Source organism: Pseudomonas extremorientalis (assembly GCF_001870465.1).
Taxonomy (GTDB): domain Bacteria; phylum Pseudomonadota; class Gammaproteobacteria; order Pseudomonadales; family Pseudomonadaceae; genus Aquipseudomonas; species Aquipseudomonas extremorientalis.
Genome location: NZ_MDGK01000011.1, coordinates 114,236 through 171,906, shown reverse-complemented (window position 1 = coordinate 171,906; position 57,671 = coordinate 114,236). Strand labels below are relative to the sequence as shown.

Genomic DNA, 57,671 nt, shown 5'->3' with positions numbered 1-57,671 from the left:
CATCGCCAGCGCACCTGTTGTTGCACGCGATCGTTCGCAGGTATCTTCACTGGCGCTCCGCCGGGCGGAGTACCTACCGGAGGCAGAACTTGCAGAGGCCATCGTCATCGTCGTAGCGCGTAACTTTGGGGCGAATCGCGATCAGGTCATCGAACGCGTTGCGCGCGCCATGGGCATCCGAGCTATCTCGGCTTCGGTACGAGAACGTGTGGCGGAGATGGTCGAGCAAGTCGTAGCCTGTGGTCGTTTGGTTGATGAAGAAGGCCTCCTGAAGGTTCGGGAGTAGCTATTTTCTTGGGGGCGTCCTGACCGGCCCTAGAGTGTCGTAAGACATTTGCGGTCGGTGAGGCGCACGGCGACACGATGAGGACTGCTGGGCAGACCGTTATTTAGCGCGGAAATCTGAGCATCAGCCTTTCGTATGCGTAACCTCTGACAGGCACAACTTATGGATGGGAGCATGACAGTAACGGAATACTGCGTTTTCTAGGGATGGTCTGAAGCACGCAACTATTTAGGCGTGACTACCCCGGTCAAGCTGAAATTTACTTGAGTGGGGACTGCAAATCAGAAAAACGGCCCGAAGAAACGATTTTCAAAGCCGTTTTTGGCCTTGAAGAAAGGCCATCGGGTTCATTTTTCTCATCGCGGACGCACCTGTCCTGCCATGTCCAATAAATGTCGCCGCGACATCCATAGGTTCGATAAGGCAAACAAAGTGATCCTATGTGCATGGTTCCTGGCCAGCCCGCGAAATCTCACCTTGGTGTAGCCAAACTGGCGCTTGTTTACCCTAAACGGGTGTTCAACCTTGGATCAAATCTCAGCCTTGAGCCGTTCGATGAGTCGCTTCGCCTTGTAAAACAACAAGTCCACAGACTTCTCTTTGTAGTGGCCTAACATCTCTGAACACATCAATACGTGGAGCGAAACGTAAGGGCCTGTCTGCCGAGAGTGATTCAAGGACATAGCATCGCTGTCCCGGGGGCGGATCACAAAGTCTCCGGCAAACCAAAAACATTTTGACTCGGCTCTAGGACGGTAGTTTTAGGTCAAAAAAGATCAGTTATGCCCCCATTTTTGCCCCCACTCGCATTGGGTTGCGAGAGATCTCGAATGGCGATTCCTGTCAGAATAACAAGATGGTGCGGGGTGGCTTTGAGCTGAGGTGATCCGATAGCATTCAACGGCGATAGGGAACTGTCGCAGGTGATTTTTCGAGAAGAAGATTGTTGAGCCTCAGGCTGGGGGCATCCTTTTCAAACCATCCAAAGCATGCCCTCAGATATGCCCCCAATGTAGCATCCACTGGAGGTGGATGGATCTCCATGGTCTATGAAAAGGCAGAAATAATCAGATAAACAGCCCGCCAGACAGCCCCTATAGACTCTCAGGGGCGCCAAAAAACATTTTGACTGGGCTCTAGCGCGGTGATTCAAGGTTGGCCGAGTTGAAATTTGCCCCCAATTTCGCCCCCTGACGCTCCTGAGGAGTACGAGACCAATCTTTTTTGCGTATAAGTACCGCGCGGGATTTTGTTGGGTATGAGCAGAACTCATACCCCCATGACTTTTAATGGTTACAGCCCCTCCGGCCCCCGGTGTTAAAAAATCGCAAACACAGCTCATCAATAACAAAAAGAGCGTTTGCAATCATGACTAAGCCCCACTGCCGCGTCCCCGCCACCCTCGTGTTGCGCTCTTCGTATCCCGATGTTTGCCACGTGATTTTTACGAACCGCGTGCGCTTCTGATCACCCCAAAAAATCCAAAAAGAGTAAAGACTCATGAAAGAACTCGACCTGTACATCGGTGAAGGTTTCGAAGGTCCTGGCGTGAATGCCGCACACATCAACATCCTGATCGGCCCGCGCAACGGGCCGGCGGGGCAGGCGTTTGCCAACAGTTTGGCGTCGCCGAGCCAGGGGCATTGCCCTTTTATGGTGATCGCCCAACCGAACATTCCGGTCAAGCCGATGACCCTTTACGTCAACAAATCCGCGATCAGCAGCGATTTGCACGGCAACGCCACCTGGGGCGCGTCCCAGGCCGGGATTGCCAAGGGTGTGCTGGAAGCGCTGCTGGACGGCACGTTGCCACCGGAAGCCGAGGACGAGTGGGCCATTGTCACCGCCAACTGGGTCAACCCGGCCTGCGATGACCTGGATGCGGTGTACCTGAACAACTACAACGCCTGCCGCACCGCGATCCGCGCCGCCCTGACCGGCAAACCGGAAACCGCGCAACTGACGGATGTGGTCGCTCACATCAGCAACCCTTTCTACACCCCGAAAGCCTGAGGTCTGCGCCATGCAATACATCCGTTTGGGCAACTCCGGCCTGCAAGTCTCTCGCCTGTGCCTGGGCACCATGAACATGGGCACCCCTGACTGGAAACCGTGGATCTTCGATGAAAAGCAAAGCGAGCCGATCGTCGCCCATGCCCTCGACAACGGGGTGAACTTCATTGACCTGGCGGATTTCTATTCCGCTGGTGTCGGTGAGGAAGTGGTCGGGCGCATCGTCAAGCGTCTGGCTCGCCGCGAAGACCTGGTGATCACCACCAAGGTCGGCTACGGCACCCGCAACGGCATCAATGCCAGCGGTCATTCGCGCAAGCACATCATGGACAGCATCGACGCCTCGCTGAAGCGCTTGAACATGGATTACGTCGATGTGTTCATGCTGCATTACTTCGACCTGAATACCCCGGTTGAGGAAACCATGAGTGCGATGAACGATATTGTGCGCTCCGGCAAGGCTCGCTACATCGGTGTGTCCACCATGCTCACCGGGCAGTTGGCGAAAATCCTCATGGCTTGCGAACGCAACGGCTGGGTCAAGCCGATCAACATGCAGCTGCAACTGAACTGCGCCTACCGCGAAGAAGAGCGCGAGATGATTCCGTTCTGTCGTGATCAGGGTCTTGGCGTTTCGGTGTTCAGCCCGCTGGCTCGCGGCTTGCTGACCGGCGATGTGCAATCGACCCGCAACCAGACCGACTTCTTCACTCAGCAGATGTACAGCGACGAGGCATCGTTCGAGATCGCTCATTCGGTGCAGCGCGTGGCCCGCGCCCGTGGGGTCTCGAACGCGCAGATCGCTCAAGCCTGGGTTGCCAATCATCCGGGCGTCGATTGCATGCTGGTCGGCGCCGACACCACCGCGCAGTTCGACAGTGCCTTGGCAGCCTTGGAAACCAGGCTCGACGCCGAAGAACTGCATGAGTTGGAACGCAACTACACCCCGTGCGACGTGATCAACGATTACACCGCCGGCAAACGCATTCTGCGCTCGGCTCGCCCGGGTCTGGAACGCTTTACTCTGACTGAGGCTGTGGCATGAGCTCGCTGATCCGTAACGGTAATTTCATCGACGGCCAATGGTCGAGCGGGGGGGCGACCTATCCGGTGTTGAACCCGGCCAATGGCGAAGTGATCGCCGACGTGCAAAAGGCCGGCGCCGAGGAAACCAACCTCGCCATTGCTGCCGCCAACCGCGCCTTGCCGGCCTGGCGAAAATTGACCGCCAAAGATCGCAGCCAGCGCCTCAAGCGCTGGAGCGAGCTGATGCTGAGTAACCAGAAAGATCTCGCCACCTTGCTCAGTCGCGAACAGGGCAAACCGCTCGCCGAAGCCATGGGCGAAGTGGTCTACGCCGCAAGCTTTCTGGAATGGTTCGCCGAAGAGGCCAAGCGCGCTTACGGTGATGTGATCCCGAGCCACAAGGCGGATGCGCGAATCATCGTGGTCAAGGAAGCCATCGGTGTGGTTGCGGCGATCACCCCTTGGAACTTCCCGCTGGCAATGGTCACGCGCAAGGTCGGTCCGGCGCTGGCGGCGGGTTGCACAATGATTCTCAAGCCGTCGGAGGAGACGCCGCTGTCAGCCTTCGCCCTGGCAGTGCTGGCCGAGCAGGCGGGGATTCCGTCCGGGGTGTTCAACGTGGTTTCCGGTGACGCCGTGGCGATTGGTGGAGCACTCCAAGCTTCCGGCATCGTGCGCAAACTTTCGTTCACTGGCTCTACCCGCACCGGCAAACTACTGATGCGCCAAGCGGCGGATACGCTGAAAAAAGTCTCGCTGGAACTGGGCGGCAACGCGCCGTTCATTGTGTTTGACGATGCTGATCTGGACGCCGCAGTGAAAGGCGCGATGGCCTCGAAATTCCGCAACACCGGGCAGACCTGCGTCTGCGTGAACCGTTTCTTCATCCAAGACGGCGTTTACGAAGCGTTCACCGGCAAACTCGCCGAAGCGGTCGCTGCGATGCGCGTCGGCAGTGCGCTGGACGGTGAAACCGAGCAAGGTCCGCTGATCAACGCAGCGGCGTTGGCCAAGGTTGAGTTGCACGTGAGTGACGCCTTGGAGAAGGGCGCCACGCTGTTGTGCGGCGGTCGTCGGCATGCGCTTGGCGGCACGTTCTACCAGCCGACCATTCTCACCGATGCCACCAGCGACATGCTGATCGCCCAGGACGAAACCTTCGGCCCCGTAGCCGCGTGCTTCCGCTTCAAGGACGAAGCCGACGTATTGCAACGGGCAAATGACACGCCCTACGGATTGTCGGCGTACTTCTACAGCCGCGACATCGGTCGCGTATGGCGCATGGCCGAAGGCCTGGAAGCCGGCATGGTCGGGATCAACGAAGGCATCATCTCCACGGAAGTCGCGCCGTTTGGCGGCATCAAGGAATCGGGCCTGGGGCGCGAAGGCTCCAAGTACGGTCTGGAAGACTACCTGGAAATCAAATACCTGTTGATGGGCGGCCTCTAGCCCCCCACCGGCATCTCTGTGGGAGCGAACAAGCCCGCTCCCACAGGTTCAAGAGCTATCGGTTTCATTTCTCCTTCAATAACAACAACTGGAGACGAACATGTCCGCTCAATCGATAAAGATCGATGACCTGCCCATCGGGCGCTTCCATATTAAAATTGCCGGTCTCACTTTCGGCGCACATTTCACCGACGGCTATATCCTGGGCCTGATCGGTATTGCTTTTACATTGCTCAGCCCGCAGATGCAGCTCGATGCCTTCTGGCAAGGCCTGATCGGCGCTTCGGCACTGATTGGCCTGTTTGTTGGCAGCCTGTTCTTCGGCTGGATCTCCGACAAGCTCGGGCGGCAGAAAATCTTCCTGGTCAGTTTTGTCCTGATCACCGTTGCTTCGGTGATACAGTTCTACGCTGAAACTGCGATGCAGCTATTCCTCTGCCGGGTGCTGATCGGTATCGGCCTGGGCGGCGACTTCAGCGTCGGCCACGCGATGCTCGCGGAGTTTTCGCCGAAAAAACACCGGGGTGTGTTGCTCGGTTCATTCAGCGTTATCTGGACTTTCGGCTACGTCGCCGCGACCTTCGTCGGCACCGCGATGCTCAGCCTCGGTGATGACGCCTGGCGCTGGATGCTGGCTTCATCGGCAATCCCGGCGGCGCTCATCCTGATCGCGCGAATCGGCACACCGGAGTCACCGCGCTGGCTGGTCAATCAGGGGCGGATCGCCGAAGCACGGGCGATTGTCAAAAAACACCTGGGCAATAATGTCGAACTCGATGAAACCCGCTCCAGCGAAACCCGTTCGGGCTACGCGGTGCTGTTCAGCCGCGAATACCGCAAGCGCACCGCGTTCAACTGCCTGTTCTTCGTCTGCATCGTGATGCCTTACTTTGCGATCTACACCTTTCTGCCGTCGATTCTGCAGAAGCTGGGCCTGGCGGAGGGCTTTGGCACCGAGCTGATGCTGAACATGCTGCTGATCCTCGGCGCATTAATGGGCATCTGGTGCACGGTGAAGTTCTCGCGCCGAGGCTTCCTGATCAATTCGTTCATCATCCTTGCGGTAGCCTTGTTCCTGCTGGCAGCGTTACCGGGCAGCGCGGCCTTCCTGATGGTGCTGGTGTTTGGCGTGTTCACGTTGGTGTTATCAGCCGTAAGCAACCTGGTGGGCGTGTTCCCGGCCGAGAGCTTCCCGACCGAAGTGCGGGCCAGCGGGATTGGCCTGGCAACGGCAGTGAGTCGCTTGGGCTCGGCGGTCAGCACCTTCCTGTTGCCGGTGAGCGTGGCGGGTATCGGCTTGAGCCCAACCATGGGCATCCTGGCGTCGATTCTCGCACTGGGTGCGATCATTTCCTGGGCCTGGGCACCGGAAACCAAATCCCTGACACTGAGCCAGGCGTGCAAGGCGCAGAGTCCGATGGAGAGCGCGGCGCCTGTGGCCACAAAAGTCGCAGCCTCAATCTAAAACCCACCACACACCCAATGTGGGAGCGGGCTTGCTCGCGAATGCGGTGTGTCAGACAGCATAAATGCCAACTGATACACCGCATTCGCGAGCAAGCCCGCTCCCACATTTGAACGTCGGTGTTTCAGGGATTGCTGACCAATCCCAACCAATCCGTAAACAACTGCACTTTCGACAGCCCCTGTTTGTCGTTCGCCACATCCAGCCAATACCCATATGGCCCGATCACTTCCACGGCAGTGATCGGCACCAGGCTGCCATTCGCCAGTTCCTTTTCAATCATCTGTCGGTCAATCACCGCCAGCCCACCACCGGCCAGCGCCGTGTGGATCACCTGGTCCAGCGTGCTGAACTCCAGCCCTTGCGCGGCACCGACATCCTCGCGGCCCATCGCCGCCAACCAGTTCTCCCAGACCTTCAAGCGTTTGCCGTCATGCAGGATGTGCAATAGCGCAAACTCCCGCAGATCCGGCGGCTGGCCATTGACGAACAACTCGGGGCTGGCGACTGCCATGTGCCGTTCCATCACCAGCAACTGACTGCTGCAATGGTTGGCCGCTTCGAGGCCGAAGCGGATGTGGCAGTCGATTTCCGCGAGGCTGTCATTGCCGGTCTGGTGGGTCACGCTGAGACTGATGTCTGGGTAGCGTTGGCAGAACGCGCGCAAATGCACCGACAACCAGCGCGTCGCCCAGGTGGGTGGCGCGACGATGCGCAGGCGTTGGCGCAGATTTGGCACACGCACCGCTTGCAGGGCGCGTTCGACGTGGTCGAAGGCATTGCTCAATTGGGGGGAGAGGGCAAGGCCGGTTTCGGTCAGCGACAGGCCTTGGGGCGTGCGGATAAACAGCGCCACGCCGAGATAATCTTCAAGCTGCTTGATCTGACGGCTGACCGCGCCTTGGGTGACGTTCAGACCCAAAGCCGCCTGGCTGAAACTGCGATGCCGCGCGACTTCTTCAAAGACGCGCAGCATGTTGAGCGAGGGCAGTTGACGCATGAAGGGTGACTCCGGCCGGCCTTCGACGCATTAATGCGTGGGCAGATTTATTGTTTTTGGTGGACATGTTGTAGTGCGTATCTGACTCCTCAGTGATGGGCTGATGCAAGTGCTGTTTATGCTATTCGCGAGCAGGTTCACTCCCACACGTTATGCGCTAAACCTGTGGAAGCGGACCTGCTGGCGAAATCGTCCTCAAGGGCAACAAAAAACCCGGATCAGAAGTAGTACCCAATGTTCGTGTACAGCTGGTTTTCCCACTGGTTACTGCCGCCAGCCCCCAAGCTCTGGGTGTAACTGCTGCCACCAATGTACGGGTCATTTTTTCCGTACAACCATTCCGTCGCGATCCACAGTTTGCTGAAGGAAAACGAGGTCCCGAGGATCAGCCGTTGTGACGTCTTGAACGCGTCGGCGGATTTATCGAAGGCGCTGTAGTTGGCGTACAGCTTCACACCGCTTATCTGGTCGAACAGGTATTTGCCGGCGACGTCATAGCTAAGGTCGGCGACGTACAAATTGCCTCGACTGGCGACGTTGTAGGTGCCGTCGTACCCGCCGAGTGTGACCACTTCATCGCTGCCACGGTTGCGCGGCGACATCTGTTGCCGCGCCGCTTGCAGTTGCACGCCCCATGGGCCGTTCTTGCCGAGGTAATGCACGGCCACCGCGTTGCGGCGGCCATCGTTATCGGTGTCCTTGTTTTCCAGGGTCGAGGTCAGGCCGGAGATGCCAATTTCGGATTTCCACGCGCCGAGGTCCAGGGCTTTGGCCACGCGCAGCACCACGGTATTGCGTTCCTGGTTGTCGCTCCCGTCGCCCACGTAGCTGTCGGCCCCGGACACCACGCTGGAATACGTCACCCCTTTGCTGGTGCCTTTACCTTGCCACGCCGGGCGCAGGTAGTAGCCGGCCTGGAGGTTCCAGTCGCCACTTTGCTGGATGTACTTGGCGCCGACTTGTTGCACATCTTCCAGGCCGATGACGTTGCCCAGTGTTTCGTAAAAGGTGCTGCCGAAGTACGGTTGCAAACCGAACGGCACGGTATTCAGGCCCACCTGCACTTGCTGGTCGGGGTTGAACTTGTAGCCGACCCAGGCGAACTTGGCGAATTGGATATCGCCGTAGTTCTTGGTGTACTGGTAAGGATAGGAGCGCCCGTAGAAGCGGTACTGGGCCTCGCCGATCCAGGTGTCGGAGTTGTACTTGGCGCTGAGAAACACCGTGTCCAGGCCGAACTTCTGTATGTCCCGGTCCGGGTCATAGTCCCAGCGCGCCCGGATGGCGCCGCCGAGGTCAAGGTTGTCGGTGACCTGCACCGCCATGGCCGGGGCTGCGAAGGCGCCGAGCAGCGGAATGAGGGCGATGGAACGGACCGCAATCTGGGTAGTTGTGCGCACAGTGATACTCCTGGTTTTTTAGTTATCGTTGGCAACAGCAGCCCATGAAGCAGCGAACGCTGCTACCTGGGAAAAGGGTTGTTAACTCAGTTGGCTTACGGTCGGATCAGCCTCAGCGCGGGTTCGGCAACAGGCCCCGCTGGAATCGCCGAAGCGCCGGGGGCTGCCGCCAGCAGGGTCTGGGTGTAGGCGTTTTGCGGTCGCAACAACACCTGTTCGGCCGTGCCGTATTCCACCACTTCGCCCTGGCGCATCACCGCGATGTAGTCACTGATCTGCGCTGCCACGCGCAGGTCGTGGGTGATGAACAAGATGCTCAGGTTGAGGCGCTGTTGCAGCTCGGCGAGCAGCTCCAGCACCTGTTTTTGCACTGAGACATCCAGCGCCGAGACACTTTCATCCGCGATCAGCACTTCCGGGCGCATTGCCAAGGCCCGGGCAATGCCGATGCGTTGGCGCTGGCCGCCGGAGAACTGCCGGGGCTTGCGCTTGAGGGCGTCACGCTTGAGCCCGACCTGTTCCAGCAGATCACCGGCCTCGGTCCACGCATCCTTGGCCGACAAGCCGCGCAATTGCGCCGCGCGGGCGATGATGTCGCCGACCCGATGGCGTGGATTGAGCGAACCGTACGGGTCTTGGAAAATCATCTGAATCCGCCGCCGATTGGCCGCCAGCGCAGAACCGCGCAACGCGAGGAAGTCCGTATCACCGACCCAGACGTGGCCGCTGTCGCTTTCCACCAGCCGAATCGCCGCTTTCACCAAGGTACTTTTGCCCGAGCCAGACTCGCCAACAATCGCCAGCGTCTTGCCCCGTGGCAGTTGCAGCGAGACATCCTTGAGCGCCGGGATCAACCTGCCGCCGACGTTGTAGGTTTTGGTCAGATGCTCGATGCGCAACGCCAGCTCACCGTCGGCGCACGGTGCGTGCAGCTCTGGGTGCAGGGCCGGAACAGCGGCAATCAACTTGCGCGTGTACGGGTGTCTTGGCGCATTCAGGACTTGATCGCGCTCACCGATTTCCACCAGCACACCGCCCTCCATCACGGCGATGCGGTCAGCGATTTCCGCCACTACGCCGAAGTCGTGGGTGATGAACAGGATGCCGTGTTGACCACGACCGCGCAGGTCGCGAACCAGTTTCAGCACTTGGGCCTGTGTGGTCACATCCAGCGCCGTCGTCGGCTCGTCGGCAATCAGCAAATCCGGGTTCATCGCCAGCGCCATGGCAATCACTACCCGTTGGCATTGGCCGCCCGAGAGTTGATGCGGGAAGCTGTTGGCAATCCGTGGCGGATCGGGCAATTGGGTCGAATCCAGGAGCGCGAGGATGCGTTCGCGGCGCTCTGTGGCGGGCATTTGCGGCGCGTGAATGTCGAAGATTTCCTCGACCTGCTGACCAATGCGAATCGCCGGATTCAGCGCTGCCATCGGCTCCTGGAAAATCATCGCAATGCGGTTGCCGCGCAACTGGCGCAGAGAGGGTTCGTCCATGCGACAGATGTCATTGCCGAGGAAATCAATCACCCCTTCGCTGTGGCGCAGGCCCTTGGCGTAGTCGCCCATGATCGCCGCCGAGAGCACCGATTTGCCGGAGCCGGACTCGCCGATCACGCAGAGAATTTCGCCCTTGCGTACATCCAGGCTGATGCCCTTGACCGCGTGGCTACGATCGGCGCCAGCGGGCAGTTCGATGGAGAGGTTTTCCACTCTCAATACTTGTTGATGACTCATGCTCAGCTCCTTGCGCCCTTTTGGGCGTGTTCGTCCAGACCATCCGCCAACAGGCTCAGGCCCAGCATCAGGGTGGAGATGGCAATGCACGGGAAGATCACCAGGTGTGGGAAGGCGATGGCCATGCTGCGGCCTTCGTTGATCATGCCGCCCCAGTCAGGGGTCGGCGGTGGCAGACCGAGGCCGAGGAAGCCAAGGGCGCCGATCATGATCGCGGTGTAGCCGATGCGCAGGCAGAAATCGACGATCAACGGGCCACCGCAATTTGGCAGGATTTCCACCAGCATGATCCGCAGTGACCCTTCGCCCTGGGTGATGGCGCTGAGCACGTAGTCCCGGGAGCGGATGTCGATGGTCAGCGCGCGCATGATCCGGAAGATCGCCGGGGCACTGGTGAAGGTCACCGCAATCAGAATGTTCAGCGCCGAAGCGCCGAGGGCGATGATGATCACGATGTACAACACCAGCACCGGGAACGACAATACGGTGTCGGCGACATAGGACAGCAGCGCATCGACCCAGCCATTGAAGTAACCGGCACACAGGCCCATGGCGATGCCGACGGCGAATGCGGTCAGCGTCGCCAAGATCGACCAGAACAGTACGGTGCGGGTGCCCCAGATCAGGCGCGAGAGAATGTCCCGGCCGATCATGTCGGTGCCCAGCAGGAAGCGCAGGCCGTCGCCATCCGGAGTCATCGGCGTCAGCAGCGGGGTGAAACTCTCCAGCGGGTCATGAGGCGCCAGCCACGGCGCGAACAGCGCCATCAGCACCCAGCCGCCGACCAGCAACAAACCGAGCAACGCCAGGGGATGTTTGAACGCGTTGAGGACGTTCATTGCCCACCTCCGCCAAGACTGCGCAAGGTAATGCGCGGGTTGAGCCAGGTGTAGGCCAGGTCCGAGAAGATTTTAGTCGCGCCGACGACGATGCCGCTGATCATCGCGCAGGCTTCGATCAGGTAGACGTCATGGTTCAACGACGCGGTGTAGAGCAGTGAGCCAAAACCTTTGTAGGCGAAGAACACCTCGACCACGATCACGTTCGACAGCAGCCACGGTATGTACAACATGATCACGGTGATTGGCGCGATCAGCACGTTACGCAGCGCATGGCGCAACACTATGCGTGAGGTCGACGCGCCTTTGAGGCGGGCAGTGCGGATGTACGGCGCCTGCATCACTTCGACCATCGAGGCACGCGTGATCCGCGCCAGATAACCGATGCCGAACAGACACAGCACCATCAGCGGCAACGCCAGTTCCACCGCATTGAAACCGTCGCTCATGCTGCTCACACCTGGCAGCCAGTTGAGCCAGAACACGAAAATCGCTGAGACGAATACCGCGCTGGCGAAGTCCGGAATCGAGGTGGTGACAATCGACAGAAACGACACCAGTCGATCCACCGCCGAGCCCTGGCGAATCCCCGCGAGAATACCCAGGGTCAACGCCACCGGCACCATCACCGCCAACGCCAGACCCGCAAGGGTCAAGGTTTGCGCGAGGTTCGGCAACAGCAGGTCAATCACCGGCTCACGAAAGTGCACCGAAGTGCCCCAGTCGCCGCTGAGGAAATCCTTCAGCCACACCAGGTAGCGCCAAACGAAAGGTTGGTTGTAACCGTGCTCCACCAGCCATGCGGCGCGTTGGTCCGCAGCGGAGTAGGGACCGAGGACGTTGATTGCGACGTCCTCAATGTTCAGTTCCAGGGCCAGGAATACGATCACCGACACCGACAGCAGCGTTGCCGCCAGCGCCAATAACTTGCGCAATAGAAATTCAGCCATGCTTGCACGCTCCGGCTAATCAAGGGATGGCGGCCGCCGCAACTGAGTGGGCGGGCTCGTTCGGGGCGCTTGAATCAGGCGCTCAACCAGACTTGATCCATTGGGTAGAAGTCCGACGGGTGAACCTGAAAACCCTGGACCTTCTTGCTCGCGGCGGTGAACTTGTCGCCCCAGAACGGCTGGACCATGACGCAGGCGTCTTGCAGGATCTGCTCGACGCTTTGCATGGCCACGGCCCTTTGCTTGGGGTCGATAATGCCCATGGCGTTATCCAGCGCGGCGTCGAACGCCGGGTCGCTGTAGTGGCTTTCATTCCAGGCCGCGCCGCTGCGGTAGGCCAGTTCCAGCGACATCACACCCAGCGGGCGGTGTGCCCAGTAGGTGAGGCTGAACGCGGCCTTGTCCCAGATCGGCCAGTATTGCGTGGCGGGGATCACTTTGAGGTTGATGCGGATGCCGGCCTCGGCGCAGTTCTGCTGGAGGATCTGCGCGCAGTCCTGTTCGTAGCGGCCCTGGGTGTTGCCGACGATCAGGTCGATGTCGATGCCGTTCGGGTGGCCGGCTTCCGCGAGCAGTTTCTTCGCACCCGCCACGTCCCGCGCACGTTTGGGCAGCGGGAAGTATTCCGGGTGGGACGGCGCGATATGATGGTCTTCGCCCAGGGTGCCCATGCCGCGATAGGCGATTTTCAGCATCTGCGCGTTGTCGGCGCAGAGCACCACGGCTTTGCGAATGCGCAGGTCGTCAAACGGTTTCTGGTCGCAGGCCATGCGCATGACGACGGTTTGTGCCGATTTACAGGTCAGCAGTTGCGCGCCGGGCAAGCGTTTGGCCAGGTCGAGTTCGGCCACGGTGACCCGGTACAACACGTCCACTTGCCCGGCCTGCAACGCCGCGAGGTGGGTGGAGATGTCGGTGCCCATGTCGACGTAGCGCAGTTCGTCGAGGTTGGCCGGTGTGCGCCAGTAATCGGCACGCTTGGCGAAGGTCGCCTGCTTGTTGACCGCGAACGACACCAGTTTGAACGGCCCGGTGCCAAGCGGGTTTTTCGCCCAGTCGTCACCGGCCTTGAAGCTGCGGTGCACGATGGCGCAAGTGAAGGCATTGAGCATTTCCGGGATCGCCAGCATCGGCCGTTTGAGCACCAGGCGGAACTGGAAGTCACTGACTTTCTCGAAGGCTGTGATGTCCTGGAACGCGGTGCGGTTGACCGACTTGGAGTCGGCGGCAATCCAGCGCTCGATGTTGTGCTGCACGTCCTCGACGTTGAAGGTGTCGCCGTTGCTCCACTTCACGTCCTGGCGCAGGTTGAAGGTCCAGGTTTTCAGGTCGTCGGACGGGCTCCAGCTCTCGGCCAGGTACGGGTGGGTGATGTTGTCGGCATCGACCCAAGTCAGGAATTCTAGGCTGTTGCGCAGCAGGTTCGAGGCTTCGATCCAAGTAATCAGCATCGGGTCCTGGATTTCCTGGATGGCGCAGGCAAACCGGAGGCTGCCACCCTGGCGCGGCGTTACCGCGTCAGCGGCGTGGGCCGAATTGCCGAGCAGCGCGGAACCGAGGAAGCTGCTGGCGCTGGCGGCGGTGATGCCCAGCAGCGCGGCGGTGCGCAGGAATTGGCGACGATTGATCGCGCCACTTTTGACTTGGGTGCACAGGTCGTTTACCGCTGGATGCGGCAAGGCGCCGTCCAGTGTCATTAAGTCTTTCATATGCCTCTCCGATAACGTGCAAAAGTGCGTTTTTCGACTGGCCGCAAATGGGGCGAGCGGCAGACGCGGTCGGTTCCATGAACCGAGGCTGTCAGTGGCCGGCGGCGCGAAGGCGCAGGCGTGACAGGCGTGAAGCCGGCAGTAGAACAAGGCGCAACGAGATCAAAAGGGCGGAGGCTGGGTATGACATAGGGCTGCTCTCATGTTGTTTTTATTAGAGATGCCCGCAGTTTTGTCATCTGGGCAACGATCGACAAACGATAAATTCAACGCTGAAACGTTCGATAAATGCATGTTACTGACCGTAAGAGAGGCTGCCGCTTGAGCTAGACAGGCCGGACGGGGGGAAGCGCGGGTACGAAACACTGCGCGATGGCCGCAAACGCCCCTTGTTCCGGGTGGGAACAAGGGGAAAAACGGACGGTGTCGAAGGAGGTTACGGCGCCGTCCGGGGCAACTCATCGCGGCATCAGGCGCGGATCGAACGGGTAGTCCGACAGCAATTCGATGCCGTTTTCGTGGATATAGATCTGCTCTTCGAGCTTGACCCCTTCGCCGCCCGCATCGTGGCCAATGTAGCTTTCCACGCAGATGGTCATGCCGGCTTCGAATACGCCGTCGTAGCCCAGCGCGTCGATGTCTTCGCGGTGCACCACGTACGGGTATTCACCCGTCATGCCAACCCCGTGGGCCAGGGCGAAATAACGGTTGGCCTTGTAGTTGTCCGGGATGCGCCAGGCCAGCTCGGCGTACTCCTTGAAACTGCGACCGGCCTTGAGCATTTCCATGTTGGTCTGCACTTGTTCGTAAGCCAGTTTGTACAGCTCCTGTTGCTTGGCGGTGGCGGCTTGCTCGCCACAGAGGAACGTTCGCGAAAAGTCGGCGTAGTAGCCGAAACGCCCGACCACGTCCGTGTCCAGCGCTACCAGGTCACCGGCCTCGATGGGCCGGGTGCTGCATTCCTGGAACCACGGATTGGTGCGCGGCCCGGAGGACAGCAGGCGGGTTTCGACGTAGTCGCCGTCGGTGGCGATCACGTGCTGGTGCAGGTGCGACCACAGTTCGTTTTCGCTGATGCCCGGCACCAGTTTGCTTTCCATCAAGCGCACGCCGGCCTCGGTGGCGCGCAGGCTGGCGCGGATCATCTTCAGCTCGTTCGGCACCTTGATGCAGCGCGCGCGCTCCAGTGGTTCCTGGGCGTCGAAGATCTGGTAGCCGAGGTTTTGCAGTTCAAACGCTGCGGCCGAGGTCGCGCTTTCGATGGCGATCCGTTTGTTGCTACCACAGTGCTTGCGCACCAGTTCATCGATTTCAGCGGCCCATTCGGCGGTGACGTTGGTAAGGAAGCTGTCGCAGAAGTAATAGGAGATGGCTTTGGCCGGGCGCACTTCGTCGACGGTGTTGAGCTGTTCTGCCAGGTGCAGACAGCCGCCGAATTCGAAGACCACCACCGGGCCTTCTGCCGGGATGAAGGCGTACCGTGCCGGGTTGCGCGCCGAGTACACCTGCATGTTGCGCGAGCCGGTGGCGTAGCGCATATGGGTCGGGTCGAACAGCACGCACGCGGCGTAGTCGCGTTTTTTCAGTTCGTTGCGCACCCGTTGCAAACGGTCGAGCTGGATCTGCTGGATCTCGTCGTACGTCGGTTCGCAGTCGGCGGGGTTGCGGTTAGGGCCTGACAGACTCATGGGGGTGTTCCTCGCAGGGCAATACGGTTGGTTTTTTCTAGGAATTCTTGGGTGGATCAGTCGAGCAACTGGTCGCTGCGCACCAGGTTGCGTTCGGCTTGCAGATGGGCTTCGGACAGGCGTCCGTAAAGCTGCTTGGTGCGCTGGGCGCGGCCGATGATTCCGGGTTTTTCGGAGTAGGCGAAGATCGCCGTATTACGTTCAGTAGCGCCTTCGACGCGGGTTACCCGGTGCACTGAAAAGCGACCCTTGAAAATCTGCAAATCACCTGGGTTGAGCTCCAGTTCCTGTACTCGGCTGCGGTCGTCACCGCGCACCACGCTGCCGACGGCGCCTAGGTTTTCCTGGGTGCGTGTGCGGATCATCGGCGCGTACTCGAACAGGCCGCCAGCCTCAGGCTTCTGGGTCATCATGCTGACGATGAATTCGTTGGTATCGAAGTGCCAGGGCTGCTCGGTGCCTTCGGGCATCACGTTGATCACCAGCCCGGCGAACGGGTCGGCGTATTCGAAAATCTCCGGCTCGTTGAGGCAGGCACCGATAAATCGCTTCATCATCGGCGAGACGTAAAGGCGATGAATGATCGCGTCCGGGGCAATCATGTCTCGGGTGACAAAACCGCTGGTGCGCTCCATGAATGTGCGGCGTGGATCATCCTGGGGCAGGGCGGGGTCGTCTTCGGTGAAGTAGGCGTTGACCTTGCGCACCGAATAAAAGGTCTTGCCCGACAGCGCCTGACCCTCGGTACGCGCCTGTTCCAGCGCCTCGGGCCGCAGGAAGTTCTTCAGCAGGCAGCAACCGTCCTCGGCCAGTTCGGCACGAGCGTGTTCGATCAGCGCCTGCAACCGGACATGGCCCGAATCATGTATGGGGTACAACTCGGTATTTATAATGTCGCTGATATCGCCCACTTCGGCGTCGGCAAGTTGAAGGCTCATGCAAGTCTCCTGGAACTATCAATTAACAGTGTTTGGCGTTGAATCGATAGTTGCTCAAAGAGGTGCGAAGTGGAAATTATAAGTTGTGATCGAATCCATCGGCAGGGGCGATAGTTATGTCAAGCGAACTGGATGGGACGTTACTTAAAGTGTTTGTTGCGATTATCGAGTGCCACGGATTTTCTGCGGCCGCCGAGCGTCTGCACAAAACCCAATCGACCATTAGCCAGAGTTTGCAGCGCCTGGAAGAGATCGTCGGCACGCCGTTGGTCCAGCGCACCAGTCGCTCGGTGAGCCTGACACCGGGTGGCGAGACGTTTCTGATCTATGCGCGGCAGATCCTCAAGCTGCATGCCGATGCGATCAACGCCGTGCAACTGCCCGATGAGCAGGTGTGCGTTCACGTCGGCATGCCCGAGGACTACGCCCAGTTTTGCCTGGCCGAGGTGTTGCGCGACTTTCAGGCGCAGTTTCCCCAGGTGCGGCCGGACATATGTTGCGAGATGTCGACGGCGCTGGTCAGTCGCTTGCAACGCGGTGAACTGGACCTAGTGCTCGGTGTGCAACACGCCAATCTGCAGCTGGGTGAATATCTGTGCGACGAGCCGCTGGTGTGGGTGGCGGCTGAGGGGTGGTGCGCCGGAGCGGACGTCTCGGTGCCTCTTGCAGTGTATGCCGAGGGCTGCGCCTTTCGAGCCAATGCCGTGCGGGCGCTGGCCGAGGCCGGGCGGGCATGGCATGTGGTTTACACCAGCCAGAGCCCGCGTGGGATAGGGATTGCCATCGAACAGGGCCAGTCGGTCGGTGTCACGGCGCGGCGCCTGGTGCCGCCGGGTTGGAAGGTGCTGGACGCGGCTCAGGGCTTTCCGCCGATTGAGCCGGCGCGGTTGATGTTCTGGCGCTCTACTCAGTGCGAGGCGTTGGCGGTGGAGGCCTTGGTGGACATTCTGTCGCGTCGCCTGGGCCGCTCAGAGTGGCTGGCCGAGCGCCGGCTCACAGCGTTGACGGCGGGCCATCAGCCTCAGCAATAACAGGCTGGCGGTGACCCAGCAGACGATCCAGCCGTGCACCAGGCCAAACTGCCCGGTGGCCTGCAGCAGCCAGCCGCACAGCCAGTTCGCGCTGGCGCTGCCCAAGCCATAACCGACCATGCTCAGACTCACCACTTGCAGGCTTTGCACCGGGCTCAAGCGTGCGCTGAGGTAGGCGGCCATCAAGCCCCAGACAGGGAAATAGAACAGCGCGAACAGCCCGGCCGCCAGCCAGGTCAGATTCAAGCTTGGTTGCCAGAGCAGGGCGAGCATCGCCAGGCCGAAGGCGCTGATACTCAACGCCATCACCCTTAATGCCCCCCAGCGATCGGCGAGTGAACCCAACAACAAACCGCCGACTGCCCCGCCAATCCCGATCAGTGTCCATAACGAGCCGGTGATCTGTGCGTTGGCGCCCAGCCGCTCACTGGCAAACGCCGAGAGAAAATTCAGGAAGGGGCCGCTGATCCCGCCAATAAAGGCGCTCAGCAGCAGTATGTGCAGCGCCACCGGGTATTCCAGGCACAGCTTCAACCATTGCCTGAGTATCCGGCGCAGCGACGGCGCGCTGCTTTTGTTGATGCGCTGGCCTGTCGCCAACGGCGCCAGGACCCAAAAGGTCAGTAGGGTGACCATCAGCGTCAGCCCGGCGCAAATCAGCCAGAAGTGTCGCAGCGAGATGCCCTGCAACAGGGCGATCAGCATACCGTTAAGGCAGATCGCAAACGCCGCCCCCGACGATGCCAGCCCCAGCACACGGCTGCGGTGGGAGGCGGGGATCACTTCGCTGGCCAGTGCTGCGATGGCATTCCAGTTCGCCACCGCGCAGGCCGAGACCAGTGCCAGGCATACTGCGTACGGCAGCACCCACGGGGTGGCGACCGCCAGGGCCAGCAGCGCTGGGCTCAGGGCCATCGTCAGCCGTACCATATTACGCGGGCTGATCCACGCCGCGGCGATGCCACTGACAATCGAAGCGCCCATGTAGAACAGTTGCAGTAGCGCGGCGATGAACGCGGCCTGGCTGTAGCTCAGATCGAACACCTGGCGAATCTGGGGTAATAAGGCCGAATAAAGGAAAATACTGAAGCCGTGGGTGGTGGCGTTACACGCCGTAAAGATAAGCGCCAATAAAACAGTACTTCTTGTGGGTGAGTGTGTGTTGATTGGCATGTGGTTGGCTCGGTCAGTTTAATTGCTATGGAATGGGGCGTAGGTGAAAGAGCTGCCCTATGTAAGTGCGTTAACTTAGACGGGTATTTAATTGAATAAGAATAGCGCCTATATAAATAAAACAGCCAGTGCTTAATAGTCGTGAGTGTGCTGCGAAATACTCATGCTATTTATACGTCAGCGACAGTGGCAGGGCTGAAACCGACATAATTGAATATTGCCAATTACCTGTGGCGAGGGAGCAAGGGAATCGGCCTGCACAACACAAAAATGCATGTTACTCGGGAAATTTCCTGCAAGCCGTGGGATGCTTGTGGCTCGTCAGCCCCAGCGCGAGTCCTGTCCATGAAACGCAAAATGCCCGCGCTCAATGCGCTCAAAGCCTTTGAAGTGGCCGGTAGTACCGGCAGTTTTACCCGGGCGGCGGAGCTGCTCAACGTCACGCAAAGTGCCGTCAGCCGTCAGGTGCGGCAGCTCGAAGAACAGCTTGGCGAGAATCTGCTGGAACGCCGGCATCACCACCTTGAGCTGACCAGCGCCGGCCGGGTTTTGCTGCGGGCGCTGCATCAATCCTTCGACAAAATCGAGCTGACGGTGCGTAGCATCCAGCAGAAGTCCCACGCCAATCGCCTGCACATCAACGCGCCGCCGACCTTCACCAGCCGCTGGCTGATGCCCCGCCTGGGGCGGCTGCGCGAGAAACACCCCGAATTGGAGCTGAGCATCACCACGCGTTTGCAGGACAGCCTGGCGGAAACCAGCACCCTGGACTGCGCGATCCGCTTTGGCGATGGTGAATGGGATGGGCTGGACAGCTCGCTGCTGCTTCAGGAACGGCACATTGCGGTGTGTGCGCCGTCGTTGTATGCGCGGGAAGCGAGCGAGGGTGAAATCGACCTTAATCGCCTGACCTTGCTGCATGTGTTGGCCAGGGAAGACCAGCGTTATCTGACCTGGAAGCACTGGCTCGACGCGGCGAAAATCAGCGGCGTGGATACCCAGAGCGGGTATGAATTCGACCTGCTGGACCTGGCGATTCGTGCGGCCACCGACGGCTTGGGTATCACCATTGCCGACTGGCACATGGTTGCCCCGGAGCTGGCCAGCGGGCAGTTGACCCAGGTACTGAACGTGCATGTGGAAGGGCATCAATCCTACTGGTTGGTGACTCGGCCGGAGCAGACTGTGATGCCGCAATTGCAGGTGTTCGCCCAGTGGTTGCAGGACGAAATCTGGTTGGCGCAAAGGCAGCTCGAACCCTCCACCGCCGCCAGTTGACCCCCTCAACCTTCACGGGAAATTTGACTCCTTCTCGGGTAACCTGCATTTTTTGAATGTTACCCCGCTCAATAAATCGTTTGTTCTACCCCCTCAGGATGCCAAAACTGCGGGAACTGGATAAAAACAACGATGGGCGATTCACATGCGACTTGAGCGAAACTTTGTAAACGGTCACTTCATTGAGCCTGCCAGCGATGCGCTGATTGCGGTCTACAACCCTGCCACCGAAGCGTTGGTTGGTCAGGTCTCTGCCGCCACCAGCGCTGAAGCAACCGCCGCCGTCGAGGCTGCCGCCGCCGCCCAGAAGCGCTGGGGCAAGCTCACCAGCATCGAACGCGCCGAGCACTTGCGCTCATTCGCCGACGCCTTGGAGGCCTGCGCCGAGAGCATCGGTGCCGCCTTGGCCGCCGAGTCCGGCAAAAGTGTCAGCGACGCCAGCAACGAAGCCCGTTACGCCGCGCAAATCACCCGTTACCACGCCGAATGGGCGCGGCGGATCGAAGGCGAGATTATTCCCAGCGATACCCCGAACGAAAACCTCTTCCTGCACCGCGAGCCGATTGGTGTGGTCGCGTGCCTGATTCCGTTCAACTACCCGGTCTACACCTTGCTGCGCAAAATCGCCCCGGCTCTTATTGCCGGTAACACCGTGGTGGTGCGCCCGAGTAACAACACCCCGACCTCGGCGTTTGAAATCGCCAAGGCTGTGCAGCAATCCGGTTTACCGGCCGGCGTGGTCAACATACTGACCATGGACCATGCCACCGCCGCAACGGTCTGCACCCACACAGCCGTCGGCTTGATCACTCTGACCGGCAGCGTCAACGCCGGGCGCATCGTGCTCGATTATTGCAAGGCCAACATCGCCAAGCCGTCCCTGGAACTGGGCGGCAAAACACCGGCAATCATTGAAGCCGACGCTGACCTTGAAGCCGCCGCCAGCGCCATCGTCGCGTCCAAGACCACTCACTGCGGTCAGGTGTGCACGGCGGTGGAGCGGGTTTACGTGCAGGAAAGTGTCTACGAGCAATTTCTCGCGTTGCTCAAAGCCAAAATCAGCGCCGTTAAGTTTGGCGACCGTGCTACCGACGCCAGCCTGATGGGCCCGTTGGTCAACGCAAGCTCGCAGCAAAACATCCACGCCATGGTCGAGTGCGCCGTCTCCGACGGTGCGGTACTGGAAACAGGCGGTTTCATTCCTGAGGGCAACGGCCATTTCTACCCGCCGACGCTGTTGAGCAACTGTCGCCAGGACATGGAAATCATCCAGGAAGAAATCTTCGGCCCGGTGCTGCCAGTGCTCAAGTACCGCGACATCGACGAAGCGCTGGCCATGGCCAATGATCACCAGTTCGGCCTGTCGTCGGTGCTGTACACCGAGAGCTATCGCACCACCCTGAAAGTCGCCAATACCATCGAGGCCGGTGAGTTGTACGTCAACCGGACCCCGGCCGACCCTTACCAAGGCTTCCACGCCGGGTGGAAGCGTTCGGGCCTGGGCGGTGATGACGGCAAGCACGGCATGCTCGAATTCACCCAGACCCGACTTGTGGTGATGAAGTACTGATCCACCCGCAATACGCCTCATGCCACACCTATAAAAACAATTATTGGGGCGCCCGGAGCACCGGGCTGCCCGAGGTCTCATAGATGTCCAAGCCTGCAACCACTGTTGCCGCTGTTCAGGGTTCGAACGCGGGTGCAAAAAGCCGCAGTGACAAGGGAAGTCGCTATATCCAGTTGATGCTGTTGGTGCTGGCCGCCGGGGCGATCTACCCGATCCTGTACCTGCGTCAGGTCTACCAGACCACCATGCTCGAGGTGTTCCAGATCAACCACAGCGAGCTGGGTTATCTGTACTCGATGCTTGGGACGATTTTCCTGCTCAGCTATTTGCCGAGCGGTTGGTTGGCCGACCGGATCGCGCCGCGGTTTTTGATTTTCTTTTCGCTGGTGGCCACCGGAGCCTTGGGGCTTTGGTACTCCACGGCACACTCGATGACCGGTTTGATGATCATCTTCGGTTGCTGGGGCCTGACCACCGGCCTGACGTTCTGGGCCTCGGTGCTCAAGCGGGTGAAGATGATTGCTCATCACACTGAACAGGGCCGGTTCTTCGGCATCCTCGACGGCGGTCGCGGCCTGGTCGAGGCGTTGCTCGCAACGGTCGCCCTGGGGCTGTTCGCATTCGCCACTGAAACCCGTGGCGAGTCCGCCGCTGAAGGTTTCAAGCACGTGGTCTACCTCTACGCCTTCACCTGTATCGCCATCGGCTGTGTGCTGGTGCTGATCAAGGACCCGAAGTCGATGGAGGACACCGCGCCAGTGGAAAAGGGTAAATACAACCTGCTCAGCGACCTGACCACACTGGTGAAAATCCCTGAGCTGTGGCTGGTGACGGCCATCGTGTTCTGCGGTTACCACATCTTCTGGGCGACCTACAGCTTCTCCGATTATTTGCAGGGCGGCGGCATGACCGCCGTCATGGCCGGCACTATCACCACCATTAAGCTGTGGATGCGCCCGATTGGCGGTATCGGTGGCGGCTGGCTCGGTGACAAGTTCTCGAACATTTCGGTGTTGATCGTGGCGCTGTTCCTCGCGACGTTGGCGATGGTCGGCCTGATCGTGTTCCCGGCGTTCAACAGCATTGGCCTGTTGATCGGTACGGTGATTTTCATCGGCCTGATGACTTACGCGATTCGTGGTTTGTACTGGGCGATCCTGGACACCTGCAACATTCCGCTGCGCATTACCGGCCTGGCCATCGGCATTGTCTCGGTGGTCGGTTACCTGCCGGACGCCTTCATTCCATTGATCAACGGCTACCTCACCGAACACTTCCCCGGCGCCCTTGGTTACAAGCTGTATTTCGGCTACATCGCCTCCGTCGGCCTGATCGGGACCCTCGCGGCCCTAACCTTGCGCGCGCGTATCAATCGTCAATCTTCGAATAAAACAGGTGCCTGAGATGAAAATCGTCGCCCTTGAAACCCATATCGTTGCCGTACCGCCACCGCACATCGGCGGCATGTATTGGCTGTTCGTCAAGCTCAAGACCGATTGCGGCATTGAAGGTGTCGGCGAAATCTACGCTGCGACCTTCGGCCCCAGAGCCATGCTGCCGATCATCGAAGACGTGTTTGAACGCTACCTGCTCAACCACGACCCGCATCACATCGAGCGCTTTTTCCGTCAGGCCTATTCGAGCGGTTTTACCCAGCGTCCCGACCTGACCATGATGGGGGTGGTCAGCGGCCTGGAGATGGCTTGCTGGGACATCATCGGCAAAGCGGCGAATAAGCCGGTCTACGAATTGCTTGGCGGCAAGGTCAATGAGCGTCTGCGTTCCTACACCTACCTGTACCCGGTCAATAGCCAGGGTGAGTACGACTACGACGACCCGGACCTGGCTGCCGAATGCGCCATAGAGAACATGAATAAAGGCTTCACCGCGGTGAAGTTCGACCCGGCCGGGCCCTACACCGCGTACTCCGGGCACCAGATTTCGCTGGAAGTGCTGGAGCGCTGCGAAACCTTCTGCCGCAAGATCCGCGAAGCGGTGGGCGACAAGTGCGACCTGCTGTTCGGCACACACGGGCAAATGGTCCCGTCCTCGGCGATTCGCCTGGCCAAGCGCCTGGAGAAGTACGACCCGTTGTGGTTTGAAGAGCCGGTGCCGCCGGGGCAGGAGGAGGCGATGGCGCAAGTCGCGGCCAAGACCACCATTCCGATTGCTACGGGCGAGCGGCTGACCACCAAGTACGAATTCTTCAAGCTGTTGCAGGCCGGCGGTGCGTCGATTCTACAAATGAACGTCGCCCGCTGCGGCGGGCTACTGGAGGCCAAAAAGATCGCGAGCATGGCTGAGGCCTATTACGCGCAGATCGCACCGCACCTTTATAACGGGCCGATTGGCGCGGCGGCGAGTTTCCAGTTGGCAACCTGTACCCCGAATTTCCTCATCCAGGAAAGCATCATGACCTGGGGCGGTTTCCACGCCGAAGTCCTCACCAAGCCGCTGCAATGGGAGGACGGCTACATCATCCCGTCCACCGAGCCGGGCCTTGGGGTGGAGTTGAACATGGAGGTGGTGCGCAGGCATTCGCCCTACACCGGTGAGCGTTTGCACCTGCAAATGGCGCCGACTCCGGCAGACGTCAAAGACACATCGCCGGCCAGAGGCTGACGGGATTTCCCGCGCCTCACGTGTGGGAACGGGTGTTTTTTTTGGATAACGACTTACGCGGTAACCGTGCATGACATACGACTACATCATCGCTGGCGCAGGCGCGGCCGGCTGCATCCTCGCCAACCGGCTATCGGCCTGCGGCAAATACACGGTGCTGCTGCTGGAAGCGGGCGGCAAGGACAGTTCGCTGTGGTTCAAGATCCCGGTCGGCTTCGCCAAGATGTATTACAACCCGACCTTCAACTGGATGTACTACAGCCAGCCGCAAAAGCAGCTCAACAACCGTGAAATTTATGCCCCGCGCGGTAAGGTCCAGGGCGGTTCCGGCTCGATCAATGCGATGGTCTACGTCCGTGGCCAGGCTCATGACTTCGACGACTGGGCTGCCAACGGCAACGATGGCTGGGGTTTTAAGGACGTGTTGCCGTATTTTCGCAAACTGGAAAATCACCCGTCGGGCGAAAGCGAATATCACGGCGGCAGCGGCCCGATCAGCATCACTCCGATGAAGGGAGAGACTCATCCAATCTGCGATGTGTTTCTCAAGGGTTGCGATGAACTCGGTTACCCGCAGAGTGACGACTTCAACGGGCCGAAATTCGAAGGCTCGGGTATCTACGATGTCAACACCAAGGACGGCCAGCGCAGTTCCAGTAGTTTTGCGCATCTGCATCCCGCACTCAGCCGCCCGAATCTGACGGTCGAGCATTACGCACTGGTGGATCGGGTATTGTTCGAGAACGAGCGGGCCAGCGGTATTTCCGTGACCCAACACGGCGTGGTCCGCACCTTCCAGGCGCGCAGGGAGGTGATCCTCTGCGCCGGTGCCGTTGACACACCGAAGATTCTGCAACTATCCGGTGTCGCCGATCAGGCGTTGCTGGCCAGGCACCAGATCCCGCTCGTCAAACACCTGCCGGCGGTGGGGCAGAACCTTCAGGATCACTTGTGCGTCAGCTACTACTACAAGGCCAACATTCCGACGCTTAATGACCAGCTCAACTCGCTGTTCGGGCAGTTCAAGCTCGGCCTTAAATACCTGCTGACCCGCAAGGGTGCCTTGGCGATGAGCGTCAACCAGGCCGGTGGTTTTTTCCGTGGCAACGAGTCGCAGGCCAACCCGAACCTGCAACTGTACTTCAATCCGCTGTCGTACCAGATCCCGAAAAACAACAAGGCCAGCCTCAAGCCCGAGCCGTATTCCGGCTTCCTGCTATGTTTCAACCCGTGCCGGCCGACGAGTCGTGGGCATATCGAGATCCAGTCGAACAACCCCCGAGACGCTGCGCTGATCGATCCCAATTACCTGAGCACGCAAAAGGACATCGACGAAGTGATCCAGGGCAGTCGGCTGATGCGCAAAATCATGCAGGCGCCGGCCTTGAAAAGCATCACGGTTGCTGAAGTCCTCCCGGGGCCGGTGGTCGAAAGCGATGAACAGATGCTGCAGTACTTTCGCGAAAACAGCGGTTCGATCTACCACCTGTGCGGCTCGTGCGCGATGGGGGCGGACGTACAGAAGTCAGTGGTCGATAAACGGCTTAAAGTCCATGGTCTCGAGGGCCTACGCATTGTCGATGCGTCGATTTTTCCCAATGTGACGAGCGGCAATACCCACGCCGCAGTCCTGATGGTGGCGGAGAAGGGCGCCGACCTGATTTTGCAGGACGCCTGATTCGTTGCCGTAGTGATTGAAAGCCTGCCGACCTAAAGATTGTCAGGGGCGCCAAAAAACATTGGCTAGCTTTCAGTGTACGCCCTGAAGTCAGTATTTAATGTTCTTGTGACAGTCCGCATCCTGCCTCGGCGTTGCGTTGCAGTATTTTTATGCTGCAATGCGTCGGCAGCAGCCTTCCATCTGCGTGCAATCGATTTGTTTCTTGTTTCGGATGTGTACCAGGGGCATGCGGGCTGCCACCGTTTGTGCTGACGCTGGACAACGCCGAGGGCTACTTCACCCCGTCCTCGGTTATTCGCAACTCCGCCAAGCATGGTGTGAGGGCTTTGTACGAGTTGCCCAAGATCAAGAAAAAATATGCAGCGTTCCTGGAAGATAACGCCCCTGACCCGGCGCAATTTTTCCTCAGGGACACACCGGCGCCCGTGTACCAGGGTGGCCAATGATGGGAAGGAATCCAGCGCTCGACACCGTAAAGAACGTGCTCAACCAACAGCGCGTGCGTATTTCGTTTGATATTGATGACACCCTGGCCTGCCAGCCGCACCACAGCGCCGCTGAAGACGGCAGGCTGCCGGAGTGCGTGCACCGCTGGCTGGGTGAGCCGTTGCGCCATGGCCATGCGCTGGCTGCACGCGGGTCGTCGAACGCGCCTTCGAAGCTGCCGACCGCCTTTGATATCGACCTGCACGTGGACGATTCCGAAGGCGTGAAAATCGAAGGTTACGACCACGGTTTCCGTGTGGTTGTCGTGCGTCCGGATGATGAGCCATGGGCGCACAAAGTCCTGGAAGCCGTCGCCCGGGTGCAAGCGCAAGTTGCCTGGCACAGCGACCGCGCCGGTACAAGGTGCCTGCGCCGGCCTATTCGGGTATCCCCCTTAACGGCTGAGGGTTTCCAGGAACTGTGTGTGTTGCAGCACCTGGGAAAACATCGGCAGCGTGAATTGCTCGGCGGCCTGCTGCTGTTCGCTGGTGAAGGTTGCCGTGCAGTCGGATAAGGTGACCACGTTGTAGCCCTTCTCGTAGCCTGAACGCACCGTGCCTTCGACGCAGCAATTGGTCAGAAAACCTGCCACCACCAGGTTCTGGATGCCGTTGTTGCGCAGCACCAGGTCCAGCCCCGTCGTCGCAAAACCATCCAGCCCACGCTTGCCCTCCACCAGGATATCGCCGGCCTCGCGGCCCACAGCCTCGGTGATCTCGGCCCCCCAACTGCCGGTGCGAAAAGCACTGCCATCAGCCACACCCTTCAATATTCCATAGTCGCGCGTGGTCAGCTCCGGGTAACCCTCGGCGAACTGGATCGGCAAATGGATGATCTTCACGCCCAGCTTGCGCGCCTGCTGCACCGTGGTTGCAGTGTTGGCCAGTATGTCGCCAATACGCATGACGTCTTTGACCGCATCATGAAACACCCCGCCGGGTGTGGTGAAGTCGTTCTGGAACTCGATCAGGACAAGGGCGGTGCTGTGTGGGTTCATCGTGGACCTCCGATCAGTGGGTAGGTATCTACACAACTTTGAGTGTTACGCCGAACCTGTGGGAGCGGCGGTGCGACGATTCGACTTGCTAGCGAAGGCGGCGCATCATGCTACTAGGTTTTCTTGGGTGTACATCGCTCTGATGTGGGAGCTGGCTTGCCTGCGATAGCTGTATGTCTGGCGCGGGAGCCTTTTGGTCGGAGTACATATCCGTCAGATCCAATTGTTGTGTAGATACCTATGCCGATCAATGGGCCGATCAACGGGTTAAAACACGTGGCTATCAGCCACCGGGAAACCATTGCCGGGCGAGCTGCACCGTTATGCGCAAGGTGTGCTGGCTTTGTTCGTCACTCGTTAACTATACGTGCCCGGCTTGAATTGCAGTGACCAAGGCAATAGGCCGTCATTGTTGGCCGCTACGAGCCATTCTTCGTATGCAGTACGGATTTATAGGGTGTAAGAAATGTTTAGGCGTCTCATGGATTTGAGCAAGCGGTTGCGCAAGGATTTTGCTGCTGTAGCGGTTTCCAAGGAACAGGTTCTGCACTCGATGGAGGTCGACCCTCAGGCAGGACCCGTCGGGAGTTTGCCCGCGAATGTGCTGGACTACTGGCACAGAGCGCTGATTGCCGATGACTTGGGTGGCCTGCAAGCCACCGATGTCCGCATCCCGGTGACAAATTTCGCGGGGCTGGCCTGGCCCAACTTCAATCTCGGTTTCGGCAAGCGTCGGGCGCTGGCACTGGGCATTCTCACTGAGCGTGCCGCAGAGGCCCGGCGAAAACAGCAAGCGCAGGCACTTGAGGTCTCAGAGGACGACGCAGAGGGTGCGCAGGAGGCGGACGAGCCGGATGACGATCCGCGTATTCCCATGGCGCTGGTGTTCCATCAAACCACCTCATCAAGCGATGAGGTCCAGGTCACGTGGCCCGACCCGGATAAAAAGCCTGCGCCGGGCGCGAAAAAAAAACGCCTCAAGCCCGACCGGCTGAATATCGCGTTCTGGTTTCCTTTCGACCTGAACGACAAAAACCAAATATGCCTACCACGCGATCCCAACGATTGCCGGCCGCGTGTGGTCCGCCAATGGCTTGAACCGCAGCCATTGATGGCGGCCAACGACCTGCCGCCGGCCATTGGCCACTTCGATTGCTATCGCGACGAGCTCAAGCTATTTTTCGCGACGTTGAGCCAAAGCGCCAATTTGAGCGGTTATGTCGACGCCTGTTTTGCCTTGTTCGCCCACGTTCAAGCGGATGGGGTTGAGACGGGAATGGCGCCGATCACGGGGCAATGGGTTGCGGTGCCGCGACAGCCTGGCTATGCAACACGTGCGCTCGCCAACATCTATGAAGCGATCCCCAATGCGCCGTCCATCGGCGCACTGGAGCAGCTCATAGGCGCCGGACGACACCGTTCGGCTGTCCAGGCAGGCGGCATGGCAGCGCCGCAGGTGACGATCCGGCACGTGGCCATGGTCGATAAGGCCACACACCTCGACAAGCCAGACGTCAATCGCGGCGCAGACCCCTTGAACGAATCGCAGCGCCGCGCATTGCACGCCCTCGGCCGGTTGGATGAGCAGGTCGGGGTGGTTGCGGTCAGTGGGCCGCCGGGCACCGGGAAGACAGCCATGCTGCGTGCGATGATCGCCAACCAATGGGTGTTGGCGGCTTACGATAACCGCGAACATTGCCCCGTCACGTTTGTGTGCGGGGCGACCAACCAGAGTGTCGAGAATGTGATGGGCACGTTCAACGGTGCCGTAGGCAGGAAGCATGCCCTGGCACGTCGTTGGTTGGACCCTACGGGCAAGCCACTATTGGGTTTCACCGCCAGCGCACCGTCCAAGGCCAAGGGGAAAACCCATCGCAGCAAGTTCACCACGCTTGAGATCCGGCAAAAGCAGTTGCGCATCTTGGGCGTCGGGTCCTCCAGCCTCAAGCAATCGTACGAAGACGGTGTTGCGGCAGCCCTTGCTTTGGCGCGGCACTTTGAAGATGCCTTCCGCGAGCTGCCAGAGTTGTTCAATGCGTTGTTTAGCGTTGAGCAGAAACATCAGGTCAGTGATGCCACGCGTTTTATCTATCTCATGCAGAAGAGTGCTTCGACAACGCCTACGGCGTCGACCCTTTGCGAGCACTTGAACACGCTGACCCAGGTATTGCGCAGTGGGTTGGCCTCAGCAATCGAGCGCCAGGCTGACATCGACGCGTTGATCGAGCCCGGTGAACTGGCTGCGCGCTTTCCTAGTGAGGCATGGGCATCTTCCTGGGCCATCGACATCCTCGCGGATTTGCGCGTGGCCGCAACCCCCGAGGCGCGCCAGGCGCAGCAGCAGAAATTGCTGGATGTGGTGTGGCGGCCGATTATTTTCCAGTTGGCCGCGCGTTACTGGGAGACGCGTTGGCTGGCCAGTGTGATCGCAACCCCCGAGCCTGGCAGCCGAAAGAACGCACTCAGGCACGCAGCCATGCTGTTTCCGTGCATTGTCGCCACCTTGCACAGCGCCCCACGGTTACTGGGAGAGGGCCGTAGGCCGCTGTTCGCGTTCCTGGATTTACTGATTATCGATGAGGCGGGGCAAGCTGCGCCGGAGCTGGGTGTGCCGGTGCTTAGCCTGGCTAAAAAAGCCGTGGTGGTCGGCGATATGAAGCAGCTCTCCCCCGTGTCTTCGGTAACACCCGAGGTCGATGCGCGCCAGGTGCAGGACCGTTGGGCCGATCCGTCGTCTTTGGGCGCCTTGCTCGTGCGTGGCGCGGACTCCGCCACGGGTTCAATCATGAAGCTTGCCGCAACCGGGGCATCGTTTGCGGAGGCCATGCCGGACGGACGGCTACGGGACGGGCTGCTCCTGCGGGAGCACTACCGTTGTGCAGAGTCGATCATCAATGTGTGTATCGATTTGCTGTACCACGATCACGACCGTGATGCCGAGGGCGGGTTGCTCGGCAAAGAGTTGGAACCCAAAGTGCCCAACCCGCTGGCAGGGCTGTTCGCGGACGCCCAGTTGCCCTTGCTCGAGGGCGAAGCTGAAATGCAGTTGCGCAAACGCATGAAGGCAACGTTCCCGCTACCGCCGCTCGGGTTCTATCAGACCGGTGGCCCGAACGATGAGCCCTGCAAAGGCGACTCATGGTCCAACCCTGGAGAAGCCAAGGCCATCGTGGACTGGCTTAAAGAGCACGGACCGCGCCTGGCGAAGTGGGCCGCCAGGGTCGAAGGCCACCCGGAGCAGCCGATAGGGTTGGAAAAACTTGTCGCGGTCGTCACGCCATTTCGAGGCCAGGTCGAAGCGATAAAGCGTCGGGTACGCGAAGAACTCGACCCTGATGACGCTGACCTGAGTGAGCGTTTGACCATCGGCACGGTTCATACCCTTCAAGGGGCGGAGAAACCTGTGGTGTTGTTCAGTGCCGTGAATCGGGAAAGCCGCGCCAGCCGTCGAACCGATACCAATCATCGTGAGCGGGTGTTTATCGATCGTGACGATGGGCGCCTGCTCAACGTAGCGATCAGTCGTGCACAGAAAAGCTTCATTATGTTTGGCCATTCCGATCTGTTTTTTTCCCAGCAGGCGATGGACCCGAATAACGATTTGCCTTCGGCTGTGGTAGGACGATGCTTGGCCGGTGTGCGTGAGCCAGAGCATGAGCGGCTCACCTGCGCCCCGCGGGTGCCAGCGTGCAAGCTCGGTCCCGCCACGCTGATGGTTGTCGAATCCTTGCACAAGGCGAAAATCATTCAAGAACTGGTACCTGGCGGTACTCAGGTGTTCGGCTGTGGCGGTCATATTCGTGACCTCCCAGGCCCCGGTGCGATCAGTTGGCGTGATGGGTTAAAACCGCACTGGCAATTGAGCGAGCGCGAAGGCAGTGACCTGGCGGCGTCCCTACGCAATACCGGCAGCCGTTTACTGCAATGCACTGAGCTGGTGTTGGGGACGGACGATGATGCCCAAGGCGAAGCTATCGCCTGGCACATGATCCAGGTACTCAAGGAAGCACCGTGGTTCATGCATATCCAGAGGGTGCGTCGGGTAAGGTTTCATGCATTGACCACCCTCGAAATGGCCCGATCATTTGAGGAGGGTCGGTGTGTACAGGTCGAGGGCGCTACCGCCGACGAGCGAGCTGGCAGCGCTTGCCGGGCCTTGAATATGGGCTTGGCATATGGAGCCATTGCCCAGCGGGTGCTGGACAACCTCATCGGCTCGGTCTACATGCGTCACGGTATTGTCGGGGGCGGACGGGTCAAGGGGCCCTTGCTCAGGGTACTGGCGGGCCATGGTGACTCCCCGGGGTTACCCGGTAAACGGTTGGGTGTCGCGATAAACCTGAAAGTGAACGATACCCTCGTGCCGGCTCGCCTGATGGTGCGGCGCGGCAGCGAAGCCTGGCGCGCGTGGGGCAGTGACCGCACAGAGAGCGTTCACACCTTAATCGACCAACTGAGCGACGCGGTGGTTTCACCGACACCTTGCCTGCTCGAGCATGAGGACTTGCTGCTGGCACCTGCTCAAAGCCTGGGCACTAACCTGGTCCTGCAAGAGGCGTTCAGGCGATTTGGCTGGATGCCGTCGAGCACCATGAGCACGTTGCAAAAACTGTATGAGATGCGCGAGGGGCAGGACGAGCCCGAGTCAGCACCGAACGACAATGGTTGGGCTGCATTGGATGCGCAGGGGCGCCTGTTCCTTACCGAGTCCGGACGGCGCCAGGCAGATAAGGTGCTGAACAACCATTGGCTGAACACAATCAGCGCCAATGCGTTGTTGATGGCCTTCGACGATGCGCTGACTCACCTGTCCCAATTGCCGGATGCAGGGGAGGCGGACTACCTTGCGTTCGTGCACACCTGGGCGGCGCAGTTTGATGATCAGTGCGGCGCGCAGCCGGTTGCGGGCCCCCATGCACCAACGGTCGATGCGCAAGGCGCTGAGGTCGCGCTGTTTTCCCTGCAGCCCGCCGTCGAGCTGAATACGTGGGGCGCGCCTGCCGGTTCGCCTTCACCCGCTGAGGCCGAGCAGCACGACGATGATCCCGCGCCTGGTGCGCAAACCCACCCGGTTTCGGACGGCGGCCGCAGCGGTGCCCACGGAGCACTGGTGCCTCTGGACATCAGCCTGGAGGCCGACAACCCCAAGATGGCCGCGCTTACCCTGAGGCAGCGGCAACTTTACGACCTGATGTCCAAACTGATGTTGGCCTCTTCCCTGCGAGATGGACAGTTTCAGACTGTACGCCGGATTTACACCCTGACGTGGCCGGCTAAACCGGCTGTCCGGCAGGTTGAAATTGGTGTCGAGGTGATAACAGGCAAGCCGGGCAACTACCCAGGCTGGTTCACGCTGGACCCCGATGGCCTGCACCAGCACACGCGCAATTGGGCGTCGGCAGAGATGGAGGCAGTGCTCGATGAGCAAAGCCCTCGCTTGCAAGTGATAGTGCAAGACCACGGCATACGCACCCGCTCGCTGCTTGAGCCGACAGTCGATCATTTATTGGCGTGGATGCAAGCGCGTGGACACGGTAGGCCCTCGACATTCGGCAAGCACATCGATGATCTGGTACGTGGCAATACGTCGAACGCGCGCGCGGAGGGCACTGCCGATGAATAGCAGTTTTGCCGCCATGACCCTGATGCGAAACGCCTATGAGGCCGCATTGCGCGCCCCCTCGGACGCAGTTGCCCAGGCAGCGTTCGTCGCTGCGCACCAAGCGCAACAGCACACGTTCGTTGATTCATTCGACGTCGCGGGCATTACCTACCCGCGTACTGATGGGCACACACTGAGTGAGCGTGAAGCGCGCGAGGTGATTTCCAGAATCCTGTCCAACCCGGCGTACAGCGTATCGGACCTGCGGCCCAGCGTCATTGAAGCGGCCTACCCGCTACAGGCAGACGTGCTGCGTGCGGAAATCGAAGCCACGGTCGCGCGGGCCGATAAAATCAATGGGCTCGACTGGCGAACCGACGCGCTCGATGCCAGCACCAAGCAAGCGATGCGTGAACTGCTACGCATGCCCACCTTGGCGGGCGGCTACAAAATCATTTCTCAGGTCAGGTCCGCGGCCAACGCCCAGGTGTTGAATATCTACCGTGGCTACGATGCCGATCACTTGATCCCCGACAAGGCACTGCGAGGGTCACTGCACAGGGGGCAGTCTTTCAGCCTTGACCAGAGCTACGCGACGTTTATGCAGGATTCACAGAACAGAGGGTCGCAGCATAAATTTGTGACGGACGCCCAGAAACACACACGCAAACGGCTGCGCGGCGATCCGACACTGCTCGCGAAAAACCCAACGACTGGCGAGTACCTGGAGCATGTGCTTGAGTGGATGACCCATGTCTATACCACCGCGGATCTGGGTGTGGATGTGGCTGTCAGGAACAGTGGCCTTGCCAACTCGGATGAATTCAAACGTTTCAACGTCAAAGGTTTTGCCTTGGCGCAGGCAGGGTTCATGACGTGGAATGAACGCAAAAGTGTCGGCCGCGCTGTCGCCATGGTGCTCCTGATTGAGGCGCGTGAGTTCTACACGGCGGCCGGCTGGCCCATGGACAGGGAGTTGCCTTTGTTCTACGACGTACCTTCTACAGTGACCCAACAACCGGTGCCTGTGACATGAGCGACAACATAAACCCATCAACACCCGCCCATGGCGCCCGGCGCTACCAGCTTGCCGACCTGACAATGGCCGCCGGGGTGCCCTGGTTTGCCGTGCACGTGTCGGACGAAAGCGGTCATACATCGTCTTGGATTATCAGGGGGGAACTGGACGGTGAGCATTTACGCCTGCAACCACAGATCTGGGTGCCAGATGCCATCCAGGCCATCGTCAGTGATAGCGACGGCCAAGTCTGGGCGATCACTAGCGAAGATGAGCTGATCACCAACACCGAACTTGGACAGGTGGCTGGATGGCGGCAGGTTACGCCCCATCCACAGCTCAACGCGCGCGATGAGTGGTACTCCCGCACACTGGGTTATGTGGCCGCGGATGGCCAGAATGTCGAGCTTGCTGAATGCCTGTGTTGGGCGAGCGATGGCTTGTTGATCGGTACGTTCAGCCGCCGGTTGTATCGTTGGACATCGGGCGACGTTGCTCGCCTTGAACATGACGATCACGTTGTCGGAACGCTGGGTGGTGTCAACAACATTGTCCAGACGCAAGACGCAATATACGCGCTGGGGTATGCGGGCCTGATCCTGCGTCGGCCGGTGGGCGGGACCTGGCAGCGAATTGATGGACCATGGCCGACTGAGGCCGGCGCGTTCATCAATATGATTGCCGGCGTCGAAGGTCCGAGAGGGGAATTGTGGGCCATTGCGGCGGGCGGTTCGGTCGTCAGCGTTGCGGGTGACGTGACCCGCACCATTGCACAAGTACCCGGTGAGCCTCTGGGCATCACCCGGTTCCAGCGCCAGTGGTTCGTGTCGACCCTCGACGGTTGCTACGAACTACCGGGGGATGGTGACACGGTCCTGATCAAACGCGATATTTTGATGGGTAAAGCGATTGATGCCGGGAACTGCCTGATTGCCGTCGATGCCGAGCCACAACACGCCGATCACGCGCAGGTCCACCTGTGGTTGCGCACCAGAAATCGCGATGCTTGGCTGCGCCCAATCATTTGCCGGGCCTGATTGAGGCGTTAAGGCGCAAGCGCGCGGATACGGGCTTGCTTTCGAGGCGCAAGCCCGTGGTTTCACCTGGTCGGCCAAGCAGGCTCAATTGGCTTGTGGGCCGCGCCCGCGATGCGCGGTGATGCGGTTGTAAATGTTGGGTGCAGTGACCGCCATTTCTTTGCTGATCTCCAGGACTGAGTGGCCTTTGTCATAGAGATGTTGCAAGAAAGCGTCTTGGTCACGCCGGGCAAGCTGGCCGTAAAAGCCGCGATTTATTTCTTTCTGGCGGCCTGAGAAAAAACCAAACATAGGGACCTCTGTATTCGACTCGCGTCATGTTGATGGTGTGAGGAGAAGGCGTGGCTTGGGCCGCTCCTTCTGTATGCAAGCCCCTTGTAAACCCCGGATTTGGAGTCTGAGTGAGCTAGCCGGTTGCAGGTTATTCACTCTGCTGCTTGTCGGCCATCCCAACCTGGGTCGCACCCAGCATGGTGTGATTTATGCGAACAGACGAATACACGGATGACGAAGTCGAGACAAAGGACAAGTGGGACAAACTGTTCTGGATTGAGCTCGCTAAGCGCAAAGAGCGCTTGGTATAGAATCCGGGGCGATTCACTGTGCGGGCTCCAAGGGCCCTTACGGTTTTTTGAAAACCGGCGTGATCATGGGGCGACGATTGTCCTGCAAGCGATGCCTGTGTCAGCCACTGCGACATCAACCCAGTAAGCGCTCAGACTGCTCCAACGGCAATGAGCACTCTGCGTATTTGAGCTGAGGTGATCCGATAGCATTCAACGACGATAGGGAACTGTCGCAGATGATTTTTCGAGAAGAAGATTGTTGAGCCTCAGGCTGGGGGCATCCTTTTCAAACGATCCAATGCATGCCCTCAGATATGCCCCCAATGTACCGGTCCTCTGGAAATGGATGGAGCTCCATGGTTTGTGGAAAGGCAGAAATGATCAGCTGAACAGCCTGCCAGACGACGCCTAAAGACTCTCAGGGTCGCCGAAGAACATCTGAATCCGCGACCGCAACCACCGCTCTCCCGGGTCGTTATCCTGCGACCCGCGCCACGCCATATGCAGTTCAAACGAGCGCACCGGCAAGGGCGGATCCTCCGCCCGCAACCCACCCGCAGATGTCAATGCCTCAGCCGCATAATCCGGGACGGTCGCCAGGATGTCAGTACCCGCCAACAACGTCCCCAGCCCGTTGAATTGCGGTACCGCCAAGACCACGTGTCGTTTGCGGTCGAGCTTCTCCAGCTCTTCGTCAATAAAGCCACTCAGGTCGCCAGCGAATGACACCAGCGCGTGGGGGCGGGCACAGAAGTCGTCCAGGCTCAGGGAGCCCGGCACGCTGTCGGCACGCAACAGTTTTGGCAGGCTGCGGCGTAGCACTTTGCGCTTGGCGTTGGCTGGCAGGTCGGCGGTGTAGCTGACGCCGATGGAGATTTCGCCGGAGGCCAGCAGGCCCGGCATCAGGATGTAGTTCACGCGACGCACCACCAGCACGATGCCGGGGGCTTCGGCGCGCAGGCGTTTGAGCAGTTGGGGCAGCAGGGCGAATTCGACGTCGTCGGAAAGGCCGATGCGGAACACCGCCGTGCTGGTGGCCGGGTCGAACTCGGCAGCACGGCTGACGGCGGTGGAGATCGAGTCCAGGGCCGGGGAGAGCAGGGCGAAGATTTCCACCGCCCGGGCCGACGGCTCCATGCTGCGACCGGTGCGCACGAACAGCGGATCATCAAACAGCCCGCGCAAGCGCGACAACGCCGCGCTGATGGCCGGCTGGCCGAGGAACAGTTTCTCGGCGGCGCGGGTCACGCTGCGCTCATGCATCAAGGTTTCGAATACAATCAAGAGGTTAAGGTCGACACGACGCAGGTCGTTACGGTTCATCTTGTGTCCTGGAAGAGTCAGCAAACTTGACGAGAGCAGCCATATAAGAAGAATGACCGGCATGAATCTTACGGGTAAAGGCTGTTACTCTGCACAGGAAAATTGAGTTTTCTTACAAGCTCTGAGGTCTATTCCTCAGTTGCGGAATCAATGACAGGCATGTCGACTATTAATGGCGACCGGTGGTCTTACCCGCAAAGCCCAGATAGAGTTCATGGCATTAGAGGTTACTTTGACGAGGTTTGCGATGTCCCGCACGATCCGTTTTCACAAGTTTGGTCCGGCCGAGGTGCTCAAATGCGAAGAGCATGCAGCTGCGCAGCCCGCACCGGGCGAAGTGCAGGTGCGTGTCGAAGCGATTGGCATCAGCTGGTATGACATTCTGTGGCGCCAGAACCTGGCGTCTTCCCATGCACGCTTGCCGTCCGGCCTTGGCCATGAGATGGCAGGGGTTGTGGTCGCCGTCGGCGATGGCGTGGATGATTTGGCCGTGGGTGACAAAGTCGCCAGTTTTCCGGCTGAAAGCCCCAATGATTACCCGGTGTATGGCGAGCAGATCGTCCTGCCCCGTTCGGCCCTGACCCGCTATCCGGATGTCTTGAGCCCGATTGAAGCCAGCGTGCACTACACGCCGCTGCTGATTGCCTACTTTGCCTATGTGGATCTGGCCCGGGTCAAGCCTGGGCAGTTTGCCCTGGTCACCGATGCCAGTCACTGTGCCGGCCCTTCCTTTGTGCAACTGGGCAAGGCCCTGGGTGTACGGGTGATTGCCGCGACCAAGGACAGTGCGGAGCGCGAGTACCTGATGTCCCTCGGTGCGGAGAAGGTCATCGTCACCGAAGAGCAGGACCTGCTCATGCAAATCAACAAGTTCACCGACAACCGCGGTGTCGACGTGGTGTTCGATGGCTTGGGCGGCCCGCAGATGTCGTTGCTCGGCGATGTGCTGGCACCGCGTGGCAGCCTGGTGCTATATGGCTTGCAGGGCGGTAACCAGACGCCATTCCCGGCGTGCGCGGCGTTCCAGAAGAACATTCAGTTCTTTGTGCACTGCATTGGTAACTTCACCGGCAAACCCGAACTGGGCATCATCCAGGATCAGGTGGCTTTGCAGCGCGCCCTGCGGGATATCAACCAACTGACCGCCGACCGCGTGTTGGTGCCGCTGAAAACCACGGTGTTTCCCTTCAGCCAATTTGTGGAAGCGCACCGCTACATGGACGAATGCCCGTGCCGCGAACGCGTTGCGTTGCAGGTTGAAGCTGTTTAGGGCGTAGGAATATTCGTAAACAAGCGTTCCTGCAATCCGCCGCGTGAGGCAAATGCGCCATTTGACAGGACGGAACCTGCATCGCCCGCCAGGCGCCCAGCTGGCGCTTTAGCCCCTGAATCCGGCCTTCCTCTCTGACGCCGCCCTGAAATCCAGCGCGGCGTCTTTGTGTGCGTGTGATTAATACAGGCACCGGTGATTTATCTGCACTGGTTTTCGGCCAGGTTCTGTATCTATTAATCATTATTCCAGCACTGATAATTGCGCCTTAACTTTCATCTCAAGGACTGAGCAATGATTGAATATCCGACAGTGCAATCGCGAGTGCTCGAAGCAGAGACTGCTGCGCTTGTGTGGAATCAGGGAAGTCGATATATCCAGGACGAACCTCAATCCAATAAGTTGGAAAGTTCGTGGTTTTATTTGTCAGACACGTCTTTGAATGACTGGCTAAAGGCGCGTAGGAAATTGTAGGAATTTTCCTGGATTTCCAGCTTGGCCTCGTTTTGGCCTAGATAAATCAAGGGGTGGAGGATTTCAAGGCTGGGCTGATACCCGGGAATCTCCGTGTCGTTTTGTTGCTCGGTGCTACTGTTTATTTAGCGCTTCACAATGTGACGTGGAACTTTCTATGCGTGTAATAGATCGGGCAAACACGCTCAGTAGTTGCTCGAAACTGACATTTCAATTCAGGTAGTAGAACGATGAGCACTATTCACGAACAGGCTATGAATTATGTTTACCAGCAAGTTCTGCAGCGTTTGATCGGGCACTTTAATCGTGCGGAGCGAACAGCGCTTCAGTTGTTGGTCCAGCGAATTGTCGTGGCCGCGGGTGGCATGGAGCAGGTGGGAGAATACAAAGTGTTGATGGCCCATGGTGGAGGCGAAGTCAGCAGCTGTACCTTGGCATTGCTGCGTGCTGCACAGCTGACCATCGCCGGGCGAGCGCCACGAACCTTCAAGCTGCGGGTGGCAACGTTGCGCCATTCGGGCATGACCGACAGCAGGCTCGACAGCCTCAATCAGGGTTACGGGCGCTTGTTCCTGCACGATGATCCGAGGGTTGAACTGCTGATGGTGGAGAATCAGGAAGTACTGCCCTTCAACCATCAACGGCCGGTCTCTGCCATGGGGCGAGAAACCAGCCAGCGCAACATGCTGATGATCGGCCACCTGAGCTCAGGTGATTGCCGTGCCACTTTGTGCAGCGACACGTATCTGGCACTCGGGGATTTCTACCAGCGCGTGACCACCTGGAATGGCGGGGTGCATGCCCTGGTCAGTGGTGATTCCCCGCGCAAGCAAGGGCAGTTTCTGGCCTGGCTGAAGAAAACAGCCCAGAGCGCCGGCGTTCCGATCGCCAGCACTTGGCCGTTGTCACTCACCGGGTTGTTTGCGCGCATGGACGAGTGGAGCACCAGCTACTACCGCGAGGTGTACGGTGAACATTATGTCGCCAGTGCCAACCCCAGCAAGGCGGGTCACCGTCACTTGGCTTACATCAGCATTGCCGACCTGCTGGAGGACGTGGATACGCAAATGTCGCCGATATTGACAGAGTTCATGGCTTTTACCCCGGACCCACTGGGTTTCCATTTCAGCCATCCTACCTATTCCAACCCTCGGATGATGGCTCATCTGCGTGGCTTGCAGGCCCGTTGCCTGCGAGACCTTGACTACGAAGAGGGGGTGCACGGCTTTATCCGCCAGGCCTCGCAGTTCCTGCGTCGCCAACACCTGCCCGAGGAGTGGCTGGCGCAGGTTGGCATCGGTGAAGACGCTGCCCTGCCGAGTACCGCCGCGCAGCAGTTCTTTGGGCTGGATGAAACACAGTTGGTGTGCCTGCTGTTCTCGCCGTTTATCCACCATGGGGAGCGGCTGGAAGGTTATTTGCGTCAATGCCACCCTGGCATGCTGGTGGCCTTGCCTGAGCTGCACAAGGTTCTGCAGGGCAAGCAATCGGCTGACATGTTGCAACAGTGGGTCAGCGACACCAGTGGCCTGCCGATGCCCTTGTTGCAGCACCTCTATCGCAAGCGTCCGGTGCCCGGCGCGAGTGGGAAATCGCGCAATGCAGGCGTCATGGCCCATGGCAACACGCCCGCTTGCCAATTGTCCGGGCGATGACACTGCGCGGCGAGCGACAAGCCGACTTCGCGTATCAGGCGGTCTACCGCTACATGATCAACCTGATCAACGAAGTCAGCACCGATACCCGTGTAAAGCTGCCATCGCTGCGGCAATTGGCGAGGCGCCTGAACGTATCGATCTCGACGATCCAATACGCCTACTCGCTGCTTGAGAAGGAGGGCAGAGTCTACTCGGTGGCCAAGTCGGGTTATTACGCCTGGCCGCTTTCATCAAGCACCGTGGCTGGGGGCGGCGGCGATTTGCTTGACCGGCTCTACGCGGCGGCACGCAACCCATGCATGGCGGTGTTCAGCGGCGATGAACCGGCGCTGCTGGCTTCGCTGGATGGGGCGCTGTTGCGCCTCGAACGGGAGCTGGTGCGCCAGTACCCACGTCATCTGCAACCCTGGTCACAGCCGTGTGGCGTGTGGGAACTGCGTGCGGCGCTGGCGGCGCGGTACACCTCGTCGCCCACGCGTTGCTGGCACGCCGACGACATCTACATCGGTGCCGACCTGCGCGGGGTGCTGGATATCCTGATTGAGGTGCTGGGCCTCAGGGGGACCACGGTGATTGTTGAATCCCCCTGTGACTGGCTGATTTTGCGCCTGTTCCAGGATTGCGCGGTGCGCATCATCGAGTTGCCCTGGACCCCGGAAGGGCGCCTGGACCTGACGACCCTTGACCAACTGTTGCGCGCTGAGCCGGTGCATCTGGTATTGCTGTCGTCAAAGGTCAGCCTGCCATCAGGCAATGCCCTGCCTGCCCATGACCGTCTCAGCCTGGCACAGATGCTGGACCGATACGGTTGCTGGCTGCTGGAAAACGACACCTTTGGCGAGCTGGGTTTCAAGGAGCCCCAGGCGGCCCTGCGCGAGTGGGTGAACCCGGAGCGCCTGATGGTGTTTTCCTCGTTCGAGAAGATACTGGGGGCGGAAGCGCCCTACGGCTATCTGTTATCTCGGCGCATGAGCAGTGAGTTGCAGCGCCAGTTTCTGCTGCGCTCATTCCGCTTATCGTCGATCCGCCAGCGCGCCATCGCCCGCCTTTATCAGAGCGGGCGAATAGACCCGCACTTGCGGGCATTACGCCAACTACTGCAGGCACAAGCGGCTGAAATGAGCGGGCGCCTTGACCAGCATCTGGGGCAGCAGGTGAGTTATCGGATGCCGACTGCCGGGGCGGCGTTCTGGCTGGGTTCCACCCAGGCCGTCGACATGCGTCAGGTCTTCAAGCGCCTGCTTGCCCAGCAGGTCGTGATTGCACCCGGTGAGCTGTTCAGTGTCAGTGGGCTGCATCATCAGCACTTGCGCGTGAGCCATACCTTTCATGGGCAGCCCAACCTGGAGATCGCCTTGGCTGCCATAAGCGAGGCCCTGCGTCAGGCTCAAATGGGATGATTGCGTGAAGTTTCTCTTACTGCTGTGGGATCGATACCGTCGCGCAGTAGTCCAACTCTCAGTAAACTGCCATCTTTTCCGAATCCTTCTTTCCGAGGTTTATGCATGACAATCAGTCCTTTTGCGGGCAAGCCGGCGCCAGCCCAGTTGCTGGTGGATATCCCGCGACTGGTCACGGCCTACTATACCGGCCAGCCTGATGCAGCAATCTCCACCCAGCGCGTGGCGTTCGGTACGTCCGGGCACCGTGGCAGCTCGTTCGAACTGAGCTTCAACGAGTGGCATGTGCTCGCCATCAGCCAAGCGATCTGCCTGTATCGCGAAGCCCAGGGCATCAACGGCCCGCTGTTTGTCGGCCTGGACACCCATGCGTTGTCGACGCCTGCCGGTGCCAGCGCCCTGGAAGTGCTGGCCGCCAACGGCGTGCACGTGATGCTCGCCGAAGGCGATGAATACACACCCACCCCAGCGATTTCCCACGCGATCATCTGCTACAACCGTGGTCGAACCACCGGTTTGGCTGACGGCATCGTCATCACGCCGTCGCATAACCCGCCGCAGAGTGGCGGCTACAAGTACAACCCACCCAATGGCGGCCCGGCCGATACCCACGTGACCAAGTGGATCGAAGCCAAGGCCAATGAACTGCTGGCGAACAAACTGGCCGGGGTCAAGCGCATCACTCACGCGCAGGCGCTCAAGGCCGACACCACCCATCGCCACGATTACCTCAACAGCTATGTGGCCGACCTGGTCAACGTGATCGACATGGACGCCATCCGCAGCGCCGACCTGCGCCTGGGCGTGGATCCGCTGGGTGGAGCAGGGGTGCGCTACTGGTCGGCGATTGCCGAGCACTACCGCTTGAACCTGAACGTAGTGAACACCGAAGTCGACGCGACTTTCCGCTTCATGAGCGTCGACTGGGACGGCCAGATCCGCATGGACCCATCCTCCAGCTACGCCATGCAGGGCCTGATCGGCCTCAAGGAACGGTTCGACGTGGCCTTCGCCTGCGACCCGGACCATGACCGTCACGGTATCGTCACGCCGTCCGGCGGCCTGCTGGCGCCGAACAACTACCTGGCGGTGTCCATCGACTACCTGTTCCAGAACCGTCCGGACTGGCGCGTAGACGCGGCGGTGGGCAAGACCGTGGTCAGCAGCGGCTTGATCGACCGAGTGGCGGCCCGCATCGGCCGTCGCCTGTACGAAGTGCCGGTCGGTTTCAAGTGGTTTGCCGATGGCCTGTTCGAAGGCTCGCTGGGCTTTGGCGGCGAAGAAAGCGCCGGCGCCTCGTTCCTGCGCAAGGACGGCACGGTCTGGAGCACCGACAAGGACGGCCTGATCCCAGCACTCCTGGCCGCGGAAATGACCTCGCGCAAAGGCCAGGACCCGAGCCAGCTCTACCGCGGCCTGACCGATGCCCTCGGCGAGCCGTTCGCGATTCGTGTAGACGCCAAGGCCACCCCGGCGCAGAAAGCCTTGCTGGGCAAGCTGTCGCCGGATCAGGTGACCTCGACCGAACTGGCCGGGGAACGCATTCAGCAGATCCTCAGTCACGCACCGGGCAACAACCAGGCGATCGGCGGCTTGAAGGTGATGACCGAAAACGGCTGGTTTGCCGCGCGGCCATCGGGCACCGAGGATATCTACAAGATCTACGCCGAGAGCTTTATCGGTGAGGATCACCTCAAGCAGTTGGTGGAAGAGGCGCAAGTGCTGGTCGACGGCGCCATCTCCGGATAACGCCGTAATAACAATGTGGGAGGGGGCTTGCCCCCGATAGCGGTGTGTCAGTTTGCATCTCTTTTTCTGAAACACAGCCATCGGGGGCAAGCCCCCTCCCACAGTTGATCGAGGTCAGGCCAGGTCTACCAGGACGATTTCGCTGTCCTCGATCGCGGTTACCCGCAATACCTGTTCATTCTCTACAGCCACACCGTCTCGCGCTTGCGCACGCAGGCCATTGACTTCAATCACGCCCGTCGCCGGTACCAGGTAAGCACGGCGTCCGCCGTCCAGCCGGTATTCAGCACTTTCCCCAGCTTTCAGGTTCGCTGCCACCAGCCGCGCATCCGCACGAATGCGCAGGCTCTCGTTGTCCCCCGCCTTGCCGCTGGCCAGTGTCACAAACCCCTCACGATCACCTTTCGGAAATGGCTTGGCGCCCCACGAAGGCGGCAAACCGGCTTCATTCGGAATAATCCAGATCTGGAAAATCTTGGTCGGCGCATCTTCCAGGTTGTACTCGCTGTGGGCGATGCCGGTGCCCGCGCTCATCACCTGTACATCGCCGGCCTCGGTACGGCCTTTATTGCCAAGGTTATCGGCATGGCTGATCGCACCTTCACGCACATAGGTGATGATCTCCATGTCGCGGTGCGGGTGCTGCGGGAAGCCGGTGCTAGGCGCAATGATGTCGTCGTTCCACACCCGCAGGTTGCCCCAGTGCATGCGCTTGGGGTCGTGGTACTCGGCGAACGAAAAGTGGTGATGGGCGTCAAGCCAGCCATGATGGGCACCGCCCAGGGATTTGAAAGGTCGAAGTTCAAGCATGATCGTCTCCTGTGGATGGCCCTATGATCCTGCAGCCCATGATCGATAAAAAGCGTAAAAAATGCCTGATTCCTATCGATTTAATGGATTGGTTAGCGGCGTTTTGACTTTCAGTTCATCGCCTAACTGCATGACCGCAAAGCAATTGGCTGGCACTGAACGTCGATTCCGGCGACCATGGCGCACTTGTCAGAACCCAGCTCATCGCAGGAGTCCGCGTGTCGCAACAAAAGCCTGATCTTCCTCCCGAACTGCGCCCCTTGGCCGAAATGCCGCTATTGAAACGCCTGGCCGCGCGCCTGTTTGGCCACGGCCTGACCCGCTTGCGCGCCCAGCACCGGTTTTCCTGGTTGCACGGACAGGCCGACGGTTTTCGCAGTGGGCACGAGGCGGGCGTGGAGTACGGTTACCGCGAAGGCAAGGCCGATGGCATCGAGGAAGGCCGGCAGGTCCTGTTGATTCGTGATTTCCGCCCGGATGAGCACCGTGCGCCGGGCGTGGACGATAGCCTGTTCGATGATTGGCGCCTGCCGCTCACCGCCGAGTTGAAGAAGCGTATCAAGGCAGATGTCGCGCGATTGCTGCCGGCCCATGCCCAGCCCAGTGCGGCGCAATGGAAGATGATTTTCAGCGATACGCCCTCAACGTCGGTGATTGCCGGGGCTGGCGCGGGTAAATCCACCTCGCTGGTGCTGCGTATCCTGTTGTTGACCCATTATCTGGGCTTTGAGCTGAGTTCGATGACGGTGGTGACCTTTACCCGGGAGTCGCGCAAAGACTTCATCAACAAGCTCATGGAAATTCTCAGCCTGTGGGGCCAACCCCTGGGTATGAAAGAAGCGCAGGCCGTGGTGCGCACCTTTCACTCGCGCATTCTGCCGATGGTGCGCAGCCTGCCGGGCTTTGAACGCCTGCAAGCGTTCGAAAACCTCAGCTCGGGTTTTGACGACGCCGACAGCAACCCCTTTGACTTGCGTATCAACGACGCCCAACGCCAGCAGATGAATGCCTGTTATCACCACCTGCACGGGCGGCACGCACGCTTTCGCGAGCTGATTGCGCCGCTGGCGCGCCATGGGCTGCAGCTCAAGGAGTTGGAGCGTGATCACCCTGACGTACAAAAACGCGTAGCGGTGACCGAACTGGCAGCCAAGCGTGATGAAGAACTCTGTGATGTGATCGAGGACCTGTGGTTCCGCGCCGGTGCCTGGCCGATCAAAGGCATCGAACCCAATCGCCAGACCGTGGAGATCAATGGCGCGCAATTTCATTGCCATGGCTATATCCCCGAGCTGGACGCCTGGGTGGTGCTGGGTTTCGATGCTCGGGAAAATGCTCAGCTCAGCCGGCCCAACGCGAAACTGTCAGTGCGCGCCGAGTGGGCGGTAAAGCGCACACTGTTTCAAGCTTTCTGTCGTAAGCCATTGATATGGCTAGATAGCTACGAATCATCAAAACGCCTTTTGAGTAGCCTGGCCGGTGATGCCGCTGCCGGGCCAGGCTTCGATTACAAAGTCAAAGGCGAGCTGGCGTCGGCGCCGTTGCTGGACAGTTTCGTGATGGCGGCCGGCTTTATCGAGAACCTCGGGCTGGATGTGCCTACCGCGGTTGGGCAGATGAGTTTCGCCAAGGATGATCCAGACCGCTTCTTCTTCGAGGCCCTGAGCATTTTCTGGAAGGCCCTGGAAGATCACCTGCTGGACCAGTCGCCGCCGATCATGACCTACAACCGCATGTTTTCGCTGTTCGGCGAGAACACCCCGGAAAACCTCAAGCTGCTCAGCGATCCGTTGTTACGGCCGCTGTCGCACCTGATGATCGACGAGTTCCAGGATGTTTCGCCACAGATCGTCTCGTGGATCCGCGCCAGCCTGCGTGAGATCCGCAGCCGTGGCCCGGCCATGCACGTCGGGCGCGGCGCCCAGCATTCATCACTGTTGTGTGTGGGGGATGACTGGCAGTCGATCTACGGCTGGCGTGGGAGTTCGCCCAAGTACTTCATGGAATTCAACAAGGAGTTCCCGTCGCCGGCCACCACCCGAGTGATGCTGGGCGAGAACTACCGCAGTCACCAGCACATCATCGACGCGGCCGAGCACATCGTGCGTGCCGCACCGGCTATCCCCGGCAAGAAAGCCAAGGCCAGCGGGGCGCCCAAGGATCTGGTGCCGGTCAAGGTGCTGGAGCGCGACGACGCTGCATTGGGACGGCAGTTGCTGGAGCATTACCAACGCGGTGAATCAGTGTTAATGCTTTATCGAAAAAGTAGCGATAAGCTACTGATTCAAGAGCATATTTATCCTGCAGTTAATGTGGATTCTAGCTTGCCGCCTCCAGCGCGCAGGTTGAAACAATTGACCTACCACAGCGCCAAGGGGCTGCAGGCCGATGCGGTATTCCTGCTTGGGGATTGCCAGCATGTCACCTATTCCCCGTATAAAAACCAGGTGTACCGCATGGCGGGCCTGGGCAAGGACGGGGACAGCGAGCCGTATGACAACGCCCAGAAAGACGAGGTGTTGCGCCTGGCGTATGTGGGCATCACCCGGGCGGTGAGTCATTGCTACTGGTATGTGGAAAAGCCCGAAGGCCAGGCAGTGAATGTGCCCAAGGCCTCGGAGCGGGTAGATGGCAAGAAAGCCTTCTTCGACGACCAACGCAATTAACAGATCGATGCCATTCAAATGTGGGAGGGGGGCTTGCCTCCTCCCACAGAAGATAGGTGCTGTCTGAAGGATTGAGTTCAGGCCCGTAGGGACTGCGGCGGCACAAACGACTCCAACTCATCCTCCACCGCCTCGATGATCCGCTCCACATCGGCGGCATTCATCACCGTGGCGCAAGGGATGCCGGCGATGGCGATCAACGTCTCGCCGCTGGCCCGGTCGAACAGGCGGGCGATCATGCTGCCGGGCGCGTCCATGCTGCCCTCGAAGCCCATCGGATGGAAATGCCAGCGCATCAGTTGGCAGGCGTTGGGGAACGTCACTTTGTTCATGTTGCCCACCTTGTTCATTGAGCGCTTCCTTTAGCTCGCGGCAGGGGGCCACGACCTTCACTGGTCGTGGCGTTGTAGAGCTTAAAAATAGCATTCGTTCGTCACCGCAAGGTGACTTTTTCGGCCCCGTTCGGCGGTTGTTTTCCATAAGGTTGATGTGGGTCATGTCCTACTTGTGATTGGGCAATAGGCCATTAGTCAGAAGTACCAATTGGCCATTGAAGCACCCGCAGAAATTCGGCAATCTCCAGGGTTTACCCGCCGCAGAGCCTTCCATGCCCGACATCGCTGCAGACGATGAATGCCATCAATCCCGCGCCACACGCGAACTGGTGTTGCGCCACCACCTTTGCTGGCGCCACCGGGATCTGGAAGGCGTGATGTCCTACTACCACCCGGAAATCCAATACCACGACTTTTTCCAGAACCGTGTCGTCGGTTTCGCCGGCTTGCGCGATTACCTGCAAGCCAGCATGCCCCGTCAGGCTGACGAAGCGATCGAGCACAGCGACCGTATCCGCGCCGACGGCGATACCGCGTTCATCCAGTACCGCATCACCTTGCGGGGCAGCCAGGGCCTGGTGTCGTTCCGCACCAGCGAAGCCATAACGGTGCGCGACGGGTTGATCTGGCGGGTCAACGAATATGCTTCGCTGGTGCATGAACAGGCGGCCCAGGCCGCACGGCCCTCTGTCAGCCGCCTGGGCCTGTCGCCCCAGCAATTGGGGCACATGGCCAATGACCTGCAGCAGTATTTCGAACGCAAACAACCCTACCTGGACCCCGAGCTGGACCTGCAGCGAGTAGCCAAGGAGTGCGGCTACAGCCGCAATCAGATTTCCTACCTGTTGAACCAGGTGTTGGGACAAAGCTTCTACCGCTACGTCAACCAGGCAAGGCTTCAGCATTTACTGGCCGCGCTGGACCAGGCCGCACCGCCGATAAAGGTCGATGACCTGGCGTTTGCCGCCGGTTTCAATTCGCTATCGGCATTCTATAGCGCGTTCCGCCAGCATACGGGCCAGACACCCAGGGCCTACTTGAACGCGCTTTGTGAGAGAAAGCTTGACGAGGGTGATCAGAAGGGAGGTGTTCGACCGACCAGCGAAAACTAGCTGTCACTGTCAAGCTTGACAGGTTTTTTTTCTGGAAATTAGTTGTGTAATGCTTGTGCATTCTTCACTTCTACCGGAGAACTATCATGTCCGAACTCAGAAAAATATTAGATGAACTCGAACAAAAACCTGAGGTCCGTCCCCAAGGTCATATGTTCGGAACCGTCACTATCGACGGTCAGGTCAGTCAGTTTACAGCCGATCACGTGTACGCACACGAACAGCTCGATACGCTACGTTTTTTCGGTCGCCAAACAGATGCTAATGATCCCGAGGCGTTTTCAGTTTTGCTAGTGCAACTCCAGCCCAGGACAATAACGTCTGGTACCTACAAGGTAGGAGGCCCCCACGTTGTGGACATCTCTTACTGGGATACGAAGACCGGAGTGGTACTCATCACAGATCAAGGAGAGGTAGCCCTCAACAGGTCCAATACGCTGGAGAGGCTCTTTGGAGTGATAGATATCCAAGGTAGTATCAATGGCGAATTGGCTCTTATCCGCGCCCAGTACGACATCCGCGGGTGGCACGTCAAATAGCCAATGCAGGGTGGGTTGGGTAATACCTATCTCTGAGATTTCCCTGCGTGCACGCGCACAAGACAATTTCCAACACCGCGCCCTAGCATTCCCTCTGTCGAAACAAGGTGGGGGAGTTGGGCATGCCGGCATGGCGCACTATCAGCTTATGGATGGACCAGTTGGACGACCCGCTGCAAGCGCGGCCGACGCTGGAGCATGACCTGGACGTCAACGTGGCCATTATCGGCGCCGGTTACACCGGGCTGTGGACGGCGTACTACCTGAAGCGCCAGGCCCCCGAGCTGAAAATCGCCATTATCGAAGCGCAAACCGCCGGTTTCGGCGCCTCCGGTCGCAATGGCGGCTGGCTGATGGGCAATCTGCTGGGCGAAGATCGCTTGCTCGCCGGCCTGAATCCCGAGCAACGCCGTGCGTCGTTTGACCTGTTGCACGCCATTCCCGACGAAGTGGCCCAAGTGCTGGCACGTGAAGGCATCGACTGCGACTACCGAAAGGGCGGCGTGCTGTACTGCGCCGCGCGTTACCCCGAGCAGGAAGGCAGCCTGCGCCGCTACCTCGAAAAACTCTACGCCCAGGGCCTGACCGAAGCCGACTACCGCTGGCTCGGCCCGCAGCAGTTGGCCGAACAGATCCGCATCGCCAAACCCTACGGCGGCATTTACGCCCCCCACGTTGCGACCATCAACCCTGCCAAGCTGGTGCGCGGCCTGGCGCGGGTGGTCGAGAGCATGGGCGTGACAATCTACGAAAACAGCCCGGTCACCCACTGGCAGTCCGGCAGCCTGCGCACCGCAAAGGCCAGCGTGCGTGCCGCCTGGGTGGTGCCGGCGGTGGAAGGCTATGCCACCACCTTGCCGCCGCTGGGCCGCTACCAGCTGCCGGTGCAAAGCCTGATCGTCGCCACCGAGCCATTGCCGGCCAGTACCTGGGATGAAATCGGCCTGAGCCATGGCCAGGCTTTTAGCGAAAGCAGTCGCCAGGTCACCTATGGCCAGCGTACAGCGGACAACCGCCTGGTGTTCGGTGCGCGCGGCGGTTATCAGTTTGCCGGGAAGCTGCGCCATGACTTCGATTTGACCGACAGCGAAGTCGAGCTGCGTCGCTACCTGTTTGGTGAGCTGTTCCCACAGCTCAAGAACGTGAGGATCAGCCATTCCTGGGGTGGCAACCTGGGCATGTCGCGCAATTTCCGCCCGCACATGCTCTGCGACCACAAGACCGGCATCGCGCTGTCCGGCGGTTACGGCGGGGAGGGCGTTGGCGCGACCAACCTGGGCGGCCGCACCCTGGCCGACCTGATCCTGGGGCGCGACACCCCGTTGACCCATCAACCCTGGGTCATCCGCGAACGCGGCCTCGAGGCACTCAAGCCCTGGGAGCCCGAGCCCTGCCGCTGGCTGGGCTACAACGCGATCATTCGCAGTTTTGTCCATGAAGACCAGGTACTGGCCAACCCCAATACCGCGCCTTGGCGTCGCAAGCTGGCGACGAGCATGGCTGGGTTCATGGAAGGTTTCATGCACTAAGTCACTTCATCCACACGGGAAAGCCCATGAGCATCACTCAATTCAAAGACACGCTGAACGCCTCCCTGCCGGACTCATCGCCCGTCGCCGTGCCCCTGGGCGAACCCATTGCCGTTGCGTCGACACTGAGCGTGGAGCGCAATGACGGCGTCGAGACCGGCATCTGGGAGTGCACCCCCGGGCGCTGGCGTCGACAGATCACATCCCAGGAGTTCTGCCACTTTATCCAGGGCCGCTGCACCTTCACCCCGGACAACGGTGAAGTCGTTCATATACAAGCCGGTGATGCACTGATGTTGCCGGCCAACAGCACCGGCATCTGGGATATCCAGGAGACCGTGCGCAAGACCTATGTATTGATCCTGTAACGCTTTGATCCTTGATCGCCTGCCATAAAAACAGCCCTAAAACCGCCAGGAAATCGAACCATGAAAGCCATTGCCCTGTTGCCCTTGATGTTGGTGGCCTCTATCAGCCAGGCCGCCGAGACGGTGAAAATCTACAACTGGTCGGACTACATTGCGCCGGACACCACCAAGAACTTCCAGAAAGAAACCGGTATCGGTTTCACCTATGACGTGTACGACAGCAATGAAACCCTCGACGGCAAGTTGATGACCGGTAAATCCGGCTACGACGTGGTGTTCCCGTCCAACCATTTCATGGCGCGGCAAATCCAGGGCGGCGCTTTGAAGAAACTCGACAAGAGCCAGTTGCCCAACTGGAGAAACCTCAACCCGGTGCTGCTCAAGGCCCTGGAAAACAACGACCCGGGCAATGCCCATGGTTTCCCGTACCTGTGGGGCAGCACCGGCATCGGCTACAACATCGACAAGGTCAAGGCCGTACTGGGCGACAATGCGCCGGTGGATTCCTGGGACTTGATCTTCAAGCCGGAAAACATGGCCAAGCTGCAGAAGTGCGGGGTGGCGATCCTCGACAACGGCCCGGAACTGCTACCGGCTGCGCTGAACTACCTGGGCTTGCCGCACCACAGCAAGAAGCCTGAGGACTACAAAAAAGCCGAAGATCTGTTGATGAAAGTGCGACCGTATGTGGCGTACTTCCACTCCTCGAAATACACCGCCGACCTGGCCAATGGCGACATCTGCGTGGCCGTCGGCTTCTCCGGCGACATCCTGCAAGCCGAAAGCCGCGCCAAGGAAGCCAAGAACGGCGTGAACATCGGCTACAACATCCCCAAGGAAGGCGCCGCCATCTGGTTCGACATGGTCGCGATGCCCGCCGACGCGCCGGATGAAAAAGCTGGTTATGCGTTCATGAACTACCTGCTACGCCCGGAAGTAATGGCCGGCATCACCAACTACGTGCATTACGCCAATGGCAACCAGGCCGCCGACAGCCTGGTGGACCCGGCGATCAAGGCGGATACCAAGGTGTATCCAAGCCCGGTAATGATGGGCAAGTTGTTCGCGTTGGAAGCGATGCCGCTGAATATCGACCGGGTGCGTACACGGGTGTGGAACACCATTCGCACGGGTCGCTGAAGGGCGGGGCGGTGAGCGGCCCACGCACAGCTCAGGGATTTTCCAGATCATGCCCCAACGACTGGATAAACAACGAAAACAGCTCCGGCTGTGACGAGATATCCAGCTTGGCGTACAAATGCCGACGGTGCACCTTCACCGTGTCCGGCGAGATGTTCAGGCGCTCGGCCATGGCCTTGGACGAGAACCCGCGCAGCACCAGGCGGGCGATTTCCAGTTCGCGGTCCGAGAGCACCCCGCAGCCGAACTGACTCAGCGCATCCCGGATCTGGCTGTCCATCGCCGGGGCGCGCTGGGTGCTTTGCTGCCAATGCTGTTGCATCAGCGGCAACACCCAGGCCGCTACGGTGGTCATCAACCCGGTTTCCTCAAAGCTGAAGCGCCGCTGTATGCCCAACGACAGCGATAACGTCCCGGCGCCCTGCAGTTGCAGGATGAATTGCACCTCGTCTTCCAGCACGTTGTCGTGGAAGTAGTTGAGGAAGTACTCACTCTGGCGAAAATGATCCGGCGCCACTTCCTCCAGGCGGTACACCCCGCTGGCATACCCCTCGCGACAGGCCTGGAAGAACGGGTCGAGCAAATACAAGCCATTGAGGTACGCCAGCATCGACGCTGGTTTGCTGCTGGGCTGGGCGTCGTATTCTTCCAGGGCCAGTGGCGGGCCCTCCAAGGGGTAGAAGATCGCCAGGGCGTTATCGAAGGGCAGGCACTGGTGCAGCAACAGCACCAACTGCTTCCAGAAACGCTCAGTGCCGATGTGCGCAACGGTGCGGCCCAGACCGGCGTGCATCCCCACCTCGCGAAACAGGCTCATGTGACAGGCTCCCGCCGGCAAAAAGATCGGCCAAGGGTTCGGCTTTTGCCGGGTGGCGTCAAGGGGAGTACGCCAATAGGGGAATTGGCCGACATGCCCTCACGTATTAACGTCCGCATCATTCAGCGGGAAACATATCCCGTGACTTATCAGATTTTTCGTTTCTGCCTCATACCAAGAACAACGACAGAGGATAACGATATGAGCACTTCCCCCACGCCCGAAGGCGTGCTGAAACCCACCTTGAGTGTGTTCGATGTGGTCGCCATTACCGTATCAGCGGTGACGCCGGCCAGTTCCGTGTTTGTGATCGCACCGTTTGCCATCCAGCAGGCCGGCAGCGGGGTGTTCCTGGCGTTTGTGATGGCCGGTCTGCTCGCGCTGATGTTTGCCTTTTGCTACGCCGAACTGGGCCGTGCCCACAACAGCGCCGGTGGCGAGTATGTGTACGCCAAGCGTGTGTTCGGCGGCATGGCGGGTTATGCGACGTTCCTGACCGTGCTGGTGATGTTGCTGTTTATTCCTCCGGTACTGGCTACGGGCGCGGCAACTTACCTGAATAACGCCCTGGGCACGAAGTTTGATTCGCAGACTGTGGCCCTGGTGATCGTGGTGTGCAGCTACGCCCTGGGCATCCTCAATATCAAGCTCAATGCCTGGATCACCGGCACCTGCCTGTTGCTGGAAGTCGCAGCGCTGCTGGTGATCGTGGTGATCGGCTTTGGCAACCCGGTGCAACCGGCCAGCGTGCTGTTCCAACCGCAGATCGTCGAAAACGGCGTGCTGCACCTGGCGCCCTGGGCCCTGGTGATCGGTGCCGTGGGCATCGGCCTGTTTTCCTACAATGGCTACGGGCCGGCGGTGTTGCTCGCCGAAGACATGAAATGCGGCGGCAAAGGCGTGCACAAGGCGGTGCTGTGGTCCCTTGGCCTGGTGGTGGTCATCGAATTGGTGCCAATCACCGCCCTATTGATCGGCGCGCCGTCCCTCAGCGCGATGATCAGCAGCCCTGACCCCATCGGCTACCTGTTGACCAGCCACGGCAATGAAACCCTGTCACGCCTGGTCAGTGCCGGGATCTTCCTGTCGGTGTTCAATGCGATCGTCGCCATCGTGATCCAGATCGGCCGCGTGGTGTTCAGCAGCGGGCGCGATGCGCTGTGGACGCCGGGCATCAACAAACTGTTCACACGCATTCACCCGCGCTGGGATTCGCCGTGGTTGGCGACGCTGTTCCTGGCGATCCCTTCGGCGCTGCTGAGTTTCAGCTCCAACCTGGCCGACCTGACCTCGTTCAGCGTATTGCTGATCATGCTGGTGTACCTGGTGGTGGCGTTGAGCGCGTTGATGAGCCGCGTGCTGCTGCGTGACCGCGAGCATCCCTACCGCATGCCGCTGTGGCCGCTGCCGGCGTTGGTGGCAGTGCTGGGCGCGGGCTATCTGTTAATGACCTTGATCGTGGCGGCCTCGGTCCGCGACATCATGATCATCCTCGGCCTGCTGGCCCTGTCGGTGATCCTGTATTGCATCAGTGGCCGGTTGAGTCCGGTCTTCCAGAAATTGTAAGGAGTGGTTATGCGCGCACGTCAATTGGGCATCACGTTAGGGCTGGGCACGCCCGGTGAGTGGAACGCCATCACCGATGTGCCGGGGGTGCGGGTCGGGCACAGCACGCTCAAGACCCGCATCGATGGCAAGCAGGTGCGCACCGGCGTCAGTGTGATCCAGCCGCGCGCGGGAGAAGCACGCCTGCAACCGTGCTTTGCCGGGTACCACGTGCTCAATGGCAATGGTGACGCCACCGGTCTCGAGTGGGTCAGCGAAGCGGGGCTGTTGACCACGCCGCTGGCGATCACCAACACCCACAGCATCGGCATCGTGCGCGACAGCCTGATTGCCCTGGAGCGCGAGCGCCTGGCCGATCCGGCAGTGTATTGGTGCATGCCGGTGGTGATGGAAACCTATGACGGCCTGCTCAACGACATCTGGGGTCAGCACGTGGGGCCCGAGCATGTGCGTGAAGCGGTGGACAATGCCGAAACCGGCCCGGTACAGGAGGGCGCGGTCGGCGGAGGCACCGGGATGATCTGCCACGAGTTCAAGGGCGGCATCGGCACATCCTCGCGGTGCCTGCCGGCGGAGCAGGGCGGCTGGACCGTCGGCGTGCTGGTGCAGGCCAACCATGGCAAGCGCCAGGAACTGCGGGTGGATGGCTACCCGGTGGGGCGCAGCCTGACGGACATTGCGTCGCCGTTCGCCGAGCAAGGCACGCCGGGCATGGGTTCGATTGTGGTGATCATCGCCACAGACGCGCCGTTGCTGCCGCACCAATGCCAGCGCCTGGCACAACGTGCATCCATCGGCATCGCCCGCACCGGCGGCGGCACCGAGGACTCCAGCGGCGATCTGTTCCTGGCATTTGCCACGGGTAACCAGGACTTGCCACCGGCCGATTACGGGCGCAAGGGCCTGCCGTTCAGCAGTGCATTGCAGATGGTCAACAATGACCATATTTCGCCGCTGTTCAGCGCGGCGGCGGAGGCCGTGGAGGAGGCAATCATCAATGCGATGCTGGCCGGGGAGGACATGCTCACCGATCAAGGCGTGCGCGTGCCGGGCCTGGACGCCGACACGCTGTTGGCGGCATTGCACAACACCGGCTGGAGTGTGTCCCGGAAATAGGGGGCACACTTACTGATGACTGTAAGTAGTGGCTGTTTAATGTTGCCAATGGCACCGTGGCAATATATTGGATCCATTAATAGCGAATGCCACTCAACTTGAGCGGCATTAGTGCTATTTAATATTTAAATACCGGCGCGGTGTTTTTTGTCGGACAACATCGGTACTGCCCAATAAACATGGAGCGTAACTTACCTGGGGTGTTTGCCTGCCGATTTTTAGTGCTGGAAAAGATGTAGACGAAAGATTTCAAGTTGTGTCAGTTTTCTTACGCCTTCAAAAGAGGCGAGTGATAGGACGATCTCGCCCGCGGGGTTCCTATCGATCAAAGACTGATGCACTTGCAAACAAGGAAGTACGTTTATGTCAAAAGTAAAAGACAAGGCTATCGTGTCGGCGGCGCAAGCCAGCACCGCTTACTCGCAAATCGATAGCTTCAGCCATTTGTACGACCGTGGCGGCAACCTCACGATCAATGGCAAACCCTCCTATTCCGTTGACCAGGCGGCCACCCAGCTGCTGCGCGACGGCGCCGCGTACCGGGACTTTGACGGCAACGGCAAGATCGACCTGACCTACACCTTCCTGACCTCGGCCTCCTCGAGCACCATGAACAAACATGGCATCGCGGGCTTCAGCCAGTTCAATGCCCAGCAGAAAGCACAGGCCGTACTGGCCATGCAATCCTGGGCGGACGTGGCCAACGTCACCTTCACCGAGAAAGCCACCGGCGGTGACGGCCACATGACCTTCGGCAACTACAGCAGCGGCCAGGACGGCGCGGCCGCCTTCGCCTACCTGCCCGGCACCGGCGCAGGCTACGACGGCACCTCGTGGTACCTGACCAACAACAGCTACACGCCGAACAAGACCCCGGACCTGAACAACTACGGCCGGCAGACGCTCACTCACGAAATCGGCCATACCCTGGGTCTGGCCCACCCTGGCGACTACAACGCCGGGAACGGCAACCCGACCTACAACGACGCGACCTATGGACAGGACACGCGCGGCTACAGCTTGATGAGCTACTGGAGCGAGAGCAACACCAACCAGAACTTCAGCAAGGGTGGGGTCGAGGCTTACGCGTCCGCTCCGCTGATCGACGACATCGCGGCGATCCAGAAGCTCTACGGCGCCAACTACAACACCCGTGCCGGCGACACCACCTACGGCTTCAACTCCAACACCGGGCGGGACTTCTACAGCGCCACCTCCAATGCCGACAAGCTGGTGTTCTCGGTGTGGGATGGCGGTGGCAACGACACCCTGGACTTCTCCGGTTTCACCCAGAACCAGAAGATCAACCTCAATGAAGCGTCGTTCTCCGACGTGGGCGGCCTGGTGGGCAACGTGTCCATCGCCAAGGGCGTGACCGTCGAGAACGCTTTCGGCGGTGCCGGCAACGATTTGATCATCGGCAATAACGCGGCCAATGTGATCAAGGGCGGGGCCGGCAACGACCTCATCTACGGTGGCGGCGGGGCGGACCAATTGTGGGGCGGCGCGGGCAACGACACCTTTGTGTTCGGTGCCAGCTCCGATTCCAGGCCGGGCGCGGCGGACAAGATCTTTGACTTTACCTCCGGTTCCGACAAGATCGACCTGTCCGGCATCACCAAGGGCGCAGGCCTGACCTTCGTCAATGCCTTTACCGGGCATGCCGGCGATGCAGTCCTCACCTACGCCGCAGGTACCAACCTGGGCACCCTGGCTGTGGACTTCTCCGGGCACGGCGTGGCGGACTTCCTCGTCACCACCGTCGGCCAGGCTGCGGTCAGCGACATCGTAGCGTGATGCACGGGCGCGGCGCTTCGGCGCCGCGCCTTACGGATGGAGCATGAAGATGCGGCGTATGTTTAATGTGATCGCCTGCGTGTTGCAGGTGATGTTCGTGTCGGCAGGAGCCCACGCAATGGCGAGCAGTCTCGTATTACCTACCTCCGCCCAGTTGGCCGGGCATTGGCAGTTGCACCAGCAGGATCAGGTCTGCGCGCTGGACCTGCTGGAACAGGCCAATGCCTTGGGCGGCGATGTGGCGTGTGTCGCAAACTGGTTGGGCGACAAGCCTCTGACCTGGACGCCAACACCCGACGGTATCTGGCTGATGAACGCCGAAGGCAGTGGTATTACTCACCTCAACCGACAGAAAGAAGGTGAATATAAAGGCCGCACACCGACGGGGCTTGAAGTTGTACTGCAACGCGCACCTTAGTTGCCGTTATAAGTAAATAACTTGATT

General features: G+C 59.8%; 44 protein-coding genes and 2 pseudogenes (1 of these 46 cut by a window edge). 30 read left to right on the top strand and 16 right to left on the bottom strand.

Annotated elements, in window-relative coordinates:
• On the top strand, positions 1-286 hold the 3' end of the coding sequence (locus BFN10_RS02995) for a DUF3320 domain-containing protein (RefSeq protein WP_071488398.1). It extends 5,297 nt beyond the left edge of the window; the window shows 286 of its 5,583 coding nt (coding positions 5,298-5,583); its start codon lies beyond the left edge, outside the window; it ends in the stop codon at positions 284-286.
• Positions 287-642: 356 nt separating this feature from the next.
• On the opposite strand, the pseudogene BFN10_RS28605 reads toward BFN10_RS02995, so the two are convergent.
• A pseudogene (locus BFN10_RS28605) lies at positions 643-864 on the bottom strand (transposase); the annotation flags it as partial.
• 922 nt (positions 865-1,786) lie between these two features.
• Here BFN10_RS28605 and fae point away from each other — a divergent pair.
• The 4 genes from fae to BFN10_RS02975 all read left to right on the top strand — a co-directional run bounded on the left by fae (position 1,787) and on the right by BFN10_RS02975 (position 6,239).
• The gene (gene fae / locus BFN10_RS02990; protein WP_071488397.1) at positions 1,787-2,299 is read left to right on the top strand and encodes a formaldehyde-activating enzyme; all 513 of its coding nucleotides are present in this window, start codon (positions 1,787-1,789) and stop codon (positions 2,297-2,299) included.
• A gap of 10 nt (positions 2,300-2,309) precedes the next feature.
• Positions 2,310-3,344 (top strand): aldo/keto reductase, encoded by a 1,035-nt coding sequence (locus BFN10_RS02985; RefSeq protein WP_034135577.1) that lies wholly within the window; start codon positions 2,310-2,312, stop codon positions 3,342-3,344.
• The gene (locus BFN10_RS02980) at positions 3,341-4,774 is read left to right on the top strand and encodes an NAD-dependent succinate-semialdehyde dehydrogenase (protein ID WP_071488396.1); all 1,434 of its coding nucleotides are present in this window, start codon (positions 3,341-3,343) and stop codon (positions 4,772-4,774) included. Before BFN10_RS02985 ends, BFN10_RS02980 begins: the two co-directional genes overlap by 4 nt.
• 100 nt (positions 4,775-4,874) lie before the next feature.
• Complete coding sequence (locus BFN10_RS02975; protein ID WP_071488395.1) at positions 4,875-6,239, top strand: MFS transporter; 1,365 nt, start codon at positions 4,875-4,877, stop codon at positions 6,237-6,239.
• 124 nt (positions 6,240-6,363) lie between these two features.
• Here BFN10_RS02975 and BFN10_RS02970 read toward each other — a convergent pair whose 3' ends face one another.
• From BFN10_RS02970 to BFN10_RS02935, 8 genes are all read right to left on the bottom strand, one after another.
• Entirely contained in the window at positions 6,364-7,239 is an 876-nt protein-coding gene (locus tag BFN10_RS02970) for a LysR substrate-binding domain-containing protein (protein WP_071488394.1), read from the bottom strand.
• Between the two features lie 218 nt (positions 7,240-7,457).
• Positions 7,458-8,564, bottom strand: a complete 1,107-nt coding sequence (locus BFN10_RS02965; protein ID WP_231999531.1) for a hypothetical protein — start codon at positions 8,562-8,564, stop codon at positions 7,458-7,460.
• Between the two features lie 170 nt (positions 8,565-8,734).
• The gene (locus BFN10_RS02960) at positions 8,735-10,372 is read right to left on the bottom strand and encodes a dipeptide ABC transporter ATP-binding protein (RefSeq protein ID WP_071488392.1); all 1,638 of its coding nucleotides are present in this window, start codon (positions 10,370-10,372) and stop codon (positions 8,735-8,737) included.
• A gap of 2 nt (positions 10,373-10,374) precedes the next feature.
• Positions 10,375-11,211 (bottom strand): ABC transporter permease, encoded by an 837-nt coding sequence (locus tag BFN10_RS02955; protein WP_071488391.1) that lies wholly within the window; start codon positions 11,209-11,211, stop codon positions 10,375-10,377.
• Complete coding sequence (locus BFN10_RS02950; protein WP_071488390.1) at positions 11,208-12,161, bottom strand: ABC transporter permease; 954 nt, start codon at positions 12,159-12,161, stop codon at positions 11,208-11,210. Before BFN10_RS02950 ends, BFN10_RS02955 begins: the two co-directional genes overlap by 4 nt.
• A gap of 74 nt (positions 12,162-12,235) precedes the next feature.
• Positions 12,236-13,870 carry an ABC transporter substrate-binding protein gene (locus BFN10_RS02945; protein WP_071488389.1) on the bottom strand — a complete coding sequence of 545 codons (1,635 nt, stop codon included), beginning with the start codon at positions 13,868-13,870 and terminating at the stop codon, positions 12,236-12,238.
• 458 nt (positions 13,871-14,328) lie between these two features.
• The gene (locus BFN10_RS02940; RefSeq protein WP_071488388.1) at positions 14,329-15,558 is read right to left on the bottom strand and encodes a M24 family metallopeptidase; all 1,230 of its coding nucleotides are present in this window, start codon (positions 15,556-15,558) and stop codon (positions 14,329-14,331) included.
• Positions 15,559-15,614: 56 nt separating this feature from the next.
• A complete protein-coding gene (locus tag BFN10_RS02935) occupies positions 15,615-16,496 on the bottom strand; it encodes a HalD/BesD family halogenase (protein WP_017845688.1) in 882 nt (293 codons plus the stop codon).
• Between the two features lie 116 nt (positions 16,497-16,612).
• Here BFN10_RS02935 and BFN10_RS02930 point away from each other — a divergent pair, with 116 nt between their 5' ends.
• Positions 16,613-17,527 carry a LysR family transcriptional regulator gene (locus BFN10_RS02930; RefSeq protein ID WP_071488387.1) on the top strand — a complete coding sequence of 305 codons (915 nt, stop codon included), beginning with the start codon at positions 16,613-16,615 and terminating at the stop codon, positions 17,525-17,527.
• On the opposite strand, the gene BFN10_RS02925 is transcribed toward BFN10_RS02930, so the two are convergent.
• Complete coding sequence (locus BFN10_RS02925) at positions 17,465-18,700, bottom strand: MFS transporter (RefSeq protein ID WP_071488386.1); 1,236 nt, start codon at positions 18,698-18,700, stop codon at positions 17,465-17,467. The two genes, BFN10_RS02930 and BFN10_RS02925, sit on opposite strands and share 63 nt — an antisense overlap.
• A gap of 345 nt (positions 18,701-19,045) precedes the next feature.
• On the opposite strand from BFN10_RS02925, the gene BFN10_RS02920 reads away from it, so the two are divergent.
• The 7 genes and pseudogenes from BFN10_RS02920 (at position 19,046) to BFN10_RS28595 (ending at position 26,851) form a co-directional block, all read left to right on the top strand.
• Complete coding sequence (locus BFN10_RS02920; RefSeq protein WP_071488385.1) at positions 19,046-19,978, top strand: LysR substrate-binding domain-containing protein; 933 nt, start codon at positions 19,046-19,048, stop codon at positions 19,976-19,978.
• A 145-nt stretch (positions 19,979-20,123) separates the two neighbouring features.
• Entirely contained in the window at positions 20,124-21,548 is a 1,425-nt protein-coding gene (gene aldA / locus BFN10_RS02915; protein ID WP_071488384.1) for an aldehyde dehydrogenase, read from the top strand.
• Between the two features lie 83 nt (positions 21,549-21,631).
• Positions 21,632-22,951, top strand: coding sequence for an MFS transporter (locus BFN10_RS02910; protein ID WP_071488383.1), 1,320 nt, complete (start codon positions 21,632-21,634; stop codon positions 22,949-22,951).
• 1 nt (position 22,952) lies between these two features.
• Positions 22,953-24,170, top strand: coding sequence for a mandelate racemase/muconate lactonizing enzyme family protein (locus tag BFN10_RS02905; protein WP_071488382.1), 1,218 nt, complete (start codon positions 22,953-22,955; stop codon positions 24,168-24,170).
• Between the two features lie 70 nt (positions 24,171-24,240).
• Positions 24,241-25,848, top strand: a complete 1,608-nt coding sequence (locus BFN10_RS02900; RefSeq protein ID WP_071488381.1) for a GMC family oxidoreductase — start codon at positions 24,241-24,243, stop codon at positions 25,846-25,848.
• Between the two features lie 233 nt (positions 25,849-26,081).
• A pseudogene (locus BFN10_RS28600) lies at positions 26,082-26,297 on the top strand (hypothetical protein); the annotation flags it as partial.
• On the top strand, positions 26,297-26,851 hold the full coding sequence (locus tag BFN10_RS28595; protein WP_414860440.1) for a hypothetical protein: 555 nt from the start codon (positions 26,297-26,299) through the stop codon (positions 26,849-26,851). The pseudogene BFN10_RS28600 and the gene BFN10_RS28595, both read left to right, overlap by 1 nt.
• Here the strand turns inward: BFN10_RS28595 and BFN10_RS02890 are convergent.
• Positions 26,732-27,334, bottom strand: coding sequence for a cysteine hydrolase family protein (locus BFN10_RS02890; RefSeq protein ID WP_071488379.1), 603 nt, complete (start codon positions 27,332-27,334; stop codon positions 26,732-26,734). The genes BFN10_RS28595 and BFN10_RS02890 overlap by 120 nt on opposite strands.
• Before the next feature lie 481 nt (positions 27,335-27,815).
• Here BFN10_RS02890 and BFN10_RS02885 point away from each other — a divergent pair, with 481 nt between their 5' ends.
• Genes BFN10_RS02885 through BFN10_RS02875 form a run of 3 tightly spaced genes read left to right on the top strand, consistent with a single transcriptional unit; the run spans position 27,816 to position 34,991 of the window.
• A complete protein-coding gene (locus BFN10_RS02885; protein WP_162276386.1) occupies positions 27,816-32,957 on the top strand; it encodes an AAA domain-containing protein in 5,142 nt (1,713 codons plus the stop codon).
• Positions 32,950-33,972 (top strand): hypothetical protein, encoded by a 1,023-nt coding sequence (locus tag BFN10_RS29395; RefSeq protein ID WP_071488377.1) that lies wholly within the window; start codon positions 32,950-32,952, stop codon positions 33,970-33,972. The genes BFN10_RS02885 and BFN10_RS29395 overlap by 8 nt, the downstream gene beginning before the upstream one ends.
• Positions 33,969-34,991, top strand: coding sequence for a hypothetical protein (locus tag BFN10_RS02875; protein ID WP_130898153.1), 1,023 nt, complete (start codon positions 33,969-33,971; stop codon positions 34,989-34,991). Before BFN10_RS29395 ends, BFN10_RS02875 begins: the two co-directional genes overlap by 4 nt.
• Positions 34,992-35,075: 84 nt before the next feature.
• On the opposite strand, the gene BFN10_RS02870 is transcribed toward BFN10_RS02875, so the two are convergent.
• Both BFN10_RS02870 and BFN10_RS02865 read right to left on the bottom strand, forming a co-directional pair.
• Complete coding sequence (locus BFN10_RS02870) at positions 35,076-35,282, bottom strand: hypothetical protein (protein ID WP_071488375.1); 207 nt, start codon at positions 35,280-35,282, stop codon at positions 35,076-35,078.
• A 683-nt stretch (positions 35,283-35,965) separates the two neighbouring features.
• Positions 35,966-36,880 (bottom strand): LysR family transcriptional regulator, encoded by a 915-nt coding sequence (locus tag BFN10_RS02865; RefSeq protein ID WP_010210548.1) that lies wholly within the window; start codon positions 36,878-36,880, stop codon positions 35,966-35,968.
• Between the two features lie 247 nt (positions 36,881-37,127).
• On the opposite strand from BFN10_RS02865, the gene BFN10_RS02860 reads away from it, so the two are divergent.
• The 4 genes from BFN10_RS02860 to pgm all read left to right on the top strand — a co-directional run bounded on the left by BFN10_RS02860 (position 37,128) and on the right by pgm (position 43,431).
• Positions 37,128-38,150, top strand: coding sequence for a zinc-dependent alcohol dehydrogenase family protein (locus BFN10_RS02860; RefSeq protein ID WP_071488374.1), 1,023 nt, complete (start codon positions 37,128-37,130; stop codon positions 38,148-38,150).
• Between the two features lie 704 nt (positions 38,151-38,854).
• The gene (locus BFN10_RS02855; RefSeq protein ID WP_071488373.1) at positions 38,855-40,279 is read left to right on the top strand and encodes a hypothetical protein; all 1,425 of its coding nucleotides are present in this window, start codon (positions 38,855-38,857) and stop codon (positions 40,277-40,279) included.
• Positions 40,276-41,682, top strand: coding sequence for an aminotransferase-like domain-containing protein (locus BFN10_RS02850; protein ID WP_071488372.1), 1,407 nt, complete (start codon positions 40,276-40,278; stop codon positions 41,680-41,682). Before BFN10_RS02855 ends, BFN10_RS02850 begins: the two co-directional genes overlap by 4 nt.
• A 105-nt stretch (positions 41,683-41,787) precedes the next feature.
• Positions 41,788-43,431, top strand: coding sequence for a phosphoglucomutase (alpha-D-glucose-1,6-bisphosphate-dependent) (gene pgm, locus BFN10_RS02845; RefSeq protein WP_071488371.1), 1,644 nt, complete (start codon positions 41,788-41,790; stop codon positions 43,429-43,431).
• Positions 43,432-43,545: 114 nt separating this feature from the next.
• Here the strand turns inward: pgm and BFN10_RS02840 are convergent, their stop codons facing one another.
• Positions 43,546-44,241 carry a pirin family protein gene (locus BFN10_RS02840; RefSeq protein ID WP_071488370.1) on the bottom strand — a complete coding sequence of 232 codons (696 nt, stop codon included), beginning with the start codon at positions 44,239-44,241 and terminating at the stop codon, positions 43,546-43,548.
• 218 nt (positions 44,242-44,459) lie between these two features.
• On the opposite strand from BFN10_RS02840, the gene BFN10_RS02835 reads away from it, so the two are divergent.
• Positions 44,460-46,907: a UvrD-helicase domain-containing protein gene (locus BFN10_RS02835; protein WP_071488369.1), complete on the top strand. Its 2,448-nt coding sequence runs from the start codon at positions 44,460-44,462 to the stop codon at positions 46,905-46,907.
• Between the two features lie 77 nt (positions 46,908-46,984).
• Here BFN10_RS02835 and BFN10_RS02830 read toward each other — a convergent pair whose 3' ends face one another.
• Positions 46,985-47,257, bottom strand: coding sequence for a DUF1652 domain-containing protein (locus BFN10_RS02830; RefSeq protein WP_058425948.1), 273 nt, complete (start codon positions 47,255-47,257; stop codon positions 46,985-46,987).
• 257 nt (positions 47,258-47,514) lie between these two features.
• Here BFN10_RS02830 and BFN10_RS02825 point away from each other — a divergent pair, with 257 nt between their 5' ends.
• From BFN10_RS02825 to BFN10_RS02805, 5 genes are all read left to right on the top strand, one after another.
• Positions 47,515-48,354 (top strand): helix-turn-helix transcriptional regulator, encoded by an 840-nt coding sequence (locus BFN10_RS02825; protein ID WP_231999499.1) that lies wholly within the window; start codon positions 47,515-47,517, stop codon positions 48,352-48,354.
• Between the two features lie 86 nt (positions 48,355-48,440).
• Positions 48,441-48,893: a hypothetical protein gene (locus BFN10_RS02820; protein WP_071488368.1), complete on the top strand. Its 453-nt coding sequence runs from the start codon at positions 48,441-48,443 to the stop codon at positions 48,891-48,893.
• Between the two features lie 122 nt (positions 48,894-49,015).
• Positions 49,016-50,422, top strand: a complete 1,407-nt coding sequence (locus BFN10_RS02815; RefSeq protein WP_071488367.1) for an NAD(P)/FAD-dependent oxidoreductase — start codon at positions 49,016-49,018, stop codon at positions 50,420-50,422.
• A 26-nt stretch (positions 50,423-50,448) separates the two neighbouring features.
• Complete coding sequence (locus tag BFN10_RS02810) at positions 50,449-50,790, top strand: cupin domain-containing protein (protein ID WP_071488366.1); 342 nt, start codon at positions 50,449-50,451, stop codon at positions 50,788-50,790.
• Between the two features lie 60 nt (positions 50,791-50,850).
• The gene (locus BFN10_RS02805) at positions 50,851-51,930 is read left to right on the top strand and encodes a polyamine ABC transporter substrate-binding protein (protein WP_071488365.1); all 1,080 of its coding nucleotides are present in this window, start codon (positions 50,851-50,853) and stop codon (positions 51,928-51,930) included.
• A 31-nt stretch (positions 51,931-51,961) separates the two neighbouring features.
• Here BFN10_RS02805 and BFN10_RS02800 read toward each other — a convergent pair whose 3' ends face one another.
• On the bottom strand, positions 51,962-52,747 hold the full coding sequence (locus BFN10_RS02800) for a helix-turn-helix transcriptional regulator (RefSeq protein WP_071488364.1): 786 nt from the start codon (positions 52,745-52,747) through the stop codon (positions 51,962-51,964).
• A 201-nt stretch (positions 52,748-52,948) separates the two neighbouring features.
• Between BFN10_RS02800 and BFN10_RS02795 the strand changes: the two genes are divergently transcribed.
• The 4 genes from BFN10_RS02795 to BFN10_RS02780 all read left to right on the top strand — a co-directional run bounded on the left by BFN10_RS02795 (position 52,949) and on the right by BFN10_RS02780 (position 57,644).
• Positions 52,949-54,313: an APC family permease gene (locus BFN10_RS02795; RefSeq protein ID WP_071488363.1), complete on the top strand. Its 1,365-nt coding sequence runs from the start codon at positions 52,949-52,951 to the stop codon at positions 54,311-54,313.
• A gap of 9 nt (positions 54,314-54,322) precedes the next feature.
• Positions 54,323-55,429, top strand: a complete 1,107-nt coding sequence (locus BFN10_RS02790) for a DmpA family aminopeptidase (RefSeq protein WP_071488362.1) — start codon at positions 54,323-54,325, stop codon at positions 55,427-55,429.
• A 363-nt stretch (positions 55,430-55,792) separates the two neighbouring features.
• Complete coding sequence (locus tag BFN10_RS02785) at positions 55,793-57,226, top strand: serralysin family metalloprotease (protein ID WP_071488361.1); 1,434 nt, start codon at positions 55,793-55,795, stop codon at positions 57,224-57,226.
• 43 nt (positions 57,227-57,269) lie between these two features.
• Positions 57,270-57,644 carry a protease inhibitor Inh/omp19 family protein gene (locus BFN10_RS02780; RefSeq protein WP_092243428.1) on the top strand — a complete coding sequence of 125 codons (375 nt, stop codon included), beginning with the start codon at positions 57,270-57,272 and terminating at the stop codon, positions 57,642-57,644.
• The last annotated feature ends 27 nt before the right edge of the window (positions 57,645-57,671 follow it).

Coding starts and splice junctions, on each gene's coding strand:
- fae (WP_071488397.1), top strand. CDS start 1,787: ATGAAAGAACTCGACCTGTACATCGGTGAAGGTTTCGAAGGTCCTGGC.
- BFN10_RS02985 (WP_034135577.1), top strand. CDS start 2,310: ATGCAATACATCCGTTTGGGCAACTCCGGCCTGCAAGTCTCTCGCCTG.
- BFN10_RS02980 (WP_071488396.1), top strand. CDS start 3,341: ATGAGCTCGCTGATCCGTAACGGTAATTTCATCGACGGCCAATGGTCG.
- BFN10_RS02975 (WP_071488395.1), top strand. CDS start 4,875: ATGTCCGCTCAATCGATAAAGATCGATGACCTGCCCATCGGGCGCTTC.
- BFN10_RS02970 (WP_071488394.1), bottom strand. CDS start 7,239: ATGCGTCAACTGCCCTCGCTCAACATGCTGCGCGTCTTTGAAGAAGTC.
- BFN10_RS02965 (WP_231999531.1), bottom strand. CDS start 8,564: ATGGCGGTGCAGGTCACCGACAACCTTGACCTCGGCGGCGCCATCCGG.
- BFN10_RS02960 (WP_071488392.1), bottom strand. CDS start 10,372: ATGAGTCATCAACAAGTATTGAGAGTGGAAAACCTCTCCATCGAACTG.
- BFN10_RS02955 (WP_071488391.1), bottom strand. CDS start 11,211: ATGAACGTCCTCAACGCGTTCAAACATCCCCTGGCGTTGCTCGGTTTG.
- BFN10_RS02950 (WP_071488390.1), bottom strand. CDS start 12,161: ATGGCTGAATTTCTATTGCGCAAGTTATTGGCGCTGGCGGCAACGCTG.
- BFN10_RS02945 (WP_071488389.1), bottom strand. CDS start 13,870: ATGAAAGACTTAATGACACTGGACGGCGCCTTGCCGCATCCAGCGGTA.
- BFN10_RS02940 (WP_071488388.1), bottom strand. CDS start 15,558: ATGAGTCTGTCAGGCCCTAACCGCAACCCCGCCGACTGCGAACCGACG.
- BFN10_RS02935 (WP_017845688.1), bottom strand. CDS start 16,496: ATGAGCCTTCAACTTGCCGACGCCGAAGTGGGCGATATCAGCGACATT.
- BFN10_RS02930 (WP_071488387.1), top strand. CDS start 16,613: ATGTCAAGCGAACTGGATGGGACGTTACTTAAAGTGTTTGTTGCGATT.
- BFN10_RS02925 (WP_071488386.1), bottom strand. CDS start 18,700: ATGCCAATCAACACACACTCACCCACAAGAAGTACTGTTTTATTGGCG.
- BFN10_RS02920 (WP_071488385.1), top strand. CDS start 19,046: ATGAAACGCAAAATGCCCGCGCTCAATGCGCTCAAAGCCTTTGAAGTG.
- aldA (WP_071488384.1), top strand. CDS start 20,124: ATGCGACTTGAGCGAAACTTTGTAAACGGTCACTTCATTGAGCCTGCC.
- BFN10_RS02910 (WP_071488383.1), top strand. CDS start 21,632: ATGTCCAAGCCTGCAACCACTGTTGCCGCTGTTCAGGGTTCGAACGCG.
- BFN10_RS02905 (WP_071488382.1), top strand. CDS start 22,953: ATGAAAATCGTCGCCCTTGAAACCCATATCGTTGCCGTACCGCCACCG.
- BFN10_RS02900 (WP_071488381.1), top strand. CDS start 24,241: ATGACATACGACTACATCATCGCTGGCGCAGGCGCGGCCGGCTGCATC.
- BFN10_RS28595 (WP_414860440.1), top strand. CDS start 26,297: ATGGGAAGGAATCCAGCGCTCGACACCGTAAAGAACGTGCTCAACCAA.
- BFN10_RS02890 (WP_071488379.1), bottom strand. CDS start 27,334: ATGAACCCACACAGCACCGCCCTTGTCCTGATCGAGTTCCAGAACGAC.
- BFN10_RS02885 (WP_162276386.1), top strand. CDS start 27,816: ATGGATTTGAGCAAGCGGTTGCGCAAGGATTTTGCTGCTGTAGCGGTT.
- BFN10_RS29395 (WP_071488377.1), top strand. CDS start 32,950: ATGAATAGCAGTTTTGCCGCCATGACCCTGATGCGAAACGCCTATGAG.
- BFN10_RS02875 (WP_130898153.1), top strand. CDS start 33,969: ATGAGCGACAACATAAACCCATCAACACCCGCCCATGGCGCCCGGCGC.
- BFN10_RS02870 (WP_071488375.1), bottom strand. CDS start 35,282: ATGTTTGGTTTTTTCTCAGGCCGCCAGAAAGAAATAAATCGCGGCTTT.
- BFN10_RS02865 (WP_010210548.1), bottom strand. CDS start 36,880: ATGAACCGTAACGACCTGCGTCGTGTCGACCTTAACCTCTTGATTGTA.
- BFN10_RS02860 (WP_071488374.1), top strand. CDS start 37,128: ATGTCCCGCACGATCCGTTTTCACAAGTTTGGTCCGGCCGAGGTGCTC.
- BFN10_RS02855 (WP_071488373.1), top strand. CDS start 38,855: ATGAGCACTATTCACGAACAGGCTATGAATTATGTTTACCAGCAAGTT.
- BFN10_RS02850 (WP_071488372.1), top strand. CDS start 40,276: ATGACACTGCGCGGCGAGCGACAAGCCGACTTCGCGTATCAGGCGGTC.
- pgm (WP_071488371.1), top strand. CDS start 41,788: ATGACAATCAGTCCTTTTGCGGGCAAGCCGGCGCCAGCCCAGTTGCTG.
- BFN10_RS02840 (WP_071488370.1), bottom strand. CDS start 44,241: ATGCTTGAACTTCGACCTTTCAAATCCCTGGGCGGTGCCCATCATGGC.
- BFN10_RS02830 (WP_058425948.1), bottom strand. CDS start 47,257: ATGAACAAGGTGGGCAACATGAACAAAGTGACGTTCCCCAACGCCTGC.
- BFN10_RS02825 (WP_231999499.1), top strand. CDS start 47,515: ATGCCCGACATCGCTGCAGACGATGAATGCCATCAATCCCGCGCCACA.
- BFN10_RS02820 (WP_071488368.1), top strand. CDS start 48,441: ATGTCCGAACTCAGAAAAATATTAGATGAACTCGAACAAAAACCTGAG.
- BFN10_RS02815 (WP_071488367.1), top strand. CDS start 49,016: ATGCCGGCATGGCGCACTATCAGCTTATGGATGGACCAGTTGGACGAC.
- BFN10_RS02810 (WP_071488366.1), top strand. CDS start 50,449: ATGAGCATCACTCAATTCAAAGACACGCTGAACGCCTCCCTGCCGGAC.
- BFN10_RS02805 (WP_071488365.1), top strand. CDS start 50,851: ATGAAAGCCATTGCCCTGTTGCCCTTGATGTTGGTGGCCTCTATCAGC.
- BFN10_RS02800 (WP_071488364.1), bottom strand. CDS start 52,747: ATGAGCCTGTTTCGCGAGGTGGGGATGCACGCCGGTCTGGGCCGCACC.
- BFN10_RS02795 (WP_071488363.1), top strand. CDS start 52,949: ATGAGCACTTCCCCCACGCCCGAAGGCGTGCTGAAACCCACCTTGAGT.
- BFN10_RS02790 (WP_071488362.1), top strand. CDS start 54,323: ATGCGCGCACGTCAATTGGGCATCACGTTAGGGCTGGGCACGCCCGGT.
- BFN10_RS02785 (WP_071488361.1), top strand. CDS start 55,793: ATGTCAAAAGTAAAAGACAAGGCTATCGTGTCGGCGGCGCAAGCCAGC.
- BFN10_RS02780 (WP_092243428.1), top strand. CDS start 57,270: ATGAAGATGCGGCGTATGTTTAATGTGATCGCCTGCGTGTTGCAGGTG.